The 56,162-nt window shown below is 57.4% G+C and carries 60 protein-coding genes and 2 pseudogenes (2 of these 62 only partly in view); 24 read left to right on the top strand and 38 right to left on the bottom strand.

The features are described from left to right. The 3 genes in view from pcaF to GG681_RS15310 are tightly spaced (each overlapping or abutting the next) and all read right to left on the bottom strand, a layout consistent with a single transcriptional unit that may run on beyond the window. Positions 1–8: the beginning of a 3-oxoadipyl-CoA thiolase gene (gene pcaF / locus GG681_RS15320; protein WP_153548906.1), read on the bottom strand. Its footprint begins 1,192 nt before the window's first position; 8 of the gene's 1,200 nt are visible here — the first part of the coding sequence; the start codon lies at positions 6–8; its stop codon lies beyond the left edge, outside the window. Further along, positions 8–700, bottom strand: a complete 693-nt coding sequence (locus GG681_RS15315; protein WP_153548905.1) for a 3-oxoacid CoA-transferase subunit B — start codon at positions 698–700, stop codon at positions 8–10. The genes pcaF and GG681_RS15315 overlap by 1 nt, the downstream gene beginning before the upstream one ends. Next, positions 700–1,419 (bottom strand): 3-oxoacid CoA-transferase subunit A, encoded by a 720-nt coding sequence (locus GG681_RS15310; RefSeq protein ID WP_153548904.1) that lies wholly within the window; start codon positions 1,417–1,419, stop codon positions 700–702. The genes GG681_RS15315 and GG681_RS15310 overlap by 1 nt, the downstream gene beginning before the upstream one ends. Before the next feature lie 107 nt (positions 1,420–1,526). Here GG681_RS15310 and GG681_RS15305 point away from each other — a divergent pair, with 107 nt between their 5' ends. Continuing rightward, positions 1,527–2,285: an IclR family transcriptional regulator domain-containing protein gene (locus tag GG681_RS15305; protein ID WP_153548903.1), complete on the top strand. Its 759-nt coding sequence runs from the start codon at positions 1,527–1,529 to the stop codon at positions 2,283–2,285. Positions 2,286–2,360: 75 nt separating this feature from the next. On the opposite strand, the gene GG681_RS15300 is transcribed toward GG681_RS15305, so the two are convergent. From GG681_RS15300 to GG681_RS15275, 6 genes are all read right to left on the bottom strand, one after another. Next, the gene (locus tag GG681_RS15300) at positions 2,361–3,728 is read right to left on the bottom strand and encodes an alginate export family protein (protein WP_153548902.1); all 1,368 of its coding nucleotides are present in this window, start codon (positions 3,726–3,728) and stop codon (positions 2,361–2,363) included. Positions 3,729–4,029: 301 nt separating this feature from the next. After that, positions 4,030–5,322: an NAD(P)/FAD-dependent oxidoreductase gene (locus GG681_RS15295; RefSeq protein WP_153548901.1), complete on the bottom strand. Its 1,293-nt coding sequence runs from the start codon at positions 5,320–5,322 to the stop codon at positions 4,030–4,032. A 25-nt stretch (positions 5,323–5,347) separates the two neighbouring features. Continuing rightward, positions 5,348–5,770 carry a RidA family protein gene (locus GG681_RS15290; protein WP_153548900.1) on the bottom strand — a complete coding sequence of 141 codons (423 nt, stop codon included), beginning with the start codon at positions 5,768–5,770 and terminating at the stop codon, positions 5,348–5,350. Positions 5,771–5,834: 64 nt separating this feature from the next. Beyond that, positions 5,835–6,974, bottom strand: a complete 1,140-nt coding sequence (locus tag GG681_RS15285) for a tyramine oxidase subunit B (protein WP_153548899.1) — start codon at positions 6,972–6,974, stop codon at positions 5,835–5,837. Positions 6,975–7,199: 225 nt separating this feature from the next. Further along, the gene (locus tag GG681_RS15280; protein WP_153548898.1) at positions 7,200–8,240 is read right to left on the bottom strand and encodes an AraC family transcriptional regulator; all 1,041 of its coding nucleotides are present in this window, start codon (positions 8,238–8,240) and stop codon (positions 7,200–7,202) included. Positions 8,241–8,276: 36 nt separating this feature from the next. Beyond that, positions 8,277–9,275: a helix-turn-helix domain-containing protein gene (locus GG681_RS15275; RefSeq protein WP_153548897.1), complete on the bottom strand. Its 999-nt coding sequence runs from the start codon at positions 9,273–9,275 to the stop codon at positions 8,277–8,279. A 206-nt stretch (positions 9,276–9,481) separates the two neighbouring features. Between GG681_RS15275 and GG681_RS15270 the strand changes: the two genes are divergently transcribed. After that, positions 9,482–10,888 carry an aldehyde dehydrogenase family protein gene (locus GG681_RS15270; RefSeq protein ID WP_153548896.1) on the top strand — a complete coding sequence of 469 codons (1,407 nt, stop codon included), beginning with the start codon at positions 9,482–9,484 and terminating at the stop codon, positions 10,886–10,888. A 411-nt stretch (positions 10,889–11,299) separates the two neighbouring features. On the opposite strand, the gene GG681_RS15265 is transcribed toward GG681_RS15270, so the two are convergent. Continuing rightward, positions 11,300–11,863, bottom strand: coding sequence for a nuclear transport factor 2 family protein (locus tag GG681_RS15265; RefSeq protein ID WP_153548895.1), 564 nt, complete (start codon positions 11,861–11,863; stop codon positions 11,300–11,302). Positions 11,864–12,023: 160 nt separating this feature from the next. On the opposite strand from GG681_RS15265, the gene GG681_RS15260 reads away from it, so the two are divergent. The 11 genes from GG681_RS15260 to GG681_RS15210 all read left to right on the top strand — a co-directional run bounded on the left by GG681_RS15260 (position 12,024) and on the right by GG681_RS15210 (position 21,644). Next, complete coding sequence (locus tag GG681_RS15260) at positions 12,024–13,184, top strand: amidase (protein WP_153548894.1); 1,161 nt, start codon at positions 12,024–12,026, stop codon at positions 13,182–13,184. After that, positions 13,181–14,320, top strand: coding sequence for an acyl-CoA dehydrogenase family protein (locus GG681_RS15255; protein ID WP_153548893.1), 1,140 nt, complete (start codon positions 13,181–13,183; stop codon positions 14,318–14,320). The genes GG681_RS15260 and GG681_RS15255 overlap by 4 nt, the downstream gene beginning before the upstream one ends. Positions 14,321–14,334: 14 nt before the next feature. Continuing rightward, on the top strand, positions 14,335–14,706 hold the full coding sequence (locus tag GG681_RS15250; RefSeq protein WP_153548892.1) for a hypothetical protein: 372 nt from the start codon (positions 14,335–14,337) through the stop codon (positions 14,704–14,706). 4 nt (positions 14,707–14,710) lie between these two features. Continuing rightward, positions 14,711–15,988: an aromatic ring-hydroxylating oxygenase subunit alpha gene (locus tag GG681_RS15245; RefSeq protein ID WP_153548891.1), complete on the top strand. Its 1,278-nt coding sequence runs from the start codon at positions 14,711–14,713 to the stop codon at positions 15,986–15,988. Then, positions 15,981–16,472: an aromatic-ring-hydroxylating dioxygenase subunit beta gene (locus GG681_RS15240; RefSeq protein WP_153548890.1), complete on the top strand. Its 492-nt coding sequence runs from the start codon at positions 15,981–15,983 to the stop codon at positions 16,470–16,472. The genes GG681_RS15245 and GG681_RS15240 overlap by 8 nt, the downstream gene beginning before the upstream one ends. Then, positions 16,472–17,233, top strand: a complete 762-nt coding sequence (locus tag GG681_RS15235; protein ID WP_153548889.1) for an SDR family NAD(P)-dependent oxidoreductase — start codon at positions 16,472–16,474, stop codon at positions 17,231–17,233. Before GG681_RS15240 ends, GG681_RS15235 begins: the two co-directional genes overlap by 1 nt. A gap of 8 nt (positions 17,234–17,241) precedes the next feature. Then, complete coding sequence (locus GG681_RS15230; protein WP_153548888.1) at positions 17,242–18,198, top strand: PDR/VanB family oxidoreductase; 957 nt, start codon at positions 17,242–17,244, stop codon at positions 18,196–18,198. 12 nt (positions 18,199–18,210) lie between these two features. Then, positions 18,211–18,705 carry a flavin reductase gene (locus tag GG681_RS15225; protein WP_153548887.1) on the top strand — a complete coding sequence of 165 codons (495 nt, stop codon included), beginning with the start codon at positions 18,211–18,213 and terminating at the stop codon, positions 18,703–18,705. A 127-nt stretch (positions 18,706–18,832) separates the two neighbouring features. Further along, on the top strand, positions 18,833–19,852 hold the full coding sequence (locus GG681_RS15220) for a TRAP transporter substrate-binding protein (RefSeq protein ID WP_153548886.1): 1,020 nt from the start codon (positions 18,833–18,835) through the stop codon (positions 19,850–19,852). Further along, positions 19,849–20,361 (top strand): TRAP transporter small permease, encoded by a 513-nt coding sequence (locus tag GG681_RS15215; RefSeq protein ID WP_153548885.1) that lies wholly within the window; start codon positions 19,849–19,851, stop codon positions 20,359–20,361. Before GG681_RS15220 ends, GG681_RS15215 begins: the two co-directional genes overlap by 4 nt. Then, entirely contained in the window at positions 20,358–21,644 is a 1,287-nt protein-coding gene (locus GG681_RS15210; protein WP_153548884.1) for a TRAP transporter large permease, read from the top strand. Before GG681_RS15215 ends, GG681_RS15210 begins: the two co-directional genes overlap by 4 nt. A gap of 77 nt (positions 21,645–21,721) precedes the next feature. Here GG681_RS15210 and GG681_RS15205 read toward each other — a convergent pair whose 3' ends face one another. Continuing rightward, a complete protein-coding gene (locus GG681_RS15205) occupies positions 21,722–22,564 on the bottom strand; it encodes an alpha/beta fold hydrolase (RefSeq protein WP_214645151.1) in 843 nt (280 codons plus the stop codon). 3 nt (positions 22,565–22,567) lie between these two features. Then, positions 22,568–22,942 (bottom strand): hypothetical protein, encoded by a 375-nt coding sequence (locus GG681_RS15200; protein ID WP_153548882.1) that lies wholly within the window; start codon positions 22,940–22,942, stop codon positions 22,568–22,570. A 242-nt stretch (positions 22,943–23,184) separates the two neighbouring features. On the opposite strand from GG681_RS15200, the gene GG681_RS15195 reads away from it, so the two are divergent. Beyond that, positions 23,185–24,033 (top strand): dioxygenase family protein, encoded by an 849-nt coding sequence (locus tag GG681_RS15195; protein ID WP_153548881.1) that lies wholly within the window; start codon positions 23,185–23,187, stop codon positions 24,031–24,033. Between the two features lie 85 nt (positions 24,034–24,118). Continuing rightward, the gene (locus GG681_RS15190; protein ID WP_153548880.1) at positions 24,119–25,009 is read left to right on the top strand and encodes a LysR family transcriptional regulator; all 891 of its coding nucleotides are present in this window, start codon (positions 24,119–24,121) and stop codon (positions 25,007–25,009) included. A gap of 1 nt (position 25,010) precedes the next feature. Here the strand turns inward: GG681_RS15190 and GG681_RS15185 are convergent, their stop codons facing one another. From GG681_RS15185 to GG681_RS15165, 5 genes are all read right to left on the bottom strand, one after another. Next, a complete protein-coding gene (locus tag GG681_RS15185) occupies positions 25,011–26,135 on the bottom strand; it encodes a muconate/chloromuconate family cycloisomerase (protein WP_153548879.1) in 1,125 nt (374 codons plus the stop codon). A gap of 170 nt (positions 26,136–26,305) precedes the next feature. Continuing rightward, entirely contained in the window at positions 26,306–27,793 is a 1,488-nt protein-coding gene (locus GG681_RS15180; RefSeq protein WP_408057673.1) for a tripartite tricarboxylate transporter permease, read from the bottom strand. Between the two features lie 12 nt (positions 27,794–27,805). Then, complete coding sequence (locus tag GG681_RS15175) at positions 27,806–28,345, bottom strand: tripartite tricarboxylate transporter TctB family protein (protein ID WP_153548878.1); 540 nt, start codon at positions 28,343–28,345, stop codon at positions 27,806–27,808. Between the two features lie 56 nt (positions 28,346–28,401). Next, complete coding sequence (locus GG681_RS15170) at positions 28,402–29,340, bottom strand: tripartite tricarboxylate transporter substrate binding protein (protein ID WP_153548877.1); 939 nt, start codon at positions 29,338–29,340, stop codon at positions 28,402–28,404. Between the two features lie 172 nt (positions 29,341–29,512). Further along, complete coding sequence (locus tag GG681_RS15165; protein WP_153548876.1) at positions 29,513–30,607, bottom strand: maleylacetate reductase; 1,095 nt, start codon at positions 30,605–30,607, stop codon at positions 29,513–29,515. Between the two features lie 335 nt (positions 30,608–30,942). Here GG681_RS15165 and GG681_RS15160 point away from each other — a divergent pair, with 335 nt between their 5' ends. Further along, the gene (locus GG681_RS15160) at positions 30,943–31,413 is read left to right on the top strand and encodes a MarR family winged helix-turn-helix transcriptional regulator (RefSeq protein ID WP_153548875.1); all 471 of its coding nucleotides are present in this window, start codon (positions 30,943–30,945) and stop codon (positions 31,411–31,413) included. Here GG681_RS15160 and GG681_RS15155 read toward each other — a convergent pair. Continuing rightward, on the bottom strand, positions 31,326–31,775 hold the full coding sequence (locus GG681_RS15155; protein WP_153548874.1) for a hypothetical protein: 450 nt from the start codon (positions 31,773–31,775) through the stop codon (positions 31,326–31,328). The two genes, GG681_RS15160 and GG681_RS15155, sit on opposite strands and share 88 nt — an antisense overlap. A 101-nt stretch (positions 31,776–31,876) precedes the next feature. Here GG681_RS15155 and GG681_RS15150 point away from each other — a divergent pair, with 101 nt between their 5' ends. Then, positions 31,877–32,191, top strand: a complete 315-nt coding sequence (locus GG681_RS15150) for a hypothetical protein (protein ID WP_153548873.1) — start codon at positions 31,877–31,879, stop codon at positions 32,189–32,191. Positions 32,192–32,669: 478 nt separating this feature from the next. Here the strand turns inward: GG681_RS15150 and GG681_RS15145 are convergent, their stop codons facing one another. The 13 genes and pseudogenes from GG681_RS15145 to GG681_RS15085 all read right to left on the bottom strand — a co-directional run bounded on the left by GG681_RS15145 (position 32,670) and on the right by GG681_RS15085 (position 44,901). Further along, positions 32,670–34,184 (bottom strand): tripartite tricarboxylate transporter permease, encoded by a 1,515-nt coding sequence (locus tag GG681_RS15145; RefSeq protein WP_153548872.1) that lies wholly within the window; start codon positions 34,182–34,184, stop codon positions 32,670–32,672. Between the two features lie 11 nt (positions 34,185–34,195). Next, positions 34,196–34,615, bottom strand: coding sequence for a tripartite tricarboxylate transporter TctB family protein (locus GG681_RS15140; protein WP_153548871.1), 420 nt, complete (start codon positions 34,613–34,615; stop codon positions 34,196–34,198). A 60-nt stretch (positions 34,616–34,675) separates the two neighbouring features. Then, positions 34,676–35,629, bottom strand: coding sequence for a tripartite tricarboxylate transporter substrate binding protein (locus GG681_RS15135; RefSeq protein ID WP_153548870.1), 954 nt, complete (start codon positions 35,627–35,629; stop codon positions 34,676–34,678). Between the two features lie 22 nt (positions 35,630–35,651). Continuing rightward, the gene (locus GG681_RS15130) at positions 35,652–36,479 is read right to left on the bottom strand and encodes a universal stress protein (RefSeq protein WP_153548869.1); all 828 of its coding nucleotides are present in this window, start codon (positions 36,477–36,479) and stop codon (positions 35,652–35,654) included. A gap of 100 nt (positions 36,480–36,579) precedes the next feature. Continuing rightward, on the bottom strand, positions 36,580–37,629 hold the full coding sequence (locus tag GG681_RS15125; RefSeq protein WP_328593411.1) for a CoA-transferase: 1,050 nt from the start codon (positions 37,627–37,629) through the stop codon (positions 36,580–36,582). Next, a pseudogene (locus tag GG681_RS15120) lies at positions 37,619–38,365 on the bottom strand (SDR family NAD(P)-dependent oxidoreductase). The gene GG681_RS15125 and the pseudogene GG681_RS15120 overlap by 11 nt, the downstream one beginning before the upstream one ends. After that, complete coding sequence (locus GG681_RS15115) at positions 38,362–39,141, bottom strand: SDR family NAD(P)-dependent oxidoreductase (RefSeq protein WP_153548868.1); 780 nt, start codon at positions 39,139–39,141, stop codon at positions 38,362–38,364. The pseudogene GG681_RS15120 and the gene GG681_RS15115 overlap by 4 nt, the downstream one beginning before the upstream one ends. After that, positions 39,138–40,235 carry an NAD(P)/FAD-dependent oxidoreductase gene (locus GG681_RS15110; RefSeq protein ID WP_153548867.1) on the bottom strand — a complete coding sequence of 366 codons (1,098 nt, stop codon included), beginning with the start codon at positions 40,233–40,235 and terminating at the stop codon, positions 39,138–39,140. Before GG681_RS15110 ends, GG681_RS15115 begins: the two co-directional genes overlap by 4 nt. Beyond that, positions 40,232–41,653 carry an FAD-dependent oxidoreductase gene (locus GG681_RS15105; RefSeq protein WP_153548866.1) on the bottom strand — a complete coding sequence of 474 codons (1,422 nt, stop codon included), beginning with the start codon at positions 41,651–41,653 and terminating at the stop codon, positions 40,232–40,234. The genes GG681_RS15110 and GG681_RS15105 overlap by 4 nt, the downstream gene beginning before the upstream one ends. Beyond that, positions 41,646–41,948, bottom strand: a complete 303-nt coding sequence (locus GG681_RS15100; protein ID WP_153548865.1) for a (2Fe-2S)-binding protein — start codon at positions 41,946–41,948, stop codon at positions 41,646–41,648. Before GG681_RS15100 ends, GG681_RS15105 begins: the two co-directional genes overlap by 8 nt. Then, complete coding sequence (locus tag GG681_RS15095; RefSeq protein WP_153548864.1) at positions 41,945–42,844, bottom strand: dihydrodipicolinate synthase family protein; 900 nt, start codon at positions 42,842–42,844, stop codon at positions 41,945–41,947. Before GG681_RS15095 ends, GG681_RS15100 begins: the two co-directional genes overlap by 4 nt. 15 nt (positions 42,845–42,859) lie before the next feature. Beyond that, entirely contained in the window at positions 42,860–43,738 is an 879-nt protein-coding gene (locus GG681_RS15090; RefSeq protein WP_153548863.1) for an SMP-30/gluconolactonase/LRE family protein, read from the bottom strand. Next, positions 43,735–44,901 carry a CaiB/BaiF CoA transferase family protein gene (locus GG681_RS15085; protein ID WP_153548862.1) on the bottom strand — a complete coding sequence of 389 codons (1,167 nt, stop codon included), beginning with the start codon at positions 44,899–44,901 and terminating at the stop codon, positions 43,735–43,737. Before GG681_RS15085 ends, GG681_RS15090 begins: the two co-directional genes overlap by 4 nt. 101 nt (positions 44,902–45,002) lie before the next feature. Here GG681_RS15085 and GG681_RS15080 point away from each other — a divergent pair, with 101 nt between their 5' ends. The 3 genes from GG681_RS15080 to GG681_RS15070 are packed head-to-tail and all read left to right on the top strand — an operon-like array spanning position 45,003 to position 47,900. Then, positions 45,003–46,334: an aspartate aminotransferase family protein gene (locus GG681_RS15080; RefSeq protein ID WP_153548861.1), complete on the top strand. Its 1,332-nt coding sequence runs from the start codon at positions 45,003–45,005 to the stop codon at positions 46,332–46,334. Positions 46,335–46,337: 3 nt separating this feature from the next. Beyond that, a complete protein-coding gene (locus tag GG681_RS15075; protein WP_153548860.1) occupies positions 46,338–47,213 on the top strand; it encodes a BKACE family enzyme in 876 nt (291 codons plus the stop codon). After that, positions 47,214–47,900, top strand: coding sequence for a cytochrome P450 (locus tag GG681_RS15070; RefSeq protein ID WP_153548859.1), 687 nt, complete (start codon positions 47,214–47,216; stop codon positions 47,898–47,900). Between the two features lie 5 nt (positions 47,901–47,905). Here GG681_RS15070 and GG681_RS15065 read toward each other — a convergent pair whose 3' ends face one another. After that, on the bottom strand, positions 47,906–48,694 hold the full coding sequence (locus tag GG681_RS15065; protein WP_214645150.1) for an IclR family transcriptional regulator: 789 nt from the start codon (positions 48,692–48,694) through the stop codon (positions 47,906–47,908). A gap of 77 nt (positions 48,695–48,771) precedes the next feature. Between GG681_RS15065 and pcaG the strand changes: the two genes are divergently transcribed. From pcaG to GG681_RS15045, 4 genes are read left to right on the top strand one after another with little or no spacing between them, the layout of a single operon-like run. Further along, positions 48,772–49,377 (top strand): protocatechuate 3,4-dioxygenase subunit alpha, encoded by a 606-nt coding sequence (gene pcaG / locus GG681_RS15060; RefSeq protein WP_153548858.1) that lies wholly within the window; start codon positions 48,772–48,774, stop codon positions 49,375–49,377. A 15-nt stretch (positions 49,378–49,392) separates the two neighbouring features. Next, the gene (locus GG681_RS15055; RefSeq protein WP_153548857.1) at positions 49,393–50,061 is read left to right on the top strand and encodes a dioxygenase family protein; all 669 of its coding nucleotides are present in this window, start codon (positions 49,393–49,395) and stop codon (positions 50,059–50,061) included. Beyond that, complete coding sequence (locus GG681_RS15050; protein WP_153548856.1) at positions 50,058–50,597, top strand: gamma carbonic anhydrase family protein; 540 nt, start codon at positions 50,058–50,060, stop codon at positions 50,595–50,597. The genes GG681_RS15055 and GG681_RS15050 overlap by 4 nt, the downstream gene beginning before the upstream one ends. 41 nt (positions 50,598–50,638) lie before the next feature. Continuing rightward, positions 50,639–51,835 (top strand): amino acid aminotransferase, encoded by a 1,197-nt coding sequence (locus GG681_RS15045; RefSeq protein WP_153548855.1) that lies wholly within the window; start codon positions 50,639–50,641, stop codon positions 51,833–51,835. Between the two features lie 190 nt (positions 51,836–52,025). On the opposite strand, the pseudogene GG681_RS18095 reads toward GG681_RS15045, so the two are convergent. The 6 genes and pseudogenes from GG681_RS18095 to GG681_RS15010 form a co-directional block, all read right to left on the bottom strand. Then, positions 52,026–52,286 (bottom strand): annotated as a pseudogene (locus GG681_RS18095) (alpha-hydroxy-acid oxidizing protein). A 58-nt stretch (positions 52,287–52,344) separates the two neighbouring features. Beyond that, positions 52,345–52,527, bottom strand: a complete 183-nt coding sequence (locus GG681_RS18090) for an alpha-hydroxy-acid oxidizing protein (protein WP_153548913.1) — start codon at positions 52,525–52,527, stop codon at positions 52,345–52,347. 103 nt (positions 52,528–52,630) lie between these two features. Beyond that, a complete protein-coding gene (locus tag GG681_RS15025; RefSeq protein WP_153548852.1) occupies positions 52,631–54,151 on the bottom strand; it encodes a tripartite tricarboxylate transporter permease in 1,521 nt (506 codons plus the stop codon). A 10-nt stretch (positions 54,152–54,161) separates the two neighbouring features. Beyond that, complete coding sequence (locus GG681_RS15020) at positions 54,162–54,590, bottom strand: tripartite tricarboxylate transporter TctB family protein (RefSeq protein WP_153548851.1); 429 nt, start codon at positions 54,588–54,590, stop codon at positions 54,162–54,164. Positions 54,591–54,646: 56 nt separating this feature from the next. After that, positions 54,647–55,594 carry a tripartite tricarboxylate transporter substrate binding protein gene (locus GG681_RS15015; protein ID WP_153548850.1) on the bottom strand — a complete coding sequence of 316 codons (948 nt, stop codon included), beginning with the start codon at positions 55,592–55,594 and terminating at the stop codon, positions 54,647–54,649. After that, on the bottom strand, positions 55,591–56,162 hold the 3' portion of the coding sequence (locus GG681_RS15010) for a MarR family winged helix-turn-helix transcriptional regulator (RefSeq protein WP_194287196.1). Its footprint extends 22 nt past the window's final position; 572 of the gene's 594 nt are visible here — the last part of the coding sequence; its start codon lies beyond the right edge, outside the window; the stop codon is at positions 55,591–55,593. The genes GG681_RS15015 and GG681_RS15010 overlap by 4 nt, the downstream gene beginning before the upstream one ends.

The raw sequence follows: 56,162 nt of genomic DNA, 5'->3' as shown, positions 1-56,162 counted from the left end.
TCGTTCATCACAGATCCTCCGGCACCAGCAGCGGCGCAATGTCACCATCAACTTGCAACTCTGCACCGGTGACCGCCTGCAATTGCGCCAGGGTGATCCCCGGCAGTTTTTCCCGCAAGACAAAGCGCCCCTCGACAACGTCGATCACCGCCAATGAGGTATAGACGCGGGTTACACAGCCCACCCCGGTCAAGGGCAGCGTGCAGGCTGCCAGCAATTTGGGCTCGCCCTTTTTGGTGACATGATCGGTCATCACCGCCACCCGTTTGGCTCCATGCACCAGATCCATGGCGCCGCCAACCGCAGGCACGCCCTTGGCGCCAACGCTCCAATTGGCCAGATCGCCGTTTTGCGCCACCTGATAGGCACCCAGAACCGCCAGATCCAAATGGCCCCCGCGCACCATCGCAAAACTGTCAGCGTGGTGGAAAAACGAGGCGCCGGGATTGATGGTAATGGCCTTTTTGCCCGCGTTGATCAGATCCCAGTCCTCTTGGCCTTCGACCGGTGCCTGACCAAATCCCAACACGCCGTTTTCTGTGTGATAGGTGATCGTGCGGCCCGTGGGTTGGAATTTGGCGACCATTTCGGGAAAACCAATCCCAAGGTTCACATAAGAGCCGTCTTGCAGATCCTGCGCCACCCGCCAGGCAATCTGGGCGCTGGACAGTTTAACCGCGGCAATATCAAAATTTTCCATCAGTAGATCACCCCTGCACGCACCAGCATTTCTTCTTGTTGCGGGTCTTTCACCTGAACCACTGTGTCGACAAAAATGCCGGGGGTTATCACCGCTTCGGGATCGATCGAGCCAGCCTCGCCCAACTCCGAGACCTGAGCGATGGTTTTGGTTGCAGCCATGGCCATCAGCGGGTTGAAATTCCGCCCGGCCAACCGATAAGTCAGATTGCCGACGGGATCGCCCAATTGGCCTTTGAGCAGGGCAAAATCCGCCTTTAGCCAGCGCTCGCGCACATACATTTTGCCGTCGAATTCTTCGACCGGTTTGCCCTTGGCCAGATCCGTGCCATAGGAGCTGGGGGTGAAAAACGCCGGGATGCCCGCGCCCGCAGCCCGGATGCGTTCGGCCAATGTGCCCTGGGGCACCAGTTCCAGCTCAATTTCGCCCGCCAGATATCGCGTGTTAAACGCATCCGCATTGGAGCTGCGCGGAAACGAGCAGATCATCTTTTGAACCATGCCCGCCTTGATCATCGCCGCGATGCCGGTAAATCCATTGCCCGCGTTATTGTTGATCACCGTCAGATTGGCCGGGCTGCCGGTGGCCCGGAACCGGTCGATCAGGGCATGGATCAGCTCAATCGGGGCACCCGATCCGCCAAACCCACCGATCATGACCTGTGCGCCATCCGGGATCTCTGCCACGGCCTGGGCCACTGTGGACGCCATTTTGTTCATGTCGATCCTCCATAAATTGGCCTTCACGTAACGCCAGCCTGGTCAAAGGCGCGAGTCCTTTTGATCGCATGTTGATATTTGTTCAATTACGTCGCATGGTCGTTCACATGTTGAACAAACCCACCGATTACATCGCCTCGCTGGCCAAAGGATTGCGCGTCATTCAGACCTTTGGCGCCGAAAACCCCCGCCAATCGATCACCGATGCAGCCAAGGCCAGCGGGTTGGATCGGGCCACCGTACGACGGGTGTTATTGACCCTGCACCGCGAAGGCTATGCGGATTACGACGGCAAGTTTTTTTCGCTGACCCCACGGGTTTTGCGGCTGGGCATGTCGGCGCTGGCCTCCTTGCCATTACCGCAGATCGTGCAGCCCTGGCTGGATCAGCTGTCTGCGCAAATCGGCCAAAGCTGTTCGGTGGCGCTGTTGGATGAGACCGAAATTGTCTATGTGGCGCGGGCTGCCCAAAAACGGTTGATGTCCATTGGCCTGATGCCCGGCTCCCGCCTGCCTGCGTTTTGTTCGTCGATGGGGCGGGTGTTGTTGGCGGCCCAGCCCGAAGCCGAGGCCCGCGCACTAGTGGATGCATCAGATCTTAGCCCGCGCACCCGATTTTCCCTATCGGATCCAGCAGATATTATGGCGCAGATCGAAATAGCCCGCAGTGACGGTTATGCGATCATAGATCAGGAAATCGAAATTGGCCTGCGGTCGATTGCGGTGCCGCTGTTGGACCATCGCGGCCGGGTGATAGCAGCGCTGAACGCTGGCATGGCCGCCACCCAATCCGACATGCAAGAGGTGGTGCAGACCTATTTGCCCCTGTTGATGAAAACCCAGGCCGGGTTGAAACGGATGTTATAAGGGCTCTGGCGGATCAAAACAGGAGCAGCGCGCCCAAACGCACTGCTCCAACAGTGGCAAACCACAGGTGATCGATCAGAAGTTCAGCACCGCAAAGATGCTGAAGTAGTCGCTGTCATCCACACCCGCGCTAAATCCGCTTTTGGGCATGTGACGCCCATAAAGCCCGGAAACAAACAGGTTCTCCCGCACTGGAAGTTCAAAGAACAGGTTAAATTCCTGGGCTTCCAACCCGCCCGGTTGTTCTGGGGTGAAATCAAAGAACAGCGCCCCAACCCGCAGGGTTTCGGTGGGATGCACAGCAAGTTGCAGCGTGCTGACCTTGCTGTTGGTGTTAAACGGCCCCGAATAATTCCCGGCCACTTCGCCCTGAAACCAGGTGCCATAGCCCCGGCTGAACCCGTAAAACAACGGATCATAGGCTTCGGAGGCCGCGGTTGATGCATCATCCCCGCTGAAAACAGAGTAGCGATACCCCAATTGCGGCGCCCAGGGCATATCGGCAAATTGATAGCTCGCTTCCAAATAGCCAGCATAGGCGTCGACTTCTTGCCGTCCGCCCCCACCATCGCGCGATTGCGAAACAAATTCACCGGACAGGAATAGGTTTTCAACCCCCAACGAACCGCTGGCCCGCAGACTGATTGCCTCCAGGTCATCGCGATTGGCCAGGAACCCGCCCAAGATCGAGGTATTCACATCCACCACCCGGACATAGCTGCCCCCAATGGTTCCAAGCTCGCCGAAATCCTTTTCAAGGTTCACACCCGCCAGCTTGGTATCGCCCTGCAGGGCAGTGTCAGAACCCAAGTAGAACACGTCGCCGCGCAGATCATTGCCAAAGTCGAGCTTTAAGATCGCGGTTTCACGAAACGCCTTGCGGGCGGCCAGCCAATAGGCTCCGCCGCGGTTGAACTCCTCGGAAATACCAGTTCCTGGGTTCAGCGCATCGCCGTTGATCAGGAAGCCGTCGCCAATCGCGAAATTCTGCGATCCCAACGAGAAATCAACCGACCCGGCCCCGCCAAAGGCATTGTTAAAGCGAAACCCAACAAAGGCATCTTCAAAATCCACTTCGGATTCGTTGCCCGTGCTAAAGCCGCCGGCATCGCCATCCCCACCGGTATAGCTGTAAAGCAGGCTGGCACCGCCATATAAATCAGTATTGGCGCCCAGGGCGAAATCCCCGGTCAGCCCCAACTTCAAATAACCTTCGCTCCATTTGACCGAAGAGCGCCCAGCCGGGCTAAAGTCCTGATCGCTGACAAAGCCGCCCAGAACCAGCTCGCCGCTGAATTTCCAAGGGCTTTGCGGATCGGCACTTTCCGCGGCCACGGTGGGCGCGGCGGCGCAGATCAGGCTAATGGCGCTGCTGGCTAGAGTATGGGTGATGGTGGAATGTCGGCCGAAACTCTTTCGGTCCTTTTTATTTACGGGTTTCATCGCGTCTCCCTATTGATGCGAGGTTGTGGTTTTGGCAGGCGCGCCTTTTTGGGAGCGGCAAAACTCCGCTCCGACGCTACTTGCCGCTCTGCCCAACACAGGTCTTGGCGCCTGTTGGATGTTTTTGAGGGGCGGGTCTGTGCCCGCTCCCGACATTGGGTTTCCGTCTGGATGTGTTCACATTATTTTTACCGGTAAAATTCACACTTGTAGACGCAATTGCCCCCTTCCACCGCCTCCTCCGCTGTCCCTGTGCCAAAGGCGCGGTCGGCACCTTTGGATGCTTGCTGAACAGTGTCTGTTAAAACCGGTCCAACCGGTACGGGGACAGATCCACCAACGGCGTCGCCTGGGTGGCCAGATCAGCCGCCAATTGCCCCGCAGCCGGACCGGTGCCAAACCCATGCCCGGACATGCCAGTGGCCAGGGTCAGCCCAGGCAGGCTGTCGACCCGATCCAGAACTGGATTGGAATCCGGTGTGATATCCATGGTACCGGCCCAGGCTTCTTCGATTTTCAGGTCCCGGAAGGCGGGCCAGGATTTGGCGATATTGGCCAGAGCTTGGGCATTGATCCGCGGGTTCTCCGGTGGATCCATAACCCGTTGGCGTTCAAACGGAGAGCGGCTGTGCGCGCCCCATCGTCGCGGCAAACGCAGATCATCCAGGAACGGTTTACCAAAGATGTACCGCAACATGCCCGAAGTGTGTTTCAGCATCGGCAGGTATTTCATCCCAATCAACGCATGATCCAGAACCAAAGGCGCGCCAAGCGCCGCGCGATGCGTGATCACATACCCCCCGGTGTGACAGCGGCGAAACGAGAAATCCGGCCCACCCACGGCAATTTCGCCCGGCCCTTCCATCGGCGCGGTGCGAAAGGCATAGCAAATCAATGGCAAGGTCGGCAGCGCAATGCCCATATTGCCGAGAAACCGGCGCGACCACAGCCCGCCGGCCAAGATCACCTGGTCACAGGCGATCTCACCTTTTTCGGTAACCACTCCGCTGACCCGTCCGCCGGACTGGGAGAGGCAGCGCACAGCGCAGTTTTCCAGGATAACCGCCCCTTTGGCCATGGCCGCGCTGGCGATCATGCTTGACGCCATTGTCGGCTCTGCTTTGCCATCCGAAGGAGTGTAAACGCCGCCTTTCCAACGGCCCGAGCCCCCTGGAACCAGTGTGTCGATCTCAGCCTGCGAGAGCATACGGCTGTCCAGCGACAGCCCTTGGACCCCATTGTGCCACCCTTCATAGGTTGCCATTTCGGCATCGGAACCGGCCACAAACATAATGCCGTTCTGCCGATAGCCCACGTCGCCGCCGACGCGCTGGGGCATCTGCGCCCACATTTCGTCAGCGGCCAGCGCCAAAGGAATATCGGCTGCCGCACGCGAGGTTTTGCGCACCCAGCCCAGGTTTCGCGAGGACTGCTCGGCGGCCAAGGTGCCTTTTTCCAGCACCACAACCGGCACGCCCCGCTCCGCCAGGGTCAAGGCCGCCGACAGCCCAACAATCCCTCCGCCGATAATGGCGACGGTTGTGGATTTGGGCATCTCGGTCGATGTGGTGACGGGAAGAATTCGGGGAGCCATGGAACAGTCCTGATTATGTCGCGGATCAAACGGAAAGGTTGACGTAAGTCACCTCGGCCTGAGCGGCCCCTTTGTAGGCGGTCACTTCGATTTCCACCTTGTACGCAGCGGCGGCCAAGGGCGGGTTCGTCACAGTGGTTGTTGGATCCACACCGCGAAATTTCTCGCCAAAGATCTCCATAACCGCTGGGGTATCTTTGGGGTCCTGAATGAAAACGCGGGTGGCGATCACATCCTGCAAGCTGGCCCCGACCGCGCCCAGGGCCCGCTCGATATTGGCAAACACTTGTTCCGTCTGCGCTGTCAGATCCTCGGGCATCTCCCGTGTCTGCGGATCACGCCCGGCCGTGTTTGAGACATAGATCCAGTTGTCGACCGCGACAATGCGGGAATAGCTGCTCAGCTCTTCCAGTTTGGCACCGGTTTTGACTTTGGTGATTTTGGTCATGGTGTTTCCGTCCATAAAAGAAAAAGACGCGTTGAACAGTTCTGCCCAACGCGCCAGTTGGGGATTAACGCAGGACTGGCGTGTCCCAGAGATTAAGCTTAGTTCCGATGCCGCGCTCGATCGCATTGCGGTAGACCTTGGTGCCCCAGGCGACGTCTTCAACCGGCATGCCGCCAACCGACAGGATGATGATTTCTTCGTCGTTTTGACGCCCAGGCGTGGCACCGGCACAGATGTCACCCAGATCTTCCAGATCATCGCGGGTCATCTTGCCCTCGTGGATCATGTCCAGGAACCGCACGCCGATCACCGGCACATGCACATGCGCGGGCTTGGGCAGCTCCTCAAACCAGGCTTCATAAAGGCCGATGTTATCCATCACCTTGCGCACGTCCTTGGCTTCCATGCCTGTGTCAATTTCACAGGCGGCCGGCATCGACAGGAACGCACCCGGTTTAAGCCATTCACGTTTCACCAGCGGGTATTTGGACACGTCCCCGGTTTCACACGAGCCGCAATAGGTCACGATATCCGAACCGCGCACCATTGCTTCAATATCGTCAACAATCTCAATATTGGTGATCTGCGGATAGTTTTCCTTGGTCCATTCAACAAATGCATCAATCGAGCCCTGGCTGCGGCCCAGAATTTTTACGGTGTCGATATTGGGGCAGGTTGCCATAAACGCCGCCAGAGAGGTTTTGCCCATCACACCAGGGCCTTGCAGGCCAACCACTTTGGAATCCTTGCGTGCCAGATGACGCGCCCCCACACCGGGAACCGCGCCGGTACGATAAGCTGACAACAGATTGGCCGACATATAGGCCAAAGGCGCGCTGGTATCAGCGTCGTTCAAGGTGAACATCAGGATCGAACGCGGCAGCCCCTTGTCGCGGTTTGCAATATTGGAGCCGTACCATTTGACGCCCGCCGTGCAGTAATCGCCACCCAGATAGGCCGGCATGGCCATAAACCGACGGTCGGCGGTGGGTTTTGGCATCGTCGGAAACGGCGATTCTTCGGGAAACATGATCATCGCGCCATGGCTGTCATTATTGGCGCCAGCCATGCGATAGTCACCCTTGTGCAAAAGGGTGAACATGTCTTCCATCGTATCGACACAGGCCGCCATATCGGTCACGCCGGCTTTGATCATGTCCTGTTCGTTCAGGTAGATAAATTCGATTTTGGGCAGATCACTCATGTCTAACCCCCCCTCCGTTGTTGTTGAGTTTTGCCCAAGTAAGCGGAAACTCGTCGGGGCTGACCATTGCAGGACACGTCATAATTCCGATACTTTGCGCCAGCCCCAACCGGCAAACGCCCTTCCACGGGCGACCAATCGCACGGTAACAACGCACGCAGCCCGCCATAGATGACGGGGCGGCGCCCTGCTTCAGGCACAATAGAATTTAGGAAAAGCGCGTGTTCAGCTCAGGTGTGGGCGGCTGTTGATACGGACATCCCGAGGCTTTTGCGCCGACCAGCGCTTATGCGCCCGCCAAAATGCCGTGCCATCAGAATAGCCCAAAGCGCAGGCAATCTCGCCCATTGGAATACTGCGTTCTGTCAACAAGACTTCGGCCCTGTCGCGCCGGATATCATCCAGGATCACCCGCAGACTGGTGCCTTCATCGCCAAGCTTGCGTTGCAGGTTACGCGGCGACAGGCCCAGCGCTTCGGCGACCCGCTCAACCGAAATCGGCCGCAGCCCGAGCGAAGAGGACACGATGGAACACACCGCCTCGGTCAGGGTGGATTGACGCGGTGCCGTGCCGATCAGATCGGCAATATGACGCTCCAGCATTTCGACCAGCGCCGTATCTTCAACCCGGTATTGATCCATCAACGGCGCCCGGTCCAGAACCAGCCGATTGGTGGCCTGCCCATAAAGCACAGGGCAACCAAAATATTGTTCCAGGAACTGCGTATTCTTGGGGGCCGCATGTTCAAAATGCACCTGCTGCGGGGCCCAGCGGCGCAGAAAGTTATTGCGGATCACCTGCACGGTGGACACCAACGAAAATTCCGCGTCCTGGCGACGGGATTGGATGCGATTGTCCAGGATGCGATAGGACCAGCACAGCTCGTCCTGATAATCGACAAAGGAAGATTCCGTTCCTGTCTGGATGGCGCGCACCGACCGGTTGATCCGATCCAGCCCCGCATAGATTGAGCCAGACAATGACAGCAAAATCCCCATCGGCCCCAGATCGCCCGCTCGCATATCTGCACCGATACGGGCCCCAATATGTTCATCCTCGGTCATCTCAGCCGCGCTTTCAAGGAAACCGATATATTCGTTCATCGACAGGTGCGTATACGGGTTTTTCAACAGACCAAAGCTGATACCGTGTTTCGCCAAAAGGGCCGAGGCCGAGACGTCACGCACAATCAAACGATCCATCACCGCGCCCAACAACGTGCTGCGAATGGCTGCGTAGCCCGAATGCGAAGTGTCAGCTGTCATATGATGCCCGCTCCCGTTTCAATGCCCAATCCTGTGTCACAAAAGCTGCGCGACATTTGCATGCGCGCCCTGCATGTAGGCCCGGGGTGAACAACCATAGGCCTCGCGAAAACGTCGGCTGAAATAAGAAATATCGGAAAACCCCGCCGTCAGCGCGATTGCCGAAATTGTAGGCAACGCCCCAGCCGAACCGAGTATTTCTCGGGCGTATTCCAGCCGCGCGTTCAGCAGTTCGTGGCGAAATGTGGTGTTGCGCGCGGTAAAGCAGCGTTGCAGTGAGCGCAGCGAGACCCCCAAACGGCGGGCGATGTTTTCTCCGGTCACAGCCGGGTCCTGAAACGTGTCTGCAATCGCCCGCTGCGCCAAGACCCACAGCGCGCCATCACCGGTGCGTTCGGCGACCAAATCGGCCTGTTGCCCCTCCAATAAAAACAGCCCCAACAGCCCCAACAACGCCTCTTTTTGCAGGCGAGCGCGGGGGCCTTTATCGCGGGTTCTGTCATCTCGGTTTCTGTCATCATTGGCCTCATCACCCGAGGCGTTACACACCTGCCCCAACAACGCTGTGATCGAGCGCGCGGTGAGGTCAGATCCACGCAGGGCCAGACCGCCGACAAAACTTTGGCCAAACCGCTGGATCAATTCAGTGCGCGAGACATGCAGCGAAATCTGCATAGACCGTTGTCCGTTAAAGGAAAAATTGGACGGTTGACGACTGTCGATCAACATCATGTCCCCTGGCAGCAGGCGTATCCTGCGTTGATTCTGCGCCAGAACCGATTGGCCAAATTGCTGGACGATCAAAAACACGCTGTCGCAATCGTCCTGGCGAATATGGCTGGCGGTTTTGGTGGCGCTGTGCAGGTTGGTCGCCACCATGGCCACGTCCCACCCCGCCAACGGCACCTGTTTGACCCCTCCCCACAGCCGGGGATGTTCTGCGGAAAATTGAAAATCATACTGGCCGCAAACCGCCGCTAATTTGGCGGTGAATTGTTCAGCGGGCATCTCGTGGGTTGGCTGGCTGGCGATCATTACAAAAGCGTAGCAAAGATTCACGTTAAGTAAAGAAAAACGTGAAAAGTCACGTTATGGCGCATTTGTCCAATAATTTGGCGCAGCGGTCCAAGACGCAATTGCGCCGGGCTTTCACAATTTCTTTCCACAGAATGCAGCGTTGTTTTCAAAATAACGAACAAGGAGGAACCCGCGCGACGGGTCCGCAACGGGAGAAATAAGCAATGACAGCCTTTACCATGACCATCGGTGGCCAGCAGGTCGCAACCGCGGATAGTTTTGACGTCTACAACCCCTCGACCGGCGCCTGCGTTGGCAGCGCCCCCAATGGTTCGGCTGCGGATCTGGATGCAGCAGTGTCCGCCGCCCAAGCCGCCTTTGAAACCTGGTCGCAAAAATCGGACGCAGAATTGGCCGAAGCGGTTCTGGCTGTGGCTCAAAAGATCGAAGAAAACGCCGTAGAACTGGCCAAGATCCTGACCGAAGAACAAGGGAAAACCCTGCATGGGCTGGGATCCATGTTTGAAATGGGTGGCGCAAATGCCTGGGCGCAACATACCGCTTCGCTGTCGCTGCCGGTTGAGGTGCTTCAAGACAACGAGCAGGGGCGCATCGAACAGCATCGCAAACCCTTGGGCGTTGTGGGCTCAATCACCCCGTGGAACGTACCGATCATGATTGCCATCTGGCATGTGATGCCGGCCCTACGCACCGGCAATACCGTTGTGATCAAACCGTCACCGCTGACCCCGCTGTCAACCCTGCGCATGGTGCAATTGGCCAACGAAGTGCTGCCCGCGGGCGTGTTGAATTGCGTATCTTGCGATGACAAAACTTCCAATCTGGGCGCGGCCATGGCCAGCCATCCAGACATTCGCAAAATTGTGTTCACAGGGTCCACAGCAACCGGCAAAAAGGTCATGGCGGCCGCCGCTGACAGCATGAAACGCATTACGCTGGAGCTGGGCGGCAATGACGCCGGGATCGTTTTGCCCGACGTGGATCCCAAAGAGATCGCCGAAGGTCTGTTCTGGGGCGGCTTTTTGAACAATGGTCAAATCTGCGCAGCCATGAAACGGGTTTACGTGCACGAAGACGTCTATGAGGCGGTGTGCACCGAATTGACCAACTATGCCAAAAACATCACCTGCGGCGATGGGTTTGACGAGACCAACGCCCTGGGCCCGATTGCCAATCAAATGCAGTTCGACAAGGTGAGCCGCATCATCGAAGAAAGCAAACCCCTGGGTCGGGTCCTGTGTGGCGGCACCCCGGGCGAAGGGCTATTTTACCCGCCCACCATTATTGCCGACCTGCCTCATGATGCACCCCTGGTCCAGGAAGAGCAATTTGGCCCCGCTATGCCGTTGATCAAATACAGCGACATCGAGGAAGCGATCGCCGCCGCCAATGCCACCGATATGGGTTTGGGCGGATCGGTCTGGAGCAAAGATATCGCAGCGGCCAAGAAAATTGCCAGCCGGTTGGAATGCGGATCGGTCTGGATCAACAGCCACGGCATGGTGCAACCCAACGCGCCTTTTGGCGGGGTGAAGTCTTCGGGGTTGGGGGTCGAATTCGGGCCTGAGGGCTTGAAGGAATATACCGACATCCAAGTGGTTTTTGCTTAACTCAACCACGGGCCTCCTTCAGGTCACCTCTGGACCACGTCCGGCCGCCGCCTTTGTATCGGATCAAAGGCGGCGGTGCCGGTTCACCAGGCGCGACCGCCGCGTTTTACCACCACTTTTGCTACCGCTTTTGCGACACGACACAATCATTGCAGGTATTTAATCATACCTAAGAGCGCATTGCGTGCATGGCAATACCGTGGTCAACTTAGAACACCCACACCAATGCCTCAGGGTCTGCCCCTGGAAAATCATGCCTTAAGGCGCTGCCAGGTTGCGATCTCTGTCCCCTAGACATCACAGAGAGCCAGCCCGGCAGCGCCTTTTGGTTCATTTTGCGTGCATTTATTTGGCGCAGCCGGCACAGGCCGCAGGCCACAAGTCCGCGGCCATGCCACCCACGCCCGCCCCTTAGGGCCGCATCAAAACCGATTTTGACGGGTAATCCGATGCCCAGGTTGCTGGCAGGGGAGCCACAAAAACATTCTCGGTCCGGTTCTGTGTGAACCGCCACACCCCATCCTCGCATTTGCGAAATTTGTTGAACAGACGCGAAGACCGCAGCAGCGCCCGGCCATCAGAAAACAGCCAAGGCTGCATATGCACCCAATTGCCTTCGGCGGTGGTGGCATCTGCATCCACGCGGATCTGTTCCGAGGTCAGGTAATGGCAATTCAGGATCAAGGCCGGATCGGTTTTGCCGCCCCAGAACCCCTGGAAGTGTTTTTTAACAGCATCCCACCCTTCGGCGCGACCAAATTGGTTGTCGTAATACTCCCCCACACCTTCCCAAACGGCCTCGGGTGCAAAGAGTTCCATAATGCGATCAATCCGCGCCGCATCATCCGCACAGCCATATTCCGGGTTCGGCGTGTCACACAGGTACATGTAGCGCGACTGGATTCGACGCACTTCCGCCTCGGCCTCCAGCACAGCGATTCTCTGTTGCAGCGCTTGAATTGTAGGTTCCGACATAGGCTTTGCCCTCCTTAGTTACGGTAATTTTCACATTTATGACACGAACAAAGGTGATTTTGAACTAAAAGTGTATTTTTCACGTGAATTTTCTTGACCAATCGAATTTAGAACGGGAATATTACTGTAACAGGACAAAATGCCACGCCACAGGGACCCTATGACCGTAGCCAAACAGGACAATCGCGCCGTGACGCGCCACCTTGATCTAGGTGCAGACGGCCTGACCGTCATGGTCAAGGATTGCATTGATATTAAAGGGGAAATTACCACCTGCGGTTCCGCAGCCCTGGCTGGCAACGCTCCGGCCAATGACCATGCGGATGTGGTCGCGGCGTTGTTGGATGCGGGCTGCCACATTGTGGGCAAGACGAATATGCACGAGCTGGCCTTTGGCATGACCGGTGCCAATGTCACCTTTGGAACCCCGGTAAATCCCCGCTGGCCGGATCGTATTCCCGGTGGGTCCTCCTCTGGATCCGCAGTGGCGGTGGCGGCAGGCCAATGTGATTTTGCTCTGGGCACCGACACCGGTGGCTCCGTCCGCCAGCCCGCAATCTGCTGCGGAATCTATGGGATTAAACCCAGTTTTGGCCGGGTCAGCCGCGCCGGATGCACCCCGGCCTACAGCTCATTGGATTGCGTCGGCGTCTTTGCCCGCAGCGCCCCGATGCTGAGCCGCGGGATGGCCGCGATTGATCCCAGTTTCACCACAAAAACCCTGCCCACCGCCCCGCGCCTGGCGCGGATCAAATCAAAAGTGGATCCCGCCCTGGGGGATGAATTGATTTATGCGCTGATGGAAGGGCTGCCAAATGCGGCCTATCTGACCTTACCCAGCCTCGACGCCGCCTTTGATGCGGGCATGACAATTATTGCCCATGAAACCGCGGTGGCCTTTGGGTATTTGCTGGACCAGGACGCGCCCCTGGGGGCGGATATCAAACAACGCCTGACCGCCGCCTGCGAGGTTTCGCAACAGGCAATCGCCCAGGCCGAAGACATCCGCGCTCGGTTCACCACCGAGGTCGATGCGGCCCTAGACCAATATGATGCCCTGATCACCCCGGCCCTTCCGGTGGCACCACCAACCTGGGACCAGGCCAAAGACCCGGCCGCAATCCTGCCCCTGACCCGCCTGTTGCGCCCCTTTAACCTGAGCGGGCACCCCGCCCTGGTTATGCCAATTGCGCAACCCCGCACGGGCCTGCCCGCGGGGATCCAACTGGTGGGGCGCAAGGGCGCTGATGAACACCTATGCGCGATCGCCGAATGGATGGCCGCGACATTACCCGCATTTCAACAGGAGGAAGACCAATGACCGCCGAGGTCGCGCTGGCTGAAACGCCGCTCAACAAAGACGAAGTGCTGAAAGATATTCGCGCCCGTGCCCAGGAATTCAGCGACCTGCGACACATCCCACAGGATGTCGTGGACCAATTCAAAAAACTGGGCGTCTATCGGGCCTTTGTCCCAACCCGCTTTGGCGGCGACAACATTAGCCCAGCGGCGTTTTGCCGGCTGATCGAGGATATTTCTGCCGCAGATCCATCCGCCGGTTGGGTGGCCAGCTTTGGCGTATCTGCCACTTATCTCAGCACCCTGCCGCCGGAAACGTATGAGACGATTTTCAAATCGAACCCGGACACAGTGTTTGCCGGGGCTATGTTCCCGCCGCAGCCCGCCAAGACCGTCGACGGCGGCTATGAGGTCAGCGGCCAATGGCCCTGGGGCTCAGGCATTATGGGGGCCGATCTGGCCGGTGCCGGGATCAAGGTCGAAGACCAGGAAACCAAACTGCCGCTGATTGCCATCATGCCCCGCGACAAGATCGAAGTTGTCGACACCTGGAACACGGTTGGCCTGCGCGCCACAGGATCGCATGACATCAAAATCGACAAGGTGGTGGTGCCGCGCGAGTGGACATTTGTACGTGGTGCCAAACCGACGATGGATGATCGCATCTTCCGCTACCCGTCAATGGCGCTGGCGTCGCAGGTACTGGCGGTTGTGGCCTTGGGCGCGGCCCGCGCGGCCCTGGATTTCATCTATGAAACCGGCGCGCGCCAATCGGTAACCGGCGCACCAAAACCTGGTGCACGCCCCTATCTGCAATCGGAATACGCCAAGGCGCGCGGGATCTATCAGGGGGCGCAAGCGCTGTTTTATGACACGATCGAAGCCGCCTATGAGGAGCTGGCCCATAACGCAAACGTCAGCCGCGAAACCCATATTCAGCTGCGTCTTGTGGCCTCCAAAGCAGCAAAAGACGGGGCCGAGGCCGCCCGGATTGCCTTTGCATTGGGTGGATCCACAGCCCTGAACACAGGACACCCATTGGGCCGGTTCATGATCGATGCCGCCGCCGTCGCGCAACACGCCTTCTTGTCCGAGGGCACATGGACGGGCGCCGGAGCCGCCATGTTCGACGAACCCACGATGCCCGGCTACCCATAAGAGAGAAAAGAAAAATGACCCAACAGACCCCTATTCGCACCTTGCTGTGCTTTAACAACCATCCGACGTTTTTCAGCCTGCCGTTTGACCAGATCGGCCCGGTCTGGACCGCAACGCAGGAACTGATGGTTTCCATCAACGAGATGGAAGGCGTTGAAATCGTTGGAACCTTTGATGACGACCAAACTATGGTTGGTGCCACGCAGGGCTTTCCCTACACCTGGTATATCATGGCCGATTTCCCCAATCGCGACGCCGTTCAGGCCGCGTGCAACCTGTTGCGCACCATCACCGTGGGCGAAGGCAATGACCGCCTGTGGAAATATATGACCGTCGAAGCGCGCATGGGTCGCGCGCTGGAAATTCCTCAAAACTTTCGGAAGTAACGCCATGTCCTTAGATCATCCGAAATTCAGCGACCTCGACGCCCTATATTCCAAGGACGCAAAAGTCGCGACCGAAATGTATGAAGACCCCGACCTGTTCAAAGAAGAGATGGAAAAGATCTTCAAGAACACCTGGGTCTGGGTCGCCCACGAAAGCGAGTTCCCGGAAAAAGGCTCGTTCCGCCTGTCCCAGGTTGGCCTGGAGCCGGTCATCGTGGTGCGCGACCGCAAGGGCAAGATCCACTGTATGGTCAACCGCTGCCGTCACCGCGCCGCCACGGTTTGCGAAGTGAAAAAGGGCAAGACCTCCTCGTTTCAATGCCCCTATCACGGCTGGGGCTATGGTTTGGACGGTTCGCTGCGCGCGCTGCCCTACCCCGAGCAATACGGCGATGATTTTGACAAGACCCAGCACGGGCTGTTGAAGCTGCGCACCGAATCCTACAACGGGATGGTGTTTGCCACCTTCAACGAGGATCAAGAACCGCTGGTTGATTTCCTCGGCCCCGAGGTCTGCCGCTATATCGATCTGTTCATGAAACAGGGCGGCGGTTTCCCGGTCAAAGCCATTGGTGAGCATCAGTTCTCGGTCCCGATGAACTGGAAGGTACAGCTGGAAAACACCACCGACGCCTACCACTTTCCGATTGTGCACAAATCCTTCATGCAGACCCTGGACGAAGCCACCGAGGAGATGTTCGATTTCCTCGACAAGGGGCGCGGCTGGGTCGAAGACCTGGGCAACGGCCATTCGGTGATGATGATGATCCCCGAACGCGAGGATCTGGACGATGGGTTGGATGAGCCGGTTGAAGCCCGATTTGAAGCGCTGGCCGAAGAAATCCGCGCCGAAGGCTATGACGAGCATCAAACCCGCAAGATCGTCAAAGCGGTTGGCGGTGCTGGCTTTAACCTCAATCTGTTCCCCAACGTGTCTTTCTCGCTGGCCTTCCTGCGGGTGCTGACACCGGTGTCTGTTGAAAAAACCGACATCCGCCACATCGCATTGGGCATGGATGGAGGCCCCGTGGCAGCCAACCAGGAACGCCTGCGCCTGCACGAACATTTCCAGGGGCCGATGGGATTTGGCTCGCCGGATGATGCCGAGGTGTGGGAACGCGTGCAGCGCGGCACTAAAGGCGGCGAAGAACTACCGATCTTGGTCAACCGCGGTCTGGTCGACGAAGAACCCGGCGTCATGGGCCCGCGCGGCCATATCAGCGCCGAAACCGGCATGCGGGCGGCCTATGAAATGTGGAAACGGATGATGTCCAATGACTGAGATGAGCAAAATCACCGCTGACCTGCTGATGGATGTGACGGAATTCCTGTGGCAAGAAGCCGACATGCTGGACCGCAAGGATTACGACGCCTGGCTGGATCTGTGGACCGACACTGGTCTTTACATCATGCCAATCGGAGATGAGACCGATTACGCCAACCAGCTGAACCTGTGTTATGACAATGCCAGAATGCGCCGTGACCGGATTGGCCGCTTTCAGGCCGGGTTTTCGATCTCCTCGGCCCCGCCGGCCAAAACCATTCGCACCATCAGCCGCATAGTGATCGACAGCGCCGAAGGCGATGTGATCAAGGTGCGCGCGGCCGAACATTTGATCGAAGATAAATTTGGCCGCCAACGCCAATGGGCCGCCGATGCGTCCTATACGCTGATCAAAACCGACGCTGGCTTTCAGCTGGATGGGAAAATCGTCAAATTGCTGAATTCTGATGGGATGCTGAACTCGTTCAGCTACTTGTTCTGATGGCGGCCCCGCTGCCAGAAAAGATCCAGACCGCGGTTGTGACCGGTGGCGCGCGTGGCTTTGGTGCCGGTGTGTGCCGGGCGCTACACCGCGACGGTTACCGGGTCATCATCACCGATGTGACCCCCGGGGAAGAGGCCGCCACTTTGGCCTCTGACCTGGACCTTGCGGGCGAAACCGCCATGGTGGCCACTCTGGATGTCAACAAGCCCGATGATTGGCGTTATGTGCTGGATCAATGTATCGAGCGTTATGGCTCGGTTGAGGTTCTGGTCAACAATGCCGCCCGCACCGCGGTCCAGCCGGTGTTGGAGATTTCCCCCGAGGATTTTAATGCAATCCTGGCCACCAATGCCGGTGGCTGTTTCACGGGATGTCAGGTTTTTGGCAAACATTTCAAGGACCAGGGCTATGGTCGTCTGATCAACCTGGCCTCGATCGCAGGGCAGAACGGCGGCACCGCAACCGGTGCGCATTATGCCGCCTCCAAAGGCGCGATCCTGACCTTGACCAAGATCTTTGCCCGGGAATTGGCACCGTTTGGAGTGACCTGCAACGCCATCGCGCCCGGTCCTATGGACACGCCGTTGGTGCGGGAGGTTCTGGGTGACAATCTGAAGGCGGCTGAGGCCAATATCCCGGTCGGCAAATTGGGTGATCCGAAATTCGTGGCTGACATGGTCGTGATGCTGGCCTCGGCCAAAGCAGCCTTTGCCAATGGCGCCTGCTGGGACGTCAATGGCGGCATCTATATGCGGTGAGGTTCAAAATGTCACAAAAGCAAACACTTACAGTCCAGGACCGTCATGACGATCGCGGCGACATCGCCCGTATTCGCCTGGCGGCCCCGGCGGGGGAGGCCCTTCCGGAATTTACCGCCGGCGCGCATCTGGACATCTATCTGCCGGATGTCGACATGTGGCGGCAGTATTCGCTGTGTTCGGATCCCGCAGAAACCGGCTTTTATGAAATCGGTGTCCTGAAGGACCCGAATTCCAAAGGTGGATCAACTGCTGTGCACCGTTTGGCCGTCCCCGGCGCAACCTTTGACATCGAGGGGCCGCGCAACCATTTCCCCCTGGCCGAGGACGCAGCGTTCTCTGTGCTTTTGGGCGGCGGCATCGGGGTGACGCCGATGATCGCCATGGCCAAACGCCTGCATGCGCTTGGCAAGGATTTCGTGCTGCACTATTGCACACGATCCCAGGATGTCACCGCGTTTGCCGATGAGCTGGCCGCAGCCCCGTTTGCGGAAAACGTCGTCTTTCACTTTGATGACCAGGCCCCAGAGCAACGGCTGGATTTGTCCCGCGACCTGCCCGGCGCGGATGCAGACACGCATCTTTATGTCTGTGGGCCGCAGGGGTTCATGGATTGGGTAATCGAAACCGCTGAATCCGCGGGCCACGCCACTCCAAACGTGCACCGTGAATATTTTTCGGCCGATGTCGATCTGACTGGTGACAGTTTTGAGGTCGAATGCGCCGCCAGTGGCATAACCGTCACCGTTGGAGCCAATGACACCATCGCAAAGGCGCTGGCCAAAGAAGGCATCAAGATCGAGGTGAAATGCGAAGAAGGCGTCTGTGGCACCTGCATCACCGATGTTCTGGACGGCGAGATTGAGCACCGCGACCAGTTTCTGACGGATGACGAACGCGAAGACGGAGATCAGATCTGCGCCTGCTGCTCGCGCGGTCGCGGCAAGCTGGTTTTGGACATCTAGGAGGAGAAAATCATGGATCTATCGCAAAAACAGACGGATTTCCGCGAAGGCATGAGCCGGATGGGTGCGGCAGTGAACCTGATTACATCAGATGGGGAAGCAGGGCGCCATGGTCTGGTTGCCTCTGCTGTCTGCTCGGTCACGGATGCGCCGCCCACCTTGTTGATCTGTGTGAACCGCAATTCGTTTGTACATGACAAATTCCTGCAAAACGGTGTGCTTTGCGTCAACGTTCTGACCGCTGGCCACCAAGAATTGTCGGGTCATTTCGCACGTTACGTCGAAGGAGTTGATCGCTTCTCCTTTGGGACCTGGAAAACCCTTGAAACCGGCTCTCCGGTTCTGGTGGACGCCAATGTGTCCTTTGACTGCCGTATCGGCTCGGTCATCGAACAGGGATCGCATTCGGTCATGTTCTGCGAAGTCAAAGCGGTCAGCCTGGCGGAAAAAATTGATCGAGGGCTGGTCTATTTTAGTCGCGATTATCATAGACTTATGGCCAATTAGATCGAAACATCCGGCGCCCTGCATTTGGGGAGCTGGCAACCACAACCGGCACGAACCCGGATACCACGGTCAGCACCCTCAGCAGAAGGGACGGCCACATTGAAACCCAACTACAGGGAAACGCAAAATGGACAAAATTCTTTCCTTCATCGGAGGCGCGGTACTGTCGACCGTCATCTCGACAACCGCAGCCCATGCGCAGACGGTGCTCACCCTCAACAGCTGGCTGCCACCGTCGCATCCGCAGGTCTCTGATTTTATTCTGCCGCTGGCTGAAGACATTGCCAAAGTGACCGAAGGCCGGGTGACAGTGAACGTTCTGCCCGCCCCGCTTGGCCCGCCGCCAGCAACCTATGATCTGGTGAAAAACGGCGTTGTCGATATTGGCTACACTGTGCAGGGCTATAGCCCCGGTCGGTTCAAAACCTCCGCCATCGCAGAAATGCCATTCTTGGGCGATGACGCGGTTGCCACCTCGGTGGCCTATCATCGCGTTCACGAGGCAATGCTGGCCGATGCCGGTGAATACGCAGGCGTCAAAGTGCTGGCGGTCCACACCCATGGTCCGGGGCATATCTTCTCATCGTCGAAAATCAACACGGTTGAGGATATCGCAGGTCAAAAGGTGCGCACCGGTTCGGTGGTGGCCCACGACCTGGCCCAGCTGATGGGCGCGGTTCCGGTGGAAGGTCCGGCCTCGAAATCTTATGAGCTGCTGAGCCAGAAAGTGGCGGATGGGATCTTCCTTCCCTGGGAGACCGTGAATTTCTTCCGCTTGAATGATCTGGTTTCCAACGCGTTTGTCGCCGAGGGCGGCATTTACAACACCGCTTTTATGGTGGTGATGAACGAAGCCAAATGGAACGCCATCCCCGAGGCCGACCGGGCCTTGATTGAACCCTTGTTGGGTGAAGCGCTGGCGGCACGGGCCGGGCAGATGTGGAACAAGGCTGACGCAGCAGGCCGGGCCGTTCTGGAAGAAACGCTGGGCATTCATCAGGCAACCCCTGCCGAAGTCGAAGGTCTGAAAGCGAAATTTGCTCCGGTCATCCAGGCCAATATCGACCTGGCGACCGAAGCCGGTGTGGATGGGCAGGCCGCCTATGACATGCTGCTGAGCGAAATCAAAAAGCTGAGCGCGGAATGAGCGACAAGGCAACAACATATCTGGCCGGCGGATCTATTCGCCGGTTCAGACTTGGAATTGCGGTGATTTGTGCCGTTTTGTTGATGATCATGATGGGGTTGACGGTGGCGGACGTTTTAGGGCGTTACCTGCGCAATGCGCCGGTTGCCGGCGCCACCGAGCTGACCGAAATGTTGCTGGCTGCGGTGATTTTCATCGGCCTGCCCGCAGCCAGCCTGGATGGCGAACACATCGCGGTTGATCTGCTGACCGGCCAGTTTGGCGATAGGGTCAGACGTCTGATGGATATGGTCGTCAGCCTGTTTTCCGGTTTGGTTCTGGGGATGATCGCCTGGCGCCTGTGGGCGATTGGCGATCAGATCGCGGGCTATGGCGGCACCACGCCCACATTGAAACTTCCAATTGCGCCGCTTGGCTATGGCCTGGCGGTTCTGACTGCACTGGCGGCAATCGTTACAGTTTGGCATGGGCTGACGGCCTCAAAATATCACGGTGGAGGCACAAAATGATCGAATGGGAAATCGGGCTGGGGATCCTGTTTGCAATGCTGTTGGTGGGGGTGCCCATTGGGCTGGCTCTGACCGTTGTTGGCACCATTGGGACCGCGGCTATCATCGGGTTCAAACCCTCGCTGGCCCTTCTGGGACAGACGTTTTTTGACAATGCGCGCCACTATAACCTATCGATCTTGCCGCTGTTTTTGATGATGGGGAATTTTGTGGTGCAATCGGGTATCGCCCGCGATCTCTACAGCGCCGCCCACGCCTGGTTGCGCCACCGCAAAGGTGGGCTGGCCATGGCAACTGTGGTGGCTTGCGGTGGGTTTTCCTCCGTCTGCGGCTCGTCCCTGGCCACCGCTTCCACCATGACAAAGATTGCGATGCCGTCGATGCGGCAATTCAAATACCCCGACGGGCTGTCGACCGCTTCGATTGCAGCCGGGGGCACCTTGGGTATTTTGATCCCCCCTTCGGTAATCCTGGTGTTTTACGGCATCATGACCCAGCAAGACATCGGCAAGCTGTTTCTGGCAGGTATTCTGCCCGGCATCCTGGGTGTTATCCTTTATACGCTGGCGGTGCGCATGTCGGTCACCTTTGGCGGGTTGGATCTGCAATGCGAAAGCAAGCTGCCGCTACGCGACCGGCTTTTGGCGCTCAAAGGGGTGATTGGCGCGCTGGGGCTGTTTGTCTTTGTGATGGGCGGGATTTACCTGGGCGTTTTCACCCCAACCGAAAGCGCGGGTATGGGCGCGGGTGGCGCGTTTTTATTGGTAATCCTACAGGGGCGCTTGTCCGCCATGGAATTACTGCAAACCCTGTATGAAACCGCAAAAACCACCGCCAGCATGTTCCTGATCCTGTTTGGCGCGCTGACCTTTGCCAATTACGTCAACATGTCAGGCATGGGCCATGAGATCCACAATCTGGTGGCAAGTGTCGGCCACCCGCTGGCGGCCCTTTTGGTGATCACGCTGATCTACCTGGCGCTTGGTTGCGTTCTGGAAGGTCTGTCGATGATCACGCTGACTGTGCCGATCTTTTATCCGATTGTGGCCAGCCTTGGGTATGATCTGATCTGGTTTGGCATCTACGTGGTGATTGTGACCGAGCTCAGCTATATCACGCCGCCGGTCGGGCTGAACGCCTTTGTGTTGAAATCCGTGCTCAAGGACGTGCGGCTTGGCACGATTTTCCGCGGTCTGGTTCCGTTTTTGTTGGTGGATGTATTGCGGGTGATCATCATCCTGGCCTTTCCGGCCATCGTCCTTTTCATCCCCAATCTGATGTAAAAAAGGGGCCGCGTTATGCGGCCCCCCCTCCCTATTGTTTTAACCTGTTCTGTTGAACGCGACCCAACCGGCGCGGCTCAGTTGGTCATACGTGCCAGCGCCGCAACGAAGTAAGGACGAAAGGCCTCAGGATGTTCGCTCATCGGGAAATGCCCCAACTCATGCATCACCGTGATCGTCGCCCCCGAGATCTGGTCTGCGGTGCGCTGCGCATCCTCGGGCGTGCAGGTCAGATCATAGGCGCCAACCATAATATGCACCGGTGTTTGAGCGGTATCGATCCGCTCCAGACGCCCGATCAGACTGTCATCGCGGGTGTAAAAGCTCAGATCGCCACGAAACACGCCGGGGCCGCTCATCATGAACATCCACTGGGTATTCCAGCGTTCCGCGTTGGGCGCATGAGGCGAGATATTGGCCGAGACCAAAGCCGCCCCCATTTCGCCGCCATGGGCATCCGGGCGATGGAACCAATCAATGTCATACCAAGCGGCCTGGAAATCGCTGGCTTCAATGGCGATAAAACCAGAGAACGCCTCTGGGTGCAGCGCCGCAAGTTGCAGCGAAATCCGCCCGCCCATCGAACACCCCGCCAGGATCGGCTTTTCCAGACCCAGCGCTTCTACCATGGCCAGCACCGTCTCCATATAGGTTTCAGTGCTCAGCAAATACTCTTCGGTTTCAAACCCTTCGGGCGGCAGGGATTTCCCGTGCCAGGGCATATCAAAGGCGATAATACGGTTTTGCGCGGTGATCTGGGCGTCATTCATCAAATGTCGCCATTGGCGCGTATCCGCCCCGGCTGTGTGCAGACACAGGACCGGACGCCCCTGCCCGGCTTCTTCAAAATAAATCCGCTGCTGTTGCCCGGCAATCGACAGGGTCACGTAACGGCCGCAAATCGGTTCAATCTCAGCCATCATCTACCCTTCCTTGGCTACACGGCCCAGCGCCATGAATTCTTTGAAAAACCGCAAGTTTTTCACCAGCATCAACATATCCCCGTCAATCCGGGCGCGACCGATTTTCACCAAACCAAAAAGGTCGTGAAACCCCGGCTCTGGGAGGGGCTGCCAAAAGGCGTCCAAGGCCGCTGCATCGGTTTTAAAGGCAAACCGCCAGGGGGTTTTGCGGCTTGGCCCCGGTGTCACCGATACCAATCGGCCGCGATCAAAACACAGGTAAAATTCGTCCTCTGCCACCTGCAACAACACGGTCTCAGAAAACAGGGCGCCCAGGCGCAAAAGATGCGGCCTTTGATCAAGGCGCGCGCCCATGTCTTTCAGGATGTCCAGCATATTCTTCCTTTCTGGCAGGCGACAAAATCCCACCAACCTGCGGACAAACCTGACGAATTTTACCCCATCCACACAATACCGCAGCCGGTATCTGATGATACCCAACCGCACGCGCCGCCCCCAAGACAAAGTATCGACCGATACTGGCGCGTGCATTGGAGTACGGGCCAACGATGAGGATCATTGGCCGGTCAAGTCCGGTGCCTAGCACCCCACAGACACGCATTTACGGAGGAGAGAAAATGACCAACGTCACCCTTGAGAACATCACCGATGTCGTCCTTGGATCCATGGGCAAATTTGGCGATTTGACCGATCGCAACCGCGAGATCCTGACGGCGCTGATCCGCCACATGCATGGCTTTGCCCGCGACGTCAATCTGCAACATGACGAGTTGATGTATGCCTGCGATTACCTGGCCCGTGCGGGTGCGCTGTGCGACGGCAAACGCCAAGAGTTTATCCTGCTGGCCGACATTTTGGGGTTGGAAGTTTTGGTGGATATGCAGACCAATCCGGTCGAAGGCAGCGTCAGCGAATCCACGGTTCTAGGCCCGTTTTACCGGGAAAACCCGCCGGTTCTGCCCAAGGGTGCCTCGACCGTACAAAAACACTATGACAACGAAGAAAGCGTCTATTTCGAAGGTTATGTGCGCGATGCCGACGGAAACCCGCTGGCCGACGTGATCCTGGACGTCTGGGAAGATGCGCCAAACGGGCTCTATGAAAACACCGACCCGGATCAGCCGGATTACAACCTGCGCGGCCGCCTCAGCACCGATGAAAACGGCCATTACGCCTTTCGCGCGGTGCGCCCTGTGCCCTATCCGATCCCGGATGACGCAACCGCGGGCGAGCTGCTGTCGGCCATGGGCCATCACCCCAACCGTCCCGGTCACATCCACTTTATCCTGTCCAAGGACGGGTATCGCTCCTTGATCAGCCAGATCTACGACAGCACCAGCGAATGGCTCGACAATGACAGCGTGTTTGCGGTGAAAGAAAGCCTGATTGGCGAGTTCAAACCGGCTGGCGATGAACTGGACACCGACCTGCATGTGGTGTTTGATTTCGTCCTCAAGGCCGAATAAAACTTTTGAAACAACTGCTAAGCCCCCGGCATCGGGGGCTTTTGCCCATGGCGGGCCCGCCCCGCACCCTTCACGGGAGACCCGGTTGAATATCAAACAGATGCATTACTTTGTCGCGGTCGCCGAAGAGCTTCATTTTGGCCGGGCGGCAGAGCGTTTGGACATGGCGCAACCGCCATTGAGCCGTCAGATTAAACAGATCGAAGAAGACATAGGCGCGCAGCTCTTTAACCGGGGCCGCAATGCGATCTCTTTGACCCAGGCCGGGGCGCGGCTTTATGAGCGGCTCCAGACCATTCTGACCGATATCGACGACACTCTGTTGGAGGTCAAGCGCCTGGGCCAAGGGGCTGAAGGCCGGTTGCGCATCGGGTTTGTGGGATCATCCACCTATGGGTTGGTGCCCAACATCATCAAATCCTTCCGCAAGAATTACCCGCATGTGAACCTGTCGCTGATCCCGATGAACAACGCCAATCTGCACCGGGCATTGATCCGCCGCGAGGTCGATGTGGCCATCACCCGGCCCGCATTGCGCGACGTGGAATTCATCAGCCGCGATCTGAGCCAGGAACCCCTGGTAGCGGCGGTGCCGGATGCGCTACCGCTGGAGCGTTCCAACGGGATCAGCGGGGCCGAGATCGCCGCGCAAAACGTGATCCTTTATCCGGAGTTCCCCCGCCCCAGCTATGCAGATTTTGTGCTGCAAAACTTTGAAACCCAAGGGATCGAATTGCCCAAACGGGTGTTCACCATGGATCTGCAAACCGCGCTGAGCCTGGTCTCCATCGGCGAAGGCGTCTGCATCGTGCCTGCCTCGGTTGCCAATGCCCAGCGCAATGGCATCCGGTTTTTGAACATCAACCTGCCCTTGGACAAGACCTCGCTTTCGATCAACCACCGGATCGACGAAAGCGGGATCCACATCAAGAACTTCATTTCCCTGGCCCAGACCGTGGCCCGGAAAACCATCTGACCTAGCCGCGTCGGTAGTATTTGGTTTTATCCGCGTCCAGTTCCACCCCGATGCCGGGACCCGCAGGCAGGTGCACGTCAAAATCGCGATAGACAAGCGGGGTGGCCAGAATCTCATCCTTGAACAACAGCGGGCCAAACAGCTCGCAGCCCCATTGCATCTGCTTGCGGGTGGCAAACAGTTGCAGCCCTGCGGCGCTGCCCACACCGCATTCCAACATGGTCCCCCCATAAAGCCCAAGCCCCGCAGCCTCGGCCATGGCGCAAACTTCGCGCGCGGCCGCCAGCCCGCCGGATTGCGCAACCTTCACCGCATAGACATCCGCCGCCCGCGCCTGCGCCATGGCCAGCGCGTCCTTTGGACCATTCAGCGCCTCATCCGCCATAATCGCAATTTTGTGGCTGGCGACCAGTTCGGCCATGCCAGCGCGATCATGCGCGGCCAGGGGTTGCTCGATCAGATCGACGCCCAGGTCCTGAAGCCCCGCCGCCCCCCATCGTGCCTGCTGCAAGCTCCAGGCCTGGTTCACGTCCACGCGGATGCTGGCCCGCCCAGCCACGGCTTTGGCGATGGCACCCACATGGGCCAGATCATCCTCTACCGAGCGATTTCCGATTTTCAGTTTAAAGATGCGATGACGCCGGGTTGCCAGCATTTCCTCGGCCTCTTCGATGTCGCGTGCGCTGTCACCGGACGCCAGGGTCCAGGCCACCTGGATCGAGGCATGTTGCGCGCCGCCAAAAAGCGCGCTGATCGACAGATCCAATCGCCGCGCCAACCCATCCCACAGCGCCATTTCCACCGCAGAGCGAGCGATAAAGTTACCTTTGACTACTTTTTCCATCCGCGTAATCAACGCATTGACGTTATTGGCGGCCTGGCCTTGCAACATTGGCGCAATATAGGTGGTAATGGCCGAGGCAATGCTTTCAGGGCTTTCGCAGCCATAAGACAACCCCCCAATCGAGGTGCCCTCGCCGATACCGCACGATCCGTCTGAAAACTGAATTCGCACAAGCACAAAAGACTGCTGGGTCATGGTGGTCATCGCCAACACATGTCCGCGGATGGTCGGGATATCCAAGATATCCGCTGTAATTTTTTCGATTTTCGTCACGGGTCGCATTCCAAATGGTTTTCCACATTTTGGCCGATCCGCCCCAACCGATCCATTCAGACTGCGGTCTCATGTGATACCCAACGCATATGGCTGGCGGGCAAAAAGACGCCGCGCACCCCAACTGGGGCACGCGGCGCATTTGGTGATCTGGCTGCCCCTATTACCAGGGCTCGGGGTTACCCTCCCCTAAGCTCCTGGCGCCATTCGCGAAAATTGTTCCGCAGGCTTTGGACAACAACAAAGGCAATGGTCAAAACCAGCAGCGCAGCAATGGGTCGGTTCACAAAATCCAATGGGCTGTTGACCTGGGCCATGGCCGACCGCAGCTTGACCTCCATGATCCCGCCCAGAACCATGCCCAGGATAATCGGGACCGCAGGCAGGTTCAGTCGCCGCAGGACCAAGCCCAAAACCCCAAACACCGATGCAATCAAGCAATCCACCGCGGAATTGCGCAGCGAATAGACCCCCACAAAACTGAGCACCAAGATCCCCATGCCCAAAAACCGCGTGGGAATTCGGATCAGCCGGATCAACAGGTTTGAGGACACCAGCAGCCACAAGATAACGATCACATTCAAAATCAGCAGCGCCAGATACAGCGCATAGACAAAATGCAGCTCGTTTTGAAACAGGTTCGGCCCCGGCACCACATTGTGGACGTAAAACACCGACAACATCATCGCCGTCAGCGCTTCACCCGGAATGCCCAGCGCCAACAAAGGGATCATCGCCGCGGCCGGCACGGCGTTATTGGCAGATTCCGACGCAACCAGCCCTTCGGGACTGCCCTTGCCAAAAGCCTCGGGATTGGCCGAACGGTTGCGCGCCACGGTGTAGCTCATGAATTGGGCCGTGAATTCACCAACCCCTGGGATCATTCCCATCAGGACGCCAAATCCCCCGCCGGTGGCCGCCACCCGTTTGTGACGCCAGGTTTCCGAAATCGCCTTGGCCATGGATCCGGTAACCGGTTTTGCCTCTGGCGCGCCATCGGGTGCGACCATCAATTGAAAGGCCTGGCTGATGGCAAAAAGCCCCAGAACAACAACAATCAGATCCAACCCCGAGGTCAGCCAGCTCAAGCCAAAGGTAAACCGCATGGTGTAATTCACCGGCTCCATCCCAACGGTTTGCAACAAAATACCAAACCCTGCCAGCATGCCGGCCACGGCAACCTGCCCCTTGTGGGCGACAATGACCAAAACGATGCCAAGCAACGCCGCCAAAAAAATCTCGCGCGAGCCAAACATCGGTGCGATTTTCGCCAACAGCGGCGACAGCAGCATCAACAGAACAATCGACAAGATCGCGCCGATAAAGGACGCACCATATGCCAGCCCCAGCGCGCGCAGCGCCTGGCCGCGTTTGGTCATCGGATAGCCATCATAGGTGGTCAGCGCATTCACCGCTGTGCCCGGCGTGTTGATCAAAATCGCTGGCAAAGACCCGCCATACATCGACGAGCCATAGATCCCCAGCAACAAGCACAGCCCCACCAGCGGCTCCAGCGTGAACGTGGCCGGCAACAGGATGGCGATGGCCACCGCCGGCCCGACACCAGGAATGGCGCCGATAATGACGCCACCAATCGAGCCAATCAAAAGTGCGCCCAAAACCTGCCATGTCAGCAAAAGGTCCACGGCCATAAAAAGCGTATTCACAACCCGCCCCTCCTAGAAATTCAGCATGACAAAGCTGCGAATACCATCGGGCAAATACCGATAGATCTCACCCGCAGGCAGTTTGACGCCCAACCCGGACTTGAAGATCAGCACCACTACAACCGCAAACCCGCCCGCCGAGACCAGCGCCAGCGCACCGCGATATCCCAAGCGAATGGCCAAGATGACGGCAAACAGCACCGTTGCCGGCAGATAACCAATCTTGGGCACACCGTGGACATAGATCGCGAACCAGACGACAAATTCGAGCGCGCGCACCCAAAACTCGATCTCGCGGGCGCGGCCGGGTAGACGGGGCGCGTTATAGGTCGACAACAGATGCAGCGCGCCAAACCCCACCATCATGGCCACCCCGACAAAGGGCCAGAACCCTGGCTCTGCCACCAGGGTTTTATTCCCCAGAAATTTAGCCTGACTGGGCAACAGCGCCGCCACGATCAGGGAAAATCCAAAAAAACCGATCGCAAACACAAGATCGCCCGGCCGCCGCTCGCGACGAAACAACGTCAGAAAATTCAAAACATATTGCATGGTCTATTCCTGCATACAGGCTTCCCCGCGGGGAAGCCTGATGTGGGTGATTTGGATCATTCGCCCAGGAATTCTGAGATCCGCTGCAACGTATCCGCGTCTTTGCTCATCTGCTGATAGGAGGCGGTCGCATCTAGCCAATAAATCTCAGCACCGGTTTCATCGGCCACTTTGCGCGCGGCCGGCGAGCTGAGGATTTCCTGAGCGGTTTCAGCAATCACTTCACGCACATCCTGCGGCGTGTCCTCGTGCACAAACAGCCCATTCCAGGTGGAGAAATCCAGATCCGGCCAGATCTCGGCCGCCGTTGGCACATCCTCCAGCACCGGGATTCGTTTGTTGGTCAACGTCATCAGGATGTTCAACTGGTCCAAACATGGGCGGATCAGCTGCAAGGTTGTGTTGATCACATCCGCATCGCCAGACGCCAGCGTGTTACAGTCCAACGCATCAAACGCAGCGTCCGAGGCATATTCAAATTCCAAGGCTTTGGCCATTGCCAACGTATGGCGGGCCGGGCTGGTTACATCGCCAAAATGGCCCAGCGTAACATCATTGGTTTTGGCGTAGTCCGCCAGCTCGCCCATGGTTTCATAGGGCGCTTCCGCCAAGGTCGCGATCACAAACGGATAGCTGAGGAAAATCCCAACCGGTTCAAACGGGTTCCCCTCCAACGGCGGAATACCGATATGCGGCCCCACCATCGGCACGTCGATCACAAAGGAGCCAATCGTATACCCATCCGCAGGCGCCAGCGCTACTTCCACTGCGCCGGGGAACGGGCCACCGCCGCCGCCGGGCTTATTTACAACCGCCGCCGGGGTGCCGAATTTCTCCTGCATCCCATCCGCAACCATCCGTGTCAGAATATCCTCCAGATCCCCGGGCGGGAACGGAACCACAAATTCAACCGGCTTTTCCGGGTATTCCGCCTGTGCGGCCAAGGGGAGCGCCCCCAAAAGGGTCGTCAGGCCAAGATATGCAAACTTTTTCATGTTACTTTCCCTGTTTTCTGTCGGTTTTATGATCCGGTAGACCTGCAGTTACCGTGATTTTTCATCTATTGGGGCACGCTGACCCCTTTTTTTGTTTTTGCGCTGTCGTGTACCTTTGGCGCTGACCTTTCTGGCCAACTTCTGGGTCTTGGTCTTTTGCAATGACCTTGGGTTAAACCGTTGTCATTTCTTCATGTTTCGGCGGATCACCGGCCCACGCCCGCTGTAACAGCGCCGCAATCGCATCGGGTTCCACTGGGCGCGGATTGGGGTATTGTTTGGCCAGAGCCAATTGGGTTGCCCGGGCGATATCTGCTTGCGCCAGGCCAAGATCCTGCAACGCGGTTGGCGCGTCCAGCCCCTTGGCCAGGTCAAACAGCCCGCGCGCCGGATCCGCGCCCAGGATTGGCTGCAATTTTTCAACCACCCCGGGGATCCTTGGCGCGTTGAATGCCAGAACATGGGGCAAAACAACCGTATGAGTTTGCGCATGCGGCAGGTTAAAACTGCCGCCCAGCGTGTGACACAGCTTGTGATGCAAGGCCATGGATGTGTTGCCTAAGCATGTTCCACACAGCCAGGCGCCATAAAGGGCCGCAGCGCGCGCCTCCGTGTCCTCAGGCTGCGTCGCAATGGTTGGCAATGCCGTCACCAGCGCCCGAATACCTTCAATCGCCAACAGATCCACCACCGGGTTTCCGTTTTGCGCATAAAGCGCCTCAATGGCATGGGCCATGGCATTGATCGCGCTGGTCACGGACATTGCCACAGGCAAGCGATAGGTCAGCTCGGGGTCATAAACCACCAGCGATGGTCGCAAATTCGGGTCCCTGCGCGTGGTTTTCACCCCGTCCTCGGTCTCTCCCAAAATGGGTGTCATCTCTGATCCGGCATAGGTGGTTGGCAGCGCCGCATGAAACACGCCGCTGCGCGCACTTAACGCTTTGCCCAAACCGATGGTCGAGCCCCCGCCAACCGACAGCACACAATCGGCGCCCTGCTGGCGCAGAACGTTCATCGCATCTTGGGTGACCGAAACCGGCGTGTGCATGGTCGCACCGGAAAACAGCCCGGCAAACCCCTGGTCCAATTCCGCGCCGATGGCCTGCCCCAATTCCACCTGGCGCGGCGTGGTCAAAACCAAAACCCGCGTGACCCCAGCCTCAGACAGCTCTGCGGCCAGAGCCCGGCGTGTCTTGGCACCAAACAGCACTTTTGCCGATTGCGGTAAGATTTGAAAACTGTCACGTGGAATGGGTCCGACCATAGATTTCCCTGGCTTGTTGTGCGTGGGCCTTTTGTGTTCAAGGCTTCTGATATGGATCCGCCGCATTGGGGGGCGGCTTTATCCAAGCTTGCCCAAGCCGCAACGCTGAGGCCATTGCAAATTGCGAAAGAAATTCGATATTTCACGACAGGCAAAATGCATAATTTGCTGGTTTTATGGGCAGGCGCGGCGCCTCCCCAAGGCTGATACAACACAGATGCACCGACCGTGGCCCGACCGACACACCGATAGGCCGGTGCTAAAATCAACCATCAGTTCACGTAACTTTTCACATTTTATTGCGGTAAACACTTACGTATAAGGATCCCGAAACAATGACGAGTGGACAGGCCGTGGGCGAGCGAAACGACAATCCAAAACAGTTTAAAGAAAACTGGCCGTTTTTTTGGATCAGCCAGATCAACGCCGCCTATGGCAACGCGCTGGAACGCCGGATCAAGGATTTGGGGATCGACCTGCCGCGCTGGCGTGCGATGATGAGCCTGTACGAGGATCAATTCCTGTCGGTGTCGCAAATTGCCGATTTTTCCGCTCAAAAATTAAACACGACCACCAAGGTGGTTCAACGGATGCTGACGGATGGTCTGGTCAGCACCCGCATCCGCCCCACCGACGGGCGCGTGACCGAAGTCTGCCTGACGGAAAAGGGTGAGCGTCTGCGCAAGGAAGCCTTTGTCGAAGCGCAAGCGATCTTCGATCACACCTTTGCCAATTTGAGCACAGCCGAGCAAAAGGCGCTGAATGTGACCTTGTCGGACCTGCATAGCCGCCTCAAGAAAATCTGACCCTGCAACAAGGTTCGGGTCACCGAGCCATCGCCAGGCGCGGCCGTAGGCGGGGTTTCATCCTGGGTTCCCGACTGCACGACCCCGGCAAAAAAGGCGCCAATTCGTTTGGCTCCATAGCTGGGCGCCACCATATCCATGCCCATTGCGGTCAGGAAAAACTGTGCCGGGCCGCGCACATGTTTTGGGGTCACATAAGGTAGCAAACGCAGCGCAAGCCGACGCAGCCCATCCGGCAATCGTGCGATATTGGCAGGCTGATCCAGCGCGGCAAAGGCCGTCCGGGCCAACTCTATCTGCGTCAAGGTCTGCAGCCCGCCCACAGGGACAAAATCCCGCTCCTGCTGGATCGCCTGGGCCATCACTGCCGCCAGCTCCGCGCCGTCAATTGGATTCAGCTTGTTTTGCCCAGGCCCTGTCCCACTCTATGCAGGTTTCACAAGCGCACGATTGATTTGTCCGCGTGTTTTTTGAGGTCTTCTGCCCCAGTTTTGCCTCGGATGCGTTTTGCGCCAAGATCGCCGGTTTCTTTGATCGGCTCGGCCAGGATTACGCCAAACAGATCCGACACTTGCAGGCGGTGGGAGAATTGCGCCGAACCGTCGAGCCCGAGACACTGGGGCGCACCCTGCTCAGCATGGTTGATGGGATGATCCTGCACAAAGGGCTGTTTGGTCAAGCTCAGGACAAATACCTGGCGATGCGTCAGAAAATGGTGTCGACGGTGATCCGCGGCTTAATGCCGAAATTCAGCGCGCCAACCGCCACGCCGCGCTGAATGCTGTGGTGCATTTGATGGAGGCTCATCAGGTCAGCCAACGGCGGGCGCGTAAAGTGCTGCAAATTGATCGGTCTTCGGCGCGATACCTGTCGCGCCGTGGTGATGATGCCGAGCTAAGGGATGCCATCAAGCGCGTTTCGAGGGAACGGCGGCGGTTTGGTTGCCACCGTGTCCAAGTGATGGTCACGCGGGAAGGATTGCTGTGAACCATAAGAAGGTGAGGCGGATTTATATCGAAGAGACGCAGCAAGCACGGCGCAGAGGCGGCAGGAAACGCTGGAAGAATGGCAAGAGGACTACAGCTGGTGCGGGCAAACATTCAGCATTAGGCAACCTGACGCCAATGGAATTCTTGCAGAGAAAGATGATGGACAAAATCGCCGTCTAAGGTCACAGATTTAACCCCAAGGTCTCCGCGCAAAGCTGGAGGGAACTTGGGGCGCAGGTCACTCAGGTCAGATCCCTTCCTAACCATTTAAGTCTCCGCTATTGATTTGCTCTTTTTGCTACTACGAAACCCCAACCAGTATAGTGAGAAGGCGGACATTAAGAGTAGAGCAACGGCGACAGGATGATTGAAAATGTTAGTCGCATCTCCGCGGAGAATAGTAGCGGTTTGACCCAATGACAGCTCGAATCGGGGCCCAAGGAAGAAGGCTATGATAAACACGACTGTAGGATAGTTCAGTACCGTCATGCCCATGCCGAGCACGGCAAACAAGAGCATGATATACACACCGAACGTACCGCCTGTTGAAAGATAAACGCCAACGATACACAGGACTAGAGCTGCAGAAAATACAATTGACTCAGGCGCGGTTATCAGTCGAGCCCAAAGACGCAAACCAAACAGCCCGCAAGTAAAGTTACAGATATTTGCCAAAATCATTGCCCCAAATAGGCCGTAAATTAGCTGCGCTTGTTGATCGAACAACAGTGGGCCAGGCTGGATCCCCTGTATCAGGAATGCGGAGATTAACAAGGCTGCGGACGCACTCCCCGGCAGACCAAGAGTCAGCAATGGAATAAAATCTGCGCCGGCAACCGACGAGTTCGCTGACTCAGTGGCAGCAATACCTCGCAAATCACCTTTGCCAAAACTCTCGGGGTCTTTGGCCGACTGCTTAGTAGAGGCATAGCTCATGAACGCTGCGGCCGTTGATCCCATGCCGGGCACTGCTCCGATGCAGGTGCCAATGACGGCTCCGCGTAGAAGCACGAATTTGCAAGCCCAGTACTCTGAGAAGCTGACGTTTTTCTGGTCCGGTGTCTGATCTTTCGGGATATGGACCGCCGGGCGCATGTCGCCCCGTAGTTTGGCAAGGCGCAGAAAGATCTCGGACACGGCCAGCGATCCGATTGCGACCGAGGAGATCGGGAAACCATCGTAGAGGTCGAAGAAACCGAACAAGAAGCGCGGGGTCGAATGTTCCGGGTCCAGCCCTACGGTCGCGACCAGCAGTCCAAGTGCGGTGGCAATTATGCCGCGCGTTACCGAAGCTCCGATCAGGCCAGCGATCAAAGAAAATGCAAAGATCATCAACGCAAAAATCTCGACCGGGCCCATTTGCAGAGCAATGATCGCAAGCGGCGCTGCAATTGTGATTAGAACCAGGTCGCTGAACGTATCCCCTGTCACAGAAGAATAAAGCGCCATTTTCATGGCTTTCAGGGGTTTGCCTTTCTTGGTCAGCGGATAGCCGTCAATTGCGGTGGCGGCGGCGTCAGGTGTCCCCGGCGTATTCAGCAGTATGGCTGGAATAGCCCCACCGATCAGCCCACCTTTGTTAACACCCACTAGAAACCCAATGGCAGGAAGTGGATTCAGCACAAAAGTGAAAGGAATTGCGATTGCCATGGTCATTACCGGGCCAATGCCCGGCATGGCACCAACAAATTGCCCAACAATGACACCAGCAAGGACGAAGAGAATATTCGTCAGCGTAAAAGCATCGGCCAGGCCTGCGAGTATTACGGAAAGTTCAACCATTTTCGTTCTCCTCAGGCCAATGTGCGGTCGAGCAGGCGTTCAACGATAAGCCAAACACCGATTGGGATGACGCCGCCTCCAATGACAAGCCAGTGCCAGCGCCGCTCTCCGATGAGCAGCATGACCGAGATCGCCAGAACCGGAGCGACGTATTCGAATCCGAACCGCTGCATGAGCCACACCGCGAGAACCATCATCGCAACGAACAGTGCAGCGCGGATACACACTAGCAAGTCCACCGTGACGCTGGACTTGCTAGTGAACAATTGCACGACCGCTGCCGCCGTTAGAATGACAAGTGCGATGGTAGGCACCGTCGAAGGAACGATGCGTCCGAAATCCACTGTTTCAACTTGTGTCGGTAGAACACGAATTAAAAATACCAGGCCAAAAACGACAATAGCACCCGTCAGAAACCGCTCAGCAGTCATGAAATTCCTCCCCTATGCAAAACAGCCGAAACTAGATGTTCCGGCTGTTTCTTGGCTTGTTTACTGCTGTGCAGCTTCAATCAAGGTTGTCACGTCGTTCAGGCCGTTCACCAGCTTGCCCTCAGTTTCATCAGGGCCCAAGTTGATTGGAGTGGTCTGCATGATGTTGCCGATCAACTCTTCCAACGCAGGTGAGTTGATTGCCGCATCCAGCGCCTCGGCAAGTGCTTTCTTGGCCTCTGGGTCCAGACCTTTGGGCGCAGCGATATAGAAATAGGGCTCGACCGAATATGGGTATCCTTGTTCGATGAAGGATTCGGTGTCGGGCGAATAACCCTGACGAGTCTGAGTAGCCACCGCAAGCATCTTCAGATCACCGGATTCCAGATACTGAATATGCGCGCCAGCGCCGAAACCGGCGTCAAGCTGACTGCCCAACAGGCCTTTTACGATTTCCGCGCCACTTTTGTTGCTGACCAACTCAAAACCTGCATCGGTGTCGTTATTGACCGCCAGCATCATCATGCGCTGAGGACCAGCATCAAAGCCGATCAGCGACCCGCCATTGGCCTTGGAATGCTCAACGAATTCCGCAAAAGTGTCGTAAGGAGCGTCTTTGGGCGCGACCAGAGCCAGCGGTGCCATAACAACAGTTGCGAGATAGTCAAAGCTGTCGGCTTTGAACGGCAATGTATCTCCGCGTTCTGCCAGGTTCATAAGAGTTGGGATGGTAACGCCCATACCCATTTTCTGGCCATCGGGCTTGGCACGAACCAGCGACGAGAACATCGCAACGCCGCCGCCGCCGGGCTTGTTTTCGACGATAACGTCCCAACCTGTCTGCTCTTCCATCGCTGCCGCAATGGCGCGTCCCAACGTATCGGTGCTACCGCCCGAACCGAAGCCGACCTGCAGTGTTACCGGTCCGCTTGGCTGCCATTCGGCCAACGCCGCGTTGGGTAGTGCCATACAGGCAACCAGACCTGCGGCTTTCACTATGTTCAAAAAACCCATTTAGACTCCTCCAGTGGATAGTTTAGTGCGATAGGAACAGGGGAATTTTGGTGTCTTTCATAATCGAAGATGTGACCCCCCCGAACAAATCTTCGCTGAGTTTCGAGTGTTGATAGGCACCCGTGACAAGCATTCCGGCTTTTACGTCATTGCAAAACGACAGGATCGTTTCGGCGATCGAGCCTTTGGCCGGAATAAAGTGGTGGTTGGCGGTAACGCCGTGGCGTTCCAAGATCGTTGCAAGGTCAATGGATTTTGGTTGCGCAAAATCCCCTTGGTTACCAACAGTGACGATCTCGACCGAATCTTTGGTCTCCAAAACCTGCATTGCGTCAAAGAACGCCCGTGCCGCCGTTCTGCGCCCATCCCAGGCAACAACAGCCTTTTCGATGATATTCGGGTTGCGAAAGGATTTTGGCGCCACAAGGATCGGGCGACCAGCCTCGTAGGCGATCCGATCAGGGTGCAATACCAGTTCGTCTGCGGCAATCAGGTTCTCATACTGGCCAATTACCGTGATGTCATACATCCGGGAATAATCAGAAACCGCGCGATCCGGGTCTTCCTTGACGTCGATCCAGTGCAATCTGTCGGCAGCGATTTTTCCAGCGCAGCGGGACCTGAATTTTTCCGCCAGTTCGTTCGTGCGTTGCGCGGTGATTTCGGTGATCGAATCCCGCATAGAATTGCTCAGCCAGCTCGGAATGTTGCGGGTAACACTGGACGCTCCGTGAGCCACGATCCCGGTCAGGTGAGCATCATATTTGTCAGCCATCTGCAACGCCAGATGCAAGGCAGAGTCGGACGCTTCTCCGCCATTATACGCAATCAGTAGATTCTTGATCGCCAAAGGTCATCTCCTAAAAACTCCTGTTTTTTATGCAAAACATTGTATGACATGTAAAACACTTTATTCACACGAACTCAAGTTTCCACCGATCCGGGCCCTTTCAGCTATCAAGAAATGCCAGCGCCTGTGCACTGGATTCAAAGATGTGGGATCGGCCAGACGAGAAAACTTCCTGCAATTTCATCCTCATAAAGGCAGACCCGGAATGTCTGAAAACCTTGTTGAAAAACTGGCCCTGCAAGCCCGACACCATCCGCGCCCAGTCTGCTTCAAGAGTTTCGTCGGTACTAAATCCGTCATAACTTACGATGACATCGACTCTGCCCGGCGCCTTTTTGCAAACCTCTGTGGCCTGTGCGGCAACCTTTTCTAGCTCTCTCGGAATGCGGATTCGCATCTTTTCAAAGTTCAGAAACAGCCTGTTCCCGTCGGGGTGCAGCGCCACCCTTTCCGCGAGGTCCAGATGCAGCAGGTCGACGCGCAATCCCATCTCGACTGCAGAGAATATGCGGGGGCCCATCTGGGCGATCTCGTCAATGATCAGCCGTGTTTCCATATGGGTAAGAATGTCCCGGTCCAGATCGGCACCCGGAGCAACCTCGATCAGCCGCAACCCGTCAGTTGTCAATTCAAAGACCGCCCGTTCTATCACATGGAGTACCGATTGCATCAAACGTGCTTCGCGCGTGCCAGAGAACGTAACCTGTTCAACGGCTTCAAGGAATTTGCGAGACCGGCCTTCCTGTACAATCTTCAGCGCACCGTCTGCTATCTCAGCAGAAAAACCGCAAGCGGTGAACGTTCCAGCGAGCACAACCCGCTCAACCTGCAATATGACCACACCACCTGCGTTTTTAACCGCCATTGCTTGTGCCAGGTTGTCTATGACCAGCGCTTCGCGCTCCATGGCCACATTCCCCATCTCGTCTGCAGTAGTTCCCCGCAGAAGGGCGACTGTCAGGCAAGGTGTCGGATAGTACAGAATTTCTTCACCGCCGCTCTCCATTAGTTCAACCTGCGGCTCGGTGCTGATGTCATCGACCGCTCCGCCGCCGTTGCGCGGATCGACAAAGGTCTCCAACCCAACACGCGGCAACATGCCCGGCTTACCAGCTGCGGCGTCGGCGGCAGAGACGACTTTACGTTTCACCTCTCTGCCCTCGCGCCGCAGTCCAGCTGCCCTCTACGAGTAAAGGGATGCCGGTAATACTTTCCGCCGCGTCAGAGCACAGGAACAACGCAACGCCCGCCAATTGCTCGACAGTGACAACTTTCTTGGTCCATTGCGCCGCGAGCAGCGCGTCGCGTTTGACCTCGCCCTCAGTCATCCCCCGCGCCTTGGCCGTATCGGGGATCTGTTTCTCGACCAGTGGTGCCAGGACATAACCCGGACAGATCGCGTTGCAGGTGATACCGTCTTCGGCCACTTCAAGCGCGATGGATTTGGTCATGCCGGCCACACCATGCTTGGACGTGACATAGGCCTATTTGCACGGCGAAGCGACAAGCCCATGGGCCGAGGCGATGTTGATGATCATGTCCCAGCGATCGCGCGGCAACTCTTCGACCGGAGAAACCAGTTGGATACTGGCATTGTTGACCAGAATGTCCACAATAGCGAATGTCTCGCATGTGTTGTCGATCAAACCCTGGATTTCATCTGGTTTGGTCATGTCAGCACCGTTGTAAAGCACAGAACCCTCTGCGCTCGCGTCAAGAGCGGAACGTGTTTGTTCAATCTCGCCCGGGTCTCCGAACCCGTTCAGAACGACATTGATCCCGGCGGGGGCAAAGCCCGGCGCCAGACCAAACCCAAACCCGGAGGTTGATCCGGTGATCACCGCAGTTTTCCAACAAGTGCTGACAAGACGTGTTCCTTTCCTCAGAAACGGCCGCAATCGACTTTCATTTTGTCGCCCGTGATGGCGGAAGACAGGTCTGATGCGTAATACAGCGCTGCGCGCCCCACCTCTTCGGGCGCAACCCAGCGTTTCAGGGCTGCGACGTCGGTGTAGTTTTCGCGCTCGATCTCTTCTGCCGGACGGCCTTCGGCCTCGGCGCGGCGGGCCAGAATGCGGTCCATGTTCTCACCCGATACAGCACCCGGCATCAACGCGTTCACACGGACATTTACCGGGCCCAACTCTCGCGCCATGGTTTCGGTGATCCCGATCAGAGCGAATTTCGAGGCGACATAGGCCGACCGCATCGGATATCCCTGAATACCCATCAGAGAGGACATATTGATGATCGAGCCCGATTTCTGCGCGGTCATGATCTTGGCGGCTTCCTGAAGGCAGTACATCGCGCCGATCAGGTTGATATTCATGCAGCCGATCCAGGCGTCCATGTCCACCTCGGCCACCGGCGCAATAGGGCCCGGGCCGCCGGCATTATTCAGCAAAACGTCAACCGTTCCGGTTATCTCTTTGGCCTTTGCGAACATGTCCTTAACCTGCGCGTGGTCAGACACGTCACAAGCGATGGCGTGGCCACCGATCTCGGCCGCGACACGCTCAAGCGGTTCAAGCCGGCGACCGGTGACAACCACCGTTGCGCCTGCCTGGGCAAATACCTTGGCAGTAGCCTCGCCGATACCGCTACCGCCGCCAGTGACAACGGCCAGTTTACCATCCAGACGGCCGGGATCGTTCTTTGTCATAGTGTATCCTCATTGAAGTCACGCCCCGGATCGAACAGGGGCAGTTCGGGCTCACGCCCCAGAATGAAATCGCCCATCAGCTTGCCGATATATGGGCCAATCGTATAACCGCCGCGCACGCAGCCCAGCACAAAGGCGCCTTCGACACCGGGCAGCTCGCCGGCCAGCGGATAGAAATCAGGCACGTTGGCCTCGAACCCGGTCCAGCTGCGCAGAACCCGGGCACCTGCCAGTGCAGGCAGGGCAAATTGCGCCAATGCCAGATTAGGCTGCACGCTGGAGGCCATGACCTGACCGCGCCCCTCTTGCGGTGTGCCGCGCCCCTGCCAGCCACCGCCCACCAGAACTGTGCCGTTGGCTTTTTGCTTCATGGTCAGCAGACCCGTTGCATGGCCGATCACGGTCGAGGTCAGTTTCGGCATCCGTTCGGTTACAGACACTGTGTTGATGCGGGCATTGACCGGCAGATCCACGTCCAGCATGGCTGCAACTGGTTTCAGCCATGCGCCCGCCGCCAGCAACACGCGATGCGCGCGGACTTGTCCCTGACTTGTCTGCAAGGTGAAACCGCCACTCTGATTGATGGCAGATACCGCGCAACGCTCGCGATAGGCGATGCCCTGATCCCGCAGTCGCCCGCGAAAGAACTGACCCGTCAGCGAGGAGTTGGCATAGCCATCTTCAGAACAATAACTGGCCGTCAGCACTTTTTGTGTCAGGTTTGGTTCAGCGGCCCGAATGTGATTGTTCGAGACAAACTCGATCGGTGCGCCCGCCTCGGCCTTGAGGATCTGACGCTCGTGCAACAGCTCGGCTTCGCGTTCGGTGAAGGCCAGGGAGTAGCCGCCGGTTTTGCGGAACCCGACCGCATCCCCCATTGCTTCCCATTCGTGGTGTCCCTTCAGCGCATAGGGCATAAGCTTCACACGTTTGATTTGCAGGCTGAGCGTACCGGCGTTGACGCCCGAGGCCCCCTGCCCCAGATCGCCCTGATCCAGGACAATCGTATGCAACCCGCCTTCGGACATGCGCAAAGCCGCAGCGCAGCCCATAATCCCGCCACCAATGACGGCGATATCGTAAATGTCAGTCATAGCGGTGCAGGCTTCGGAATAGGAAGATCGTCATATCCAAAATCACCCGCCATTGCCGCAACGGGCACCGGGCGCAATGGTGGGCGCGGCGTGGGCGGCGCGATGTCGGCCTCATCGCGCCCTTCGGCAGCTGCTATCATGCGCGCCACCACGGTCTGGCAATACTTGCCCCCACAGGGTCCCATACCTGCGCGCAAGCCTGATTTCACCGAATTGGTGCTGCCAGCGCCGCTCCCGATTTCTGCCGCGATAGTACTCAGGGGCAGGCTTTCGCAGCGGCACACAATCGTGTCCGGTGTTGTCAGGTGGGCAAGACCGGGGCGCGGGACACTCAATCCCGTCATGGCCACCCCAAATCGGGCTGCACGGTCATAGCGCGGACGCAGTCTGTCGCGTTCGGCATCCGTAGGACTGCCCAGAAAACCAGCTGCGTTCAGCCCCGCAAGAATACCGTGGAGTTCCGCCGCTGCGGCTCCGCGGATACCCGCACCGTCCCCACACAGAAAGACCCCTTCAACCTCGGTCGCGCCATCCTTGCCCAGCTTGGGTATCCAACCGCCCAACTCGGGCCTGTGGTCAATGCTCAGCCCGGCAAGCTGAGGTGCCTCAATGGCGGGAATCAAACCATTGCCAAGACAGACCGAATCCGCTTCGACCCGGCGTGTTTCCCCCCTGGGTGCCCAGTCTTTGTCTAGTCGCTGAACCGTGACACCAGCGACGGCTGTATCGCCTTCAACGCCTGTGACCGCAGCTCCCCAGTGGATCGGAACCCGGTTCAGCATAAGGTCGGCAACCCAGAGACCTCCACGCCATAGCAAATCGGGTCGCGAAAGCATCGCGGGCAACGCTGCCATCCAGTCGCGGCGTGTGTTCGGGGTCACGACGGCAGCGACCTCACCGCCCAGCCGACGGATTTCCGAGGCCACAAAAAACACCAATGGACCGATGCCTGCGACCACGGTGCGTTTTCCTGGCAGGCTGAGATTTTGCTTGAACAATGCCGTCGCCCCGGCCAATCCAACGACGCCCGGAGTGGTCCAGCCCGGCACAGGCTGGACGAATTCGCGCGCGCCTGTCGCCAGAATCAACGCTCGGACGGTCAGTTTCTCAACACATCCTTGTCGCAGGACATGAATGGACCATCCGGCTTCCTGCCGTTCGATTTGCCAGACCCGTGTATTGCCCAGATGGACAACCGGGCTTTCCAACACGCGGACACGCAACGCATTGCCAGCGGTGGATTCAGGCGTGTCCGGAGCCGATAGAATGGACGCGTCCTTGGCTCGCCACACCTGCCCGCCCGGTTTCGGTTGCTCATCTAGCAACACAACCCGCTGACCTTGCCCGGAGGCAGCGAGGGCAGCATTGGCCCCTGCCGGACCTGCGCCAATCACGGCAATGTCATATGGATCAGACATGTTTATCCCGCTTCAACGAAGTAACGGCCATTCCGTCTTGCACAATCGTCCGGCAGCCCTCGACGCGGGCGCCATCCAGCAGCAACACGCATTCTTGGCACAGGCCCATCAGGCAGAAGGCCCCGCGCGGCGCGCCGTCTTCTGGTGCATCACGCAAATGCATATGCCCCGACCGGATCAGCGCCGCCGCGAGGCTTTCACCCGTATGGGCGGAAACCAAGGCATCATCAAAGGTGAATGTCACCTCTGGCGCGCGCTTGATCTGCGCCGATTGATCGGGGACGAGGCGGATCATTTGTAGCTGATGCCCAGCTGATCAAACGTCCGTTTGATCTTGTCGATATCAGCATCGGTCGCAGGCAGAACCGGATCGCGCGGGATACCGGCGGGCAGGCCAATCAGGTTCAAAGCAGCCTTGAACGATGCGGGCCAGGTCGCGGTGCCCATCAGCAATTCGTACAGAACGGTCAATTGGTAGTGCGCGTTGCGGTAGGTGTCATTCGGCGTGCCTGCACCGACCGCGGCCATTTCCGATGGCAGCAGATCGGTGAACTCGGGGCCTGTGGCGATGAACCCTTTCGCACCAAGAGCGAAGGCGGGCATGATATAGTGGCAAGGCCCCGTCATCACGGACATCTTGTCGCCCAGACGCTGCAACAGATGTGTGTGATAAAAGAAATCCCGCTGGCTTTCCTTGATGCCGATAACGTTGTGATTGTTCAGCAGCGTTTCGGTCTGATCAATAGTCAGCGAAAAACCCATGCGACGCGGCGAGTTATAGAGCACCAGCGGTTTTTCCGTGGCTGCCGACACCTTCTCAAAACGCCCCATCAGCTCGGCTTCGGATGCCTTGAGAACATAGGTCTGAGGCATCGACAGCAGGACATCGGCGCCGTTTTCTTCGGCGGCTTTCACATAGGTCAACGAGGCATCGATGGTCGGCGCGGAGATACCCATCATAACCTTGACGCGATCTTTGGCCGTATCCTTGGCCAGGCGGACCAGACGCCCGCGTTCAGCCGCGCTTAGTGCCCAGCTCTCCCCATTGTCACCGGCGATGCAGATGGTGGTCGCACCTCGTCCGATCAGGAACTCGAACAAGTCGACAAAGGCGTCTTCCATGATGTCACCCTTCTCGTTGAAGGGTGTCGCGATTGCGGGCACATAGCCGTAGAGGTCTTCTTTTTTCATTGGTTCTTTCTTCCGCTATTCGGGAATATTCGAGGTAAAAACGGTGCCTGTTTGGGCATCCACGATATAAAGACTGTTCTGATTGTCCGGGTGGAATGTAACCGAGGTTGTCCAAAGCCCATCGGGTAACCGGATGTCAGCGATAGGATCACCGAGCGCGTCAAAGACATAAGCCCGTCCGGCTTGTGCTTGTGCGACCGCAAGCCAACCGTTCTTATTGGTGGCCAACCCATCCGGGCCCAAACCGCCTGAGAGTTGCAGAAATGCACCCACCATAGGTTGGCCAGTTTGCGGCAGCCGGGAGGAGAGTCGCCACACTTGATTTGCGCGTGTTGCCGCCACGTAGACCCAAGCTCCGTCTGGCGAAAGGCAAATGCCATTAGAATAGGGAACACAATCCAACACCAGGCGCAGGTCGCCGTCAGCCGTCAGGCAATAAACCCGGCCCGTCGGATCGCTGAAGGATGTTCGGCCGCTGTCAGTGAACCACAAGGCGCCATCTGGTCCGTAGCTCATATCCGACAGGCCCAAAAATGGCTGACCTTCGGTCCCGGTACTGAGAACATTAAACGCGCTTGGACCGGTCAGTTCGATCAGGCCATGGCGATAATCCGCTGCGATCCGCCGCCCATCCGGGGCTAGACGCATGGCGTGAGGTTCTCCGTCGATCTGATGCGCGACCTTCCATTCCCCTTCGGGTGAAACCATAAAAACCCGCCCACAGGGTACATCGGACAACCAAAGATTGCGGTCGTCATCAAAAAACGCAGCTTCAAGAAAGGAATGCATCGGCTGACCCGGGCGGGTCATCTTGGCCCAGGCGGAGGGCTCGCCGGTATAGCGCAGGTTTTCTGGTAAACGAAATGCCGGGATTGCGGTCAAACGGTGGGTCATTTGACGATACCCTCTTGAACCAGGGCGTCGATTTCAGAGGCTTTGAGCCCGGCTTGTTCCAGAATCTCCCGACTGTCCTGACCCAGGGACGGGGGGGCCAAGGTCAAATCGGGGCCGCCAGCGCTCATCTTGTACCCAGCAAGGGGTAGCGTGATTTCAGGATTTGCCGGGGATTTGCTGAAATAGCCGCGCGCGCTGACCTGCGCTTCGGCGATTGCGCTACTCAGAGTTGCAACCCGTTCGGCAGGAATATCCCAGCCCTCCAGGTGGACTTGCCATTTGGCTGCACTCTGGCGAATAAAAATGTCCTGAAGCGCAACACGAATTGCGTCAGAATTAGCCCAAATGTCCGCCCAAGCCGTGATTCCGGACAGGATTGGAACCGGATACCCAATATCTTCGAGGCACCTGCCTAGCTTGCGGTATTGCGCCGGCTTGAACGCGCCCAGCATCAACACCCCGTCTGCTGTCTCAAAAGCAGAGATGCCCGCCTCTTTGCGTTTGGAGGCTCCGGGTGCAGCCTGCAACGCGGCGGCTTCGGGGCCCATCAGGCTCAGCGCCACCTCAAGCATCGAAGCCGAAATGTAACAACCCTTGCCTGTGCGTGGTTTTTGCAGCAGCGCAGCCGATATGGCGAAAGCCGCTGAGTAGCCGGCGGCATAATCCACAAACGACACACCAGGCTTGACGCCATTGCATTGAGCGATTGTTCCGGATGCGGCCTGAATAGTATTGTCATAGGCGCCTTTGGTCGCCTTCGGCCCCGTATCGCCATACCCAGTCATCGAGCAATAGATGATCTCGGGGTTGCGGGACCGCATGTCTTCATACCCAAGACCTAGTCCCTGCAGGACACCGGTTGCATAATTCTCGATGAGCACATCTGCGGTCTCGACGAGACGCAGCAATGTCTCTCGCCCTGTTTGAGACCGAATATCCAGCGCCAATGATTTCTTATTTCCACCCTGCACCTGATAAGTCAGGCCGATTCCCTGATTGTTCAGCTCCTCCAGCGGCCCACGACCCCGGGCGCAATCCGGTGCGTCTGGTAGCTCAACCTTGATGACATCTGCCCCGAGCAGCGCGAACTGATACCCGCAGAACGGTGCCGCAAGAACCTGAGAAACCTCGATAATTCGAATACCATGAAGCGCGCCGTGCAACGTTTTTCTCCGCTTATTTTATGGTGCGACAGAAACCCTCTTGAGTTCCATCTTTTCGTTTAATATACAAAACGCAGTTTTATAAGCAAGATGGAAATGACATGTCCGCCATTTTTCACCGCTCATTGGCCAAAACGCTCCCAACTGTTGTCAGCGGTCGCGGCAACATTCTCTTCGATGCTGATGGGAAAGAATATCTTGATGCGTGCGGCGGTGCCGCTGTGTCTTGTCTTGGCCACGATCACCCTAAGATACGCAAAGCACTAAAAGAGCATATCGATGGTGTTGCCTTCGCCCATACCAGCTTTTTTACCAACGAGCCTGCCGAAACCCTGGCGCAGTTTCTTGTAGATCGCGCACCCGAAGGCACTGGCGACGGTCGGGTCATGTTCCTGGGCAGCGGCTCAGAGGCCATGGAAGCCGCCCTAAAGCTCGCGCGGCAGTACCACCTGGAACGCGGGGATGTGGCGCGCACCAAAATCATCGCCCGGGCCCCTTCCTATCACGGCAACACTCTGGGCGCGCTGGCCACCGGTGGCCATGCCGGGCGGCGCGCACCCTTTCAGCCGCTGCTGATGGAAGTAAGTCATATTGATGCGGCTTACGGCTACCGTATGCAGAAGGAAGGCGAGAACGAAAAAGACTTTGCCCTGCGTATGGCAAACCTGTTGGACGAAGAGATCCGACGCCTTGGCCCCGAGACAGTGATGGCCTTTGTGGCCGAGCCCGTTGTCGGAGCCTCACTGGGCACGCAACCGTCCCCCGAAGGATATTACAAGCGCATCCGCGAGATTTGCGATGAGCATGGCGTTCTCTATATCGCTGACGAAGTGATGTGTGGCATGGGCCGCACCGGCAGCCTGTTTGCTTTGGAACAAGAAGGCATTGCTGCGGACATCACCACGTTGGCGAAAGGACTTGGTGCAGGGTACCAGCCCATCGCGGCTGTCATGGCAGCTGAAAAAGTTGTCAAGGCCGTTCAGGATGGCAGCGGTCTTCTGTGGAATGGCCACACATATATGTCGCACGCAATCGCAACAGCAGGATCGCTGGCCGTCCAGCAAGTGATCGAAGAAGATAACCTGCTGGAAAATGTGCGTGCGCGTGGCGAACAGCTTCGGGGCGCCTTGTATGCAACTTTCGGCCAGCATCCTCAGGTCGGCGACATTCGGGGTCGTGGTCTGTTCTGGACTATAGAACTGGTTGCAGACAAAGCGACCAAGGCACCCTTCCCTGCCGAACGTAAGCTGGCTCAAACGATCCAAAGCAAGGCGTTGGATCTTGGTTTGATGTGCTATCCGGCGCAGGGATGTGCTGACGGTACAAATGGCGATCATGTTCTTCTGGCACCGGCCTACACGGCCAGCGAAGCAGAAATCAGCCGGATTGTCACGCTACTGGCATCCGCGGTCGATGCAGCACTGGAGGCTTGAGAAATGGCAAAGAAGACCATTCTGACTTGCGCCGTCACCGGCAATCTGATGACACCAGAGATCAGCCCTCATCTGCCGGTCACGCCAAAGCAGATTGCAGACCAGGCGCTGGACGCCGCCAAAGCGGGCGCCTCCATCGTGCATTTGCATGTGCGCGACCCAGAAACGGCCAAAGGCTCGATGGATTTGGGGCTTTACCGCGAGTTGGTCGAGCGCATTCGCGAAAAGAATGAAAACGTCATCCTGAACCTGACCACAGGCGAAGGTGGACGGTTCGTGCCCTCAGATGACAATCCACAGGTTGCCGCACCAGGATCGACTTTGTGCGCACCTGAAAAGCGCATCGCCCATGTTCAGGAGTTGAAACCTGAAATCTGCACGTTGGATTTCAACACTATGTGGTCCGGTCAGGCCAGCGTTATCAACGCACCCCGCAATCTGGAAATCATGGCAGAAGGGATTTACGGCGCAGGCGTGAAGCCTGAAATCGAGATATTCGATTCAGGCGATCTGCACATGGTCAAGGATTTCGTTGCGCGCGGAATTATTAAAACGCCTCTGATGGTCCAGATGGTCCTTGGAGTGCGGTTTGGTGCGGTTGCCAATCCGGAAACGATGGCCTTTCTGGTCAGCCAGTTGCCTGAAGGCACAGAGTGGGCCGCTTTCGGCATAGGGCGCATGGCTTTCCCGATGCTGGCTCAGGCTTTCCTGCTTGGGGGTCACGTTCGCATCGGGATGGAGGACACCGCCTACATTCGCAAAGGTGAGAACTGTACCTCGAACGCACAGCTTGTCGAGAAGGCGGTGTCAATCGTCGACGACCTCGGCGGAACCATCGCGACGCCTGACGAGGCGCGCGCAATTCTGGGAATAAGCTGAATGAGCTCAACGAGCGCAATACCGGTCATAGACGATATCAGCATCGCGGACATGCATCGCGATCCTACGACAGTATATGCGCGCCTGCGACGCAACGCCCCGGTCGCCCTGCTCAAGGCAACTGGGCGCGTCTTGCTGACCAACGCCTCCGATCCGCTCAATATTGAACGCATCCGCTGCAACATTAAGGTGTTGATCGGCGGCGGTGTAAACAAACCCCGTGACACCTTGCTTACATCAGTATTTGGGTTGCTGACCCATCCCGTGCAAAAACTGCTGGCTATATCTAACCCGGCAATGATGGAGCGCACGTTTGAAGAAGCCGTTCGATGGGTTGCCCCCATTCAGACCAGCCCGAGAAAAACTCTGTCGGACGTGACAATGAGCGGCGTGGCTTTGCCCGCCGGAACACGCGTATCGACCATCCAAGCCTCGGCGAACCATGATGAAGAGATCTATGACGCCCCCGAAGTTTTTGACATAGCGCGTAGCGAAACACGGCATTTTTCCTTTGGAAATGGTTCGCATTTTTGCATGGGCACACATCTGTCACGCATGAGTGTGGCCAAGGTAATGCTGCCAGCATTGTTAAAGCGGTTCCCTGATATGCAACTGCAAGACGCCGATGCTGTCGAGTGGTACGGCTTCACCTTTCGCGGGCCGTTGTCTTTAGGGGTCACACTGTAATGGAATTAATCGCCGCTGTAGCCGAGCTCCCGCGAGATCTGGAGCGCCGTTGCTTTGGTTTCAGGCACGTAAAAGCTATCAACTCGATCAAAGTCAAATCCACTGTCAGGCCCCGAAATATTGACGCAAGCCGTGACCGCACCCGAATGGTCGCACACGGGAACAGCAACACTAGACCCGCCCGGTTCGCGAAACCCGCGCGAAAACACATAGCCGTCGGTACGCATCTGATCGACACGCGCTTTGAGGGAAGCGAAATCGGTCGGGGTATGCTTGGTTATGGCACGCATCTCAATGCCTGCACAAAAGGCTACAAGCTCCTCATCGGAGAACCCCGACAAAAGGCACCAGCCGATCGCCGTCGCATAAGCCTCGATCCGTGTGCCGGTCACCATGTTGGACACGAAACCCGTCCGCGCCTGATGACTGCCGAGGTAGAGAACATCGTGCCCTTCAAGAACGCTCAGATGCGCACTAACCCCAGTGCGATCCCTCAAATCGGAGAGCAACGGGCGGGCAATGGCCGTGATCGGCTGTTGATTGAGGTAAGAAAAGCCAAGGTTAAGCACACGCGCGCCCAGCGTGTACGTGTTTTTTTGCTCGGCCTCTTTGATGAAGTCCATGTGTCGCAGCGTATAAACCAGCCGAAACGCCGAAGACCGGCTCAGGTCCATCGCACGGCCAATATCGCTCAGCGACATCGGCTCAGCTGCGGCGCCGAGAATCTCGAGCACCCGGAGCCCGCGATTCAGACCCGGCACGAAATATACAGAATGATTGGAGGAATCGGTCACTTATCTGGCCAGCCCTTTACCCTGGAATGCGCGAACGTTTTATATGCAAAACAAAAGAAAATCAATGGAGGAATGACATGAATCAGGAGCATGGAAAAAATGCCCTGCCACCGACCAACGAAGACACCTGCGGCCCCTATTTCCCGATCTATTTTCGGGATGAAAGTCTCGAGGATCTGACCCGCATCGACCCCGGCGTGGTCGCGGGCGCGAGCGGCCAGCACATCCTTCTGCGCGGAAAAGTTCTGGACCGCCACGGCAATCTGGCCAATGGCGTTGTGATAGAATTCTGGCAGGCCAACGCCAAGGGTATCTACCGGAATCCAGCCACCGAGGGCAATTCCGATATCGACCCGTGGTTTAATGGCTACGGACGTCTGCGCAGCGCCTCGGGTGAATACTCGTTCCGTACCATCCTTCCCGGCGCGACCCAGGGCCGTGCGCCCAACATCACGCTTACCATCTTTTCGGATGGAATAAACCGAATCGTCACGCAGATCTTCTTTGAGGATCAGGCAAGCAACGCCACTGATCCGCTTCTGCAATCGCTGGACGGCGAAGATCAGGCACGCCTGATTGCCCGCCACGATGGGCGGACCGCTGACGGGGCCGAAGTGTACCTGCTGGATATCGTGATGGCAGGCGACAATGAAACTCCGTTCTTTGACGATTTCGAAAGCTGAGAGGAGGAAGCCAGAATGACCAAGCTTGGAAGACAGATCGGCATCGGCCCGACCGACAACACATCGGACCAGCGCACCCCGCGTAAGCGCCTGCGGCTGATCCCTGAAGCCGCACGCGAAAGCTTTGTTCCGGTAGTGCCCGCACGATACGCGGCCCGCGCCAATGAATGGGATCTGACACGCATCTCCGCTGACCGACCGCGCGCCGAAGGTGTGCCGATCGAGGTGACGGGCACCCTGCGCAATGAAAACGGTACGCCGCTACCGGGTGCGTTGATCGAGATCTGGAACGCAAACCACCATGGCCGTTACCGCCATATCGAAGATCACTCTGGCCTGAAGCTGGACGAGAACTTCTTCGGAATGGGCCGTGTACTGACCGACGACGATGGAAATTACCGGTTCTGGACCATCAGCCCCGGCGCCTATCTGGCGCGCCCTGACATTGGACGGTGGAGACCCAAACATATCCATCTATCGATCAGCGGCGGATCTGCCCGTCTTATTACTCAGATGTATTTCCCGGGGGAGCCCAACAATGCAACCGACCCGATGGCCATCCTGATGGGGGACACCTTCGAGCGCAATTTGGGCCAACCTTATGAGACGCCTGACCAAGATGTTGAAAACGGCTTCCGTTTCGACATTGTCGTTGGTGGTCGCAACGCGGTCTTCTTCGAATGAACGCGCTGACCAATCTCTACAGGCTCGGGGATTTATCTCCGAGCCTACCGGAAAATGGCGACTATTGGATCGCACCAGATGCACGCGTGATCGGCCAGGTGTCCATCGGCGAAGGCTCTAGTATCTGGTGGGGGTGTGTTCTGCGCGGGGACAATGAACTGATCGTCTTGGGCAAAGGAAGCAACATTCAGGAGCACTGCGTGCTGCACGTCGACCCCGGCTACCCACTGACGATTGGCGCAAACTGCACCATCGGTCACAAAGCCATGCTCCATGGCTGCACCATCGGAGATGGCAGCCTGATCGGCATGGGAGCGACCGTACTCAATGGAGCAAAGATTGGGAAAAACTGCCTGATCGGCGCAGGAGCGCTTGTTACCGAAGGCGCTGAGATCCCGGATGGCTCGCTTGTCGTTGGGATGCCGGCCAAAGTCAAACGTCAGTTATCGGATGAAGCGATCGCCAACCTGGCCAAATCGGCAGAGAAATACCGCTGGAACAAGGACCAGTTCAGAACCCAACTTGAGCAGATCTGACCAATCAATCAGGCGCATCTTCCCTTTTTTCCGGAGTTACGATGTTCGAAACCCTGAACCTTCGCAAAGTCGACAATCTACTTTCCCTGATGCAGGCATTCAGAACCGATCAACGGCCTGATAAGGTCGATCTGGGTGTCGGCGTCTACAAGAACGACGCAGGCGACGTCCCCGTGATGCGCGCTGTGAAAGAAGCCGAACAACGCTTGGTGGCGGACGAGGAAAGCAAGAACTATGTCGGCATTGCCGGGGACGCAGGGTTCCGCGAGTTGATTCCGGGCCTTCTTCTGGGCGCTGATCATGCGCTGATCGGCGAATCCCGCATCGCCTCCATCCAAACCCCCGGCGGCACCGGAGCCCTGAAAGTTGCATGCGACATGCTGCAGGCGATCACTCCAGGCAAGACACTCTGGGTCAGCACGCCGACTTGGGCCAACCATATCCCAATTGCCACGGACGCAGGGTTGACCGTTGCTCAGTACCCCTATTTTCGGGGAGAGACCCGGGGGCTGGAATTTGACGCGATGATGGAACACTTGCGTGCCAACGCCCAGTCTGGCGACGCGCTCATGTTGCACGCATGCTGCCACAACCCTACCGGAGTGGATCTGAGTTCAGAGCAATGGAAAGCTGTCACGGATTTCGTGCTGGACCGTGGCTTGCTACCGGTCGTGGACTGCGCCTATCAGGGTCTAGCCGATGGTATGGATGCAGACGTGGCCGGGCTGCGCCATATGGCGGCCCGCGTTCCGGAAATGCTGATCGCCAGTTCTAATTCCAAGAATTTCGCGATCTACCGCGAGCGCACCGGTGCGCTTAGCCTGGTTGCAAAATCCAAGATCGAACTGGCCGCGACCTTTGCTGCCGCCGAAACAGTGATCCGCTCCAACTATTCCATGCCGCCTAGCCACGGCGCACGGGTGGTATCAACTGTCCTCCAGGATTCCGCCTTGCGCAAAATCTGGGAGGCGGAGCTGACCGATATGCGTGACAGGATTACCTCCATGCGCAGCGGCCTGCGATCGCGCCTGCAAGCGCTTGACGTCGAGGCGGACACATCCTTCCTGACCGATCAGCGTGGAATGTTCACCTATACCGGCTTTACCCCCGATGACGTTCATTGGCTACGAGAGATGCGGGGCATCTATATGGCCGGTGACGGTCGGATCAACATCGCCGGTCTCGGCAGCGCCAATATTGATGCTGTGGCTGAGGCCCTCGCCGCCCGCCTTGCGTAGGGCTTAGGGTAAGTCGGAAGGCAGGCCTCTCAAGAAGAGCCTTGCGACAATTAGTTTTTCAATTGTCCCGTGAGTTCTCTCGGCGCTCTTTGACGCTATTTGCGCCCAATTGGATCATGTCGTTTCGCAGGTCTTCCTTTAGAATTTGCTAGGTGTGGTATGCGCCAAAATGTCCAAGAACGGCGACACTTTACAGGAAAGGGCGACCCAAAAAGCAGAATTCAGCACCGAATGCCAGCGCCCGAACTATGTCCAAACTTCCGCGGATGCCGCCGTCAATAAGGATCTTAGCACGCGTTCCGACGCGGTCGCGGATCGGCGGCAGCAGCATGATAGACGCCGGCCCTCCGTCGAACGGTCACCTGCCGTGGTTGGAGACCACGATCCCTTCAGCGCCAAGTTCAACGGAGTGATTGGCGTCTTCGGGGTCTTGGATGCCCTTGACGACCATGCTCAGGGCGTAGGAAAAGCTGTGTTCCTTTGCTGCACCAGCCAGTGCCCGCTCCTGGCTACATCAACCCTGACATGCCCACTGGGGGCATGCCAAATGGGACGGAAAACCGTTGGCCGCAAAGCTCGGTTTCAAGCAAGGGCTCGAAAGTTCCATGGCAAAAACTTGGGCCCAAAGTGACCGTGTCCAGAGCCTGCCGATTGGCGTCGACCAAACGCTCCGTCCCGGTGCCGCTAACCAGATACTACCAGGCAAAAAATAGAATACGCTTCTTCGCCCGATTGGAAAGGTCGGCAACGGTGGGGTATTTGCTAAGAGGCGCTTGTCTCCATCGGCTCACCGCCTCAATCCTCAACGCTTGCCGGTTGGCTTTCGTCGCCCGAATTGCTTGCCAGAAACCAGAGCGCCGCCGCGACCGCCAGCACCAGCAACACCAGGGCAATCGGGTAATTGACCACCCGCGTCCAGTCACCATCCATCAGTGCAAGGCTTTGGGAGAGTGAAATCTCAAACCTCGGGCCGAGGAAAAAGGCGATAATGAAGATTACAACAGAATAGCCGAAGCTGGTCATCAGGTAACCGATGCCCGCAAAAATCAGCATGACCGCAACACCGAAGAGACCGCCTGTCGCCATCGAAACACCGACGATGCACAAGAGCAAAGCGGAAGCGAAGATGATCGATTCCGGGGCCGAGACCACTTTGGCCCAGAACCGCAATCCGGCCTGACCGACCCAGAGGTTCAGGAAATTGGCCATGATCATCGCACCGAACAGCCCATAGATCAGGCGCCCCTGATCCTGAAACAGGAGCGGGCCGGGTTGTATGCCGTGGATCATGAACGCACTGATAATCAGCGCGGCACCCACGCTGCCCGGAATGCCCAGGGTTAGTAGCGGAATCAGGTTCGAGCCGACAACCGCCGAGTTGGCAGATTCCGCCGCCGCAATGCCCTGCAAATTGCCTTTGCCGAAACTGCCCGGGTCTTTCGAGGTGCTTTTGGCCATGGCATAAGACATGAAGGCCGCCGCCGTTGACCCGATGCCCGGCAGCGCACCCAGTATTGTGCCAATCACCGCGCCACGCAGCATGGTAAACCGACAGGCCCAGTATTCCGCCCAGGTCACACGGCGGTCATCAGGATTGCCAGTGTCTTTGACTTCAATCGCGCCTTTCATCTCGCCCTGAATTTGCGATAGGCGTCGGAGAATTTCGGAGATCGCCAGCATACCAATTGCCACCGAGGCCAATGGTAGCCCGTCGAACAACTCCCAATAACCAAACAGCAGACGGGGTGTGTAGTTTTCAGGGTCACTGCCAATCATCGCGCAAAACAGACCAAGGGCAGCGGCAATCACGCCCTTGACCAACGAATTGCCGATCAAACCGGAAAGGACGGCAAAGGCGAAGATCATCAGCGCGAAGATTTCGACGGGTCCCATCCGCAACGCCAGAATAGCCAAGGGGGCTGAAACGGTGATCAGAACGATGTCGCTAAACGTGTCACCGGTGACGGACGAGAACAGCGCCATCTTGGTGGCTTTGAGTGGCTTGCCATCACGCGCCAGCGGATAGCCGTCCATCGCCGTGGCCGCGGCGTCCGGAGTTCCGGGCGTGTTCATCAATACAGCAGGCACTGCGCCGCCAACCAGCCCGCCCTTGTTCACGCCAACCAGAAAGGCGATTGCAGGTAACGGGTCCAACCCGAATGTGAAAGGTATGGCAATTGCCATCGCCATGACCGGACCGATACCAGGAACAGCGCCGACGAATTGCCCGACAACGACACCGAACAGAACGAACGCAAGGTTCCAGAGCGTAAAGGCGTCTCCGAACCCGGCGAGGATTGTAGCAAAGTCAACCATTCTTCTTCCTTCAGGGCAGAGCCCGCTCCAATACCTGCACAACGAGGAGCCAAATAGCCGCGGGTAAAGCGACGACACCGACACCCAGCCAGAGCCGGCGGCGCTCGCCGATCATCAGCATGATCACCAGCGCTATGACGGGCGCGGCGTAAACAAAACCGACGTAGGACATCAGCAGCAATCCGGCGGCCAGCAACAAGAAATACAGACCGGCAAAAAGGAATTCACGCTGTCCTTGCACGCGATGCGCCGTGGGCTTCAAAATCAACAGAGCGCCACAGACGGACAGGACGACGGCAATGGCGTTCGGGATTGTCCCAGGCCGAACCCAACTGCTGTCTTCAATAGTCTCGACATAGGTCGGGATGACAACGAAGTAGAGCGCGAGCCCAAAGAACAAAAAGAAACCACCGGTCACACGATCCGCAGATAGTGGCATGATACCCTCCCTGGAAATTCATGCGCCCGCGGTTCAATTCGGCGGGCGCACCTTTGTTACTTTGCGAACAGGACTTTGACGTTCTCGACGCCATCAACCAGCATTTGCTTGGTTCCGTCCGGGCCGAGGTTCAGCGTGTCTGTGGTTGCCGCATTCTGCGCGACTTCGGCAACCTCATCCGAGGCAATCGCATTCTCAAGGGCCTCGGTCAGAGCGGCCAGTGCCTCGGGATCGGTGCCTGCTGTCGTCGCAAAGTAGAAAAACGGATCGACATAGGCGTCGAAACCGGCCTCACGGAAAGTCTCGGTATCGGGTGCATAGCTGTGACGCGCGTCGTTGGCGCTGGCGATCATTTTGAAATCACCAGATTGCAGATACTTTAAATGCGTGCCCGCTGAAAACCCGGCCAACACCTGACCACCCAGCAGTAGCTTCTGCGTCTCGGCCTCACCTTTGGTCGAGACAAAACGGAACCCTGCATCAGTTTCCCGGTTGACCACTTCCAACAACAGCTTCTGCGGACCGGCGCCAAAGCCAATCGGCAAACCGTCGTTTGCCTTGGAATAGTCGACCATTTCCTGAAGCGTGTTGAAGGGCGCATCAGCGCGAGCGATCAACGCTAGCTGGGCGCGCGCCACGGTTCCCAGATAGTCGAAGCTATCCAGATTGAACGGCAGTTTGTCTCCACGCGCCACCAGGTTGATCATGATTGGCATATTGACGCCCATGCCAATGACATTGCCACGCGGTGGCATCTTGGAGATGCCGGTGAACAGAGCAACGCCACCACCGCCGGTCTTGTTTTCTGCGATGATGTTCCAACCGGTCTGTTCTTTCATAACTTTAGCAATCACGCGGCCCATAGTGTCGGTCGAACCGCCTGCACCGAAACCGATCTGCAGCTTCAATGTGCCACTGGGCTTCCAGTCGGCTGCATTCGCTGCGCCCGCAATTGCGATGACGGCGCCAGCGATGACACCAGAAAGTATCGATTTGAGCTTCATGTTCTTACCTCCTCGGGAGAGCTTTCAGAATCTGGGTTGAGATTGATTTGACCGGCATCTGGCAACTCCGTAACCGCGGAGCTAGCGGCCCGCTCGATGCGGGAGCACATTTCGAGGAACTGGAAACGCTCCTCCGGCGATAGCGCTGCGTCGATTGCATCGGTTATTCTTGTGACCACTGGCAAGAGTGTTTGATGTGTGGCGCGCCCTTCTTCGGTTAGAAAGAACAGTCTGGCACGCCGGTCCGTCTCGGATGGTTTAGAATCTATTAGCCCCTGATCGCACATATCTTTCAAAGCGCGACTTAGCTGCGCCTGTTCCATGCGCGTGAAGTCGACCAATTCGCGCTGCGTGGCGGTATCAACCAGCGACAAGCCCATCAGGATACGCCAGGAGACCAACCCAATGTCACCTGCATCCGAAACAGTTCTCATGACCTGGGATTTCAGGAACCGGGAAAGTCGGAAAACCGCCACTGCCAAAACGCTGGCACCATGCGGAACTTGACTAAGCTCCATGCCCTTTAGCCGTCCGTTCAACAGCATCGCCGAATCCTCCCTTCGCTTCA

The sequence above is a fragment of the Tritonibacter aquimaris genome (assembly GCF_009617595.1).
Classification (GTDB): domain Bacteria; phylum Pseudomonadota; class Alphaproteobacteria; order Rhodobacterales; family Rhodobacteraceae; genus Epibacterium; species Epibacterium aquimaris.
The sequence above is the reverse complement of the archived record's forward strand: the minus strand, read 5'-3'. Positions and strand labels throughout refer to the sequence as shown.

Bases quoted from the DNA above. Each gene is read 5' to 3' on its own strand.
- GG681_RS15110 (WP_153548867.1), bottom strand. From the start codon at position 40,235: ATGACTGACATTTACGATATCGCCGTCATTGGTGGCGGGATTATGGGC.
- GG681_RS15090 (WP_153548863.1), bottom strand. From the start codon at position 43,738: ATGACCCACCGTTTGACCGCAATCCCGGCATTTCGTTTACCAGAAAAC.
- GG681_RS15185 (WP_153548879.1), bottom strand. From the start codon at position 26,135: ATGCGACCCGTGACGAAAATCGAAAAAATTACAGCGGATATCTTGGAT.
- GG681_RS15160 (WP_153548875.1), top strand. From the start codon at position 30,943: ATGACGAGTGGACAGGCCGTGGGCGAGCGAAACGACAATCCAAAACAG.
- GG681_RS15025 (WP_153548852.1), bottom strand. From the start codon at position 54,151: ATGGTTGACTTTGCTACAATCCTCGCCGGGTTCGGAGACGCCTTTACG.
- GG681_RS15300 (WP_153548902.1), bottom strand. From the start codon at position 3,728: ATGAAACCCGTAAATAAAAAGGACCGAAAGAGTTTCGGCCGACATTCC.
- pcaG (WP_153548858.1), top strand. From the start codon at position 48,772: ATGAATCAGGAGCATGGAAAAAATGCCCTGCCACCGACCAACGAAGAC.
- GG681_RS15200 (WP_153548882.1), bottom strand. From the start codon at position 22,942: ATGCTGGACATCCTGAAAGACATGGGCGCGCGCCTTGATCAAAGGCCG.
- GG681_RS15050 (WP_153548856.1), top strand. From the start codon at position 50,058: ATGAACGCGCTGACCAATCTCTACAGGCTCGGGGATTTATCTCCGAGC.
- GG681_RS15070 (WP_153548859.1), top strand. From the start codon at position 47,214: ATGAGCTCAACGAGCGCAATACCGGTCATAGACGATATCAGCATCGCG.
- GG681_RS15280 (WP_153548898.1), bottom strand. From the start codon at position 8,240: ATGACAGCTGACACTTCGCATTCGGGCTACGCAGCCATTCGCAGCACG.
- GG681_RS15170 (WP_153548877.1), bottom strand. From the start codon at position 29,340: ATGAAAAAGTTTGCATATCTTGGCCTGACGACCCTTTTGGGGGCGCTC.
- GG681_RS15075 (WP_153548860.1), top strand. From the start codon at position 46,338: ATGGCAAAGAAGACCATTCTGACTTGCGCCGTCACCGGCAATCTGATG.
- GG681_RS15255 (WP_153548893.1), top strand. From the start codon at position 13,181: ATGACCGCCGAGGTCGCGCTGGCTGAAACGCCGCTCAACAAAGACGAA.
- GG681_RS15015 (WP_153548850.1), bottom strand. From the start codon at position 55,594: ATGAAGCTCAAATCGATACTTTCTGGTGTCATCGCTGGCGCCGTCATC.
- GG681_RS15230 (WP_153548888.1), top strand. From the start codon at position 17,242: ATGTCACAAAAGCAAACACTTACAGTCCAGGACCGTCATGACGATCGC.
- GG681_RS15135 (WP_153548870.1), bottom strand. From the start codon at position 35,629: ATGGGTTTTTTGAACATAGTGAAAGCCGCAGGTCTGGTTGCCTGTATG.
- GG681_RS15105 (WP_153548866.1), bottom strand. From the start codon at position 41,653: ATGTCTGATCCATATGACATTGCCGTGATTGGCGCAGGTCCGGCAGGG.
- GG681_RS15220 (WP_153548886.1), top strand. From the start codon at position 18,833: ATGGACAAAATTCTTTCCTTCATCGGAGGCGCGGTACTGTCGACCGTC.
- GG681_RS15195 (WP_153548881.1), top strand. From the start codon at position 23,185: ATGACCAACGTCACCCTTGAGAACATCACCGATGTCGTCCTTGGATCC.
- GG681_RS15155 (WP_153548874.1), bottom strand. From the start codon at position 31,775: ATGGCCCAGGCGATCCAGCAGGAGCGGGATTTTGTCCCTGTGGGCGGG.
- GG681_RS15115 (WP_153548868.1), bottom strand. From the start codon at position 39,141: ATGACAAAGAACGATCCCGGCCGTCTGGATGGTAAACTGGCCGTTGTC.
- GG681_RS15225 (WP_153548887.1), top strand. From the start codon at position 18,211: ATGGATCTATCGCAAAAACAGACGGATTTCCGCGAAGGCATGAGCCGG.
- GG681_RS15310 (WP_153548904.1), bottom strand. From the start codon at position 1,419: ATGAACAAAATGGCGTCCACAGTGGCCCAGGCCGTGGCAGAGATCCCG.
- GG681_RS15285 (WP_153548899.1), bottom strand. From the start codon at position 6,974: ATGAGTGATCTGCCCAAAATCGAATTTATCTACCTGAACGAACAGGAC.
- GG681_RS15240 (WP_153548890.1), top strand. From the start codon at position 15,981: ATGACTGAGATGAGCAAAATCACCGCTGACCTGCTGATGGATGTGACG.
- GG681_RS15100 (WP_153548865.1), bottom strand. From the start codon at position 41,948: ATGATCCGCCTCGTCCCCGATCAATCGGCGCAGATCAAGCGCGCGCCA.
- GG681_RS15295 (WP_153548901.1), bottom strand. From the start codon at position 5,322: ATGGCTCCCCGAATTCTTCCCGTCACCACATCGACCGAGATGCCCAAA.
- GG681_RS15265 (WP_153548895.1), bottom strand. From the start codon at position 11,863: ATGTCGGAACCTACAATTCAAGCGCTGCAACAGAGAATCGCTGTGCTG.
- GG681_RS15140 (WP_153548871.1), bottom strand. From the start codon at position 34,615: ATGACTGCTGAGCGGTTTCTGACGGGTGCTATTGTCGTTTTTGGCCTG.
- GG681_RS15095 (WP_153548864.1), bottom strand. From the start codon at position 42,844: ATGAAAAAAGAAGACCTCTACGGCTATGTGCCCGCAATCGCGACACCC.
- GG681_RS15080 (WP_153548861.1), top strand. From the start codon at position 45,003: ATGTCCGCCATTTTTCACCGCTCATTGGCCAAAACGCTCCCAACTGTT.
- GG681_RS15245 (WP_153548891.1), top strand. From the start codon at position 14,711: ATGTCCTTAGATCATCCGAAATTCAGCGACCTCGACGCCCTATATTCC.
- GG681_RS15165 (WP_153548876.1), bottom strand. From the start codon at position 30,607: ATGGTCGGACCCATTCCACGTGACAGTTTTCAAATCTTACCGCAATCG.
- GG681_RS15145 (WP_153548872.1), bottom strand. From the start codon at position 34,184: ATGGTTGAACTTTCCGTAATACTCGCAGGCCTGGCCGATGCTTTTACG.
- GG681_RS15275 (WP_153548897.1), bottom strand. From the start codon at position 9,275: ATGATCGCCAGCCAGCCAACCCACGAGATGCCCGCTGAACAATTCACC.
- GG681_RS15260 (WP_153548894.1), top strand. From the start codon at position 12,024: ATGACCGTAGCCAAACAGGACAATCGCGCCGTGACGCGCCACCTTGAT.
- GG681_RS15210 (WP_153548884.1), top strand. From the start codon at position 20,358: ATGATCGAATGGGAAATCGGGCTGGGGATCCTGTTTGCAATGCTGTTG.
- GG681_RS15175 (WP_153548878.1), bottom strand. From the start codon at position 28,345: ATGCAATATGTTTTGAATTTTCTGACGTTGTTTCGTCGCGAGCGGCGG.
- GG681_RS15290 (WP_153548900.1), bottom strand. From the start codon at position 5,770: ATGACCAAAATCACCAAAGTCAAAACCGGTGCCAAACTGGAAGAGCTG.
- GG681_RS15045 (WP_153548855.1), top strand. From the start codon at position 50,639: ATGTTCGAAACCCTGAACCTTCGCAAAGTCGACAATCTACTTTCCCTG.
- GG681_RS15205 (WP_214645151.1), bottom strand. From the start codon at position 22,564: ATGGCTGAGATTGAACCGATTTGCGGCCGTTACGTGACCCTGTCGATT.
- GG681_RS15305 (WP_153548903.1), top strand. From the start codon at position 1,527: ATGTTGAACAAACCCACCGATTACATCGCCTCGCTGGCCAAAGGATTG.
- GG681_RS15055 (WP_153548857.1), top strand. From the start codon at position 49,393: ATGACCAAGCTTGGAAGACAGATCGGCATCGGCCCGACCGACAACACA.
- GG681_RS15315 (WP_153548905.1), bottom strand. From the start codon at position 700: ATGGAAAATTTTGATATTGCCGCGGTTAAACTGTCCAGCGCCCAGATT.
- GG681_RS15215 (WP_153548885.1), top strand. From the start codon at position 19,849: ATGAGCGACAAGGCAACAACATATCTGGCCGGCGGATCTATTCGCCGG.
- GG681_RS15270 (WP_153548896.1), top strand. From the start codon at position 9,482: ATGACAGCCTTTACCATGACCATCGGTGGCCAGCAGGTCGCAACCGCG.
- GG681_RS15250 (WP_153548892.1), top strand. From the start codon at position 14,335: ATGACCCAACAGACCCCTATTCGCACCTTGCTGTGCTTTAACAACCAT.
- GG681_RS15235 (WP_153548889.1), top strand. From the start codon at position 16,472: ATGGCGGCCCCGCTGCCAGAAAAGATCCAGACCGCGGTTGTGACCGGT.
- GG681_RS15020 (WP_153548851.1), bottom strand. From the start codon at position 54,590: ATGCCACTATCTGCGGATCGTGTGACCGGTGGTTTCTTTTTGTTCTTT.